Raw genomic sequence first — 56,361 nt, 5'->3', positions numbered from 1 at the left:
TGGGGTGGTGGGCGGTAGTTTTGGGGTCTCGGACAGGCTTCGAAATCGCGCCCCCGACAGGTGCGGGAGTCTGCCGACCCGACTCGGCTCAGGTCGTGGGCATCCCAGTGCTCGCGGCGTCTGGATGAGATCGGGCAATGGACCGGCCGGCACTGGGACCTCGCGGCCGGGCCCAATATGGCTGCGGCCGGCACCCCGAAGGGGTGCCGGCCGCAGTGTTGTGACGGTCAGGTCAGCGACGTCGCTTCTTCTGAGTCTGGGCGAACCGGTAGGAGTCCGTGCCGGTCTCGACGATGTGGGCGTTGAAGGTGACGCGGTCGACGATCGCGGTGCAGAGCCGGGGGTCGGTGAAGGTCTGCTTCCACTCCGAGAACGGGGCGTTGGAGGCGACGGCGATCGCGCCCCGTTCCTCACGCTCGGTGAAGATCTGGAACAACAGCTTCGCTCCGGCCTTGTCCAGGTCGAGGTAGCCGAACTCGTCCAGGCAGAGGAGATCGACGCGTCCGTAGCGGGCGATCGTGCGGGCGAGTTTCTTCTCGTCCGCTGCCTCGGCCAGCTCGTTGACCAGGTTCACCGTGGTCGTGTAGCGGACGCGCAGACCGGCTTCCGCGATGGCGGTGCCGATCCCGATCAGCAGGTGGGACTTGCCGGTGCCGCTGTCGCCGATCAGGCAGAGCGGCTGGCCGGCCTTGACCCAGGCGGGATCGGCGAGGGTGCCCAGCAACTCGGGGGTGACGTTCGGGTTCTCCGCGAAGTCGAAGTCCTCGAGCCGCTTGGGCCGGGGGAAGTTCGCGTCCCTGACCAGCCGCTGCTTGCGGCGTTCTTCCCGCTCCGCGCATTCAGCTTCCAACAGGTCCGCCAGGAAGTCTTTGTAACTGGCCCGCTCGCGGGCCGCGGCGGCGGTGATCTCCTCGACTCGGCTGCGGATGGTGGGCAGGTGCAGAGCCCGGCAGGCCTCGTCGATGACCGTTTCGACCGCCCCTTCGGCTGCGGCGTCTCTGCGGGCCGGGGGAACGAGCCCGTTCGTGGAAACGGTGGGAGTACTCATGCGGTGCCTTTCGGATGGCGGCGGGACAAGAGCTGGTCGTAGGGGGCCACCGAGGGCAGGGGACGCTTGTCCTCGGGAAGCTGTGCCCGGCGGGCGGTCAGGGAGACGACTCCGCTGGGCTCGGCCCAGGGCGGCGGATCATCGCTGTCGTCGGTCGAGTCCTCGTGCGGGGAGGCATCGGCGACGGCCCTGCGGGCCTCGACGGCCACCACCTCGGCGTTGATGGAGCCCGCTCTGATCGCGGCCGCCAGGCCCAGCTGGATGGCGGGGGCGGGCATCCGCCGGTGCAGCAGCAGGACCTCGATCAGAGCACGGGTCCCGGCGGCGTCCCCGTGGCTGGTGCGGGCCGCCGCCCAGAACGCTTCGTGGACCTCGGTGAACGTGCCGTTCTCCCGGGCGGCTGCCAGCGCGGTCGACCCGGCCATCGCGCCGGGCTTGACCATCAGGATCTCCAGGTAGTGGTCGAGCTCGTCGCGGAACTCGCCCCGCCGGGTCAGACGCGGGTGACGGGCGACGATCTTGCGGCGTTCGAAGACCAGCAGTTCGTTGCCCCGCAGCAGGACCCGCACGTTCTGGCCGATGAAGCGGGCCGGCACCGAGTAGTGGCACTGGCGGACGCTGATCCGGCTGGAACGGTCCACTTTCGGAGTCAGCGTGATGCCGCACTCGAACTCCCCCAGGGGAGCGGGGCCAGCGAGTCGGCCTCGCTCACGAAGTTGAAGCCGATCGTCGTCAGCCTGCCCTGGAGCATCCGGTCGTCCTCCGCCGCGTCGATCGCGGCGATCTTCTCGTTCAGCTCCTCGAGCGAGGCGACTTCCGGAACGGGGACCAAGTGGGTGCGGCGGAACCGCCCTCCCTCCTGTTCCACGCCGCCCTTCTCGTGGGCGCCGTCCTGGCCCGGGATGCAATAGAAGGCATCGAAGCCGTAGTGCGCCCGGAAGGTGACCCATCGCTCGGACTCCACCCGGCTGCGGCCCGTGCAGATGCGGTTCACGGCCGGTTTCAGGTTGTCGTAACGGATGTGCCGGACCGGGACGCCGCCCAGCGTGTTGAACGCCTCGACGTGGCCCTGCATGAACGACTCCTGGGCCTGCGAGGCGAACACGCGGTGGACGGCCTTGCCCGAGTACGACAGCCGCAGCGTGAACAGGTGGCACTTGGTCACGGTGCCCGCGAGCCGCACCCACACGTCCGCGAAGTCCACCTCGGCTTCCTCGCCGGGGAGATGGACCTGCGGGACCATCCCCGCCAGATGCCGGTGCCCTTCCCGGGCCTCGGTCTCGATCTCCGGCCGGCGGACCGCGACGTAGTCACTGACTGTCGAATACGACACCTCGTCGAAGCCGTGTTCCTGCGCGAGACGCTGGTGGATCCGCCGGGCCGTGTGCTTCTGCTTCCGCGGCGCGGTCAGATCCTCCCGCAGCATCTCGTCGATCCAGCCCTTGGCCGGGTCCAAGACCGATCTGCGGACCACGGGTTCCTTGCGCGGAGGCGGGACGGCCGACTCCAGCGCCTGCCGCACGGTCCTTCGGTGCACCCCGTACTTCTCCGCCAGAGCACGTTGCGACAGACCCGCATCGAGACGCCTGTCCCGACGGATCGCAGCGAACAGTTCAACGCGCGACAAACCCACCCCGGCCTCCCGACACGACCGTGACCACAACACGGCCTCCGACAGACCGTGATCGACGGACACACCCTGACGGCGGACAGCGGATGGAGCACCGCATTCACTCCAAAGAGGGCACGGCGCCACCAAGCACCGGCGAGTGGAGCCAGATCAACTTCTTACGTCAGTGGGGCCACTTCACCCTCCCGCGCTGGAGCCCAAAGAAGCCCTTACAAACAGTCGGGGATCTTGGAGTTTCCGAGGTCAGCTGCCGAGGGTTCGCCAGGACTTCAGCCGGGGGATCTCGTGCTGATCGAGGTAGTTCTGGAAGGCGGTCGGCTGGCGGGGTGGGTGTGTTTCCCCGGTCGGTGGCAGTCCGCTGAGGCGCTCGATGTTGACGGCGATGGCAGTCAGAACGTGCTGAAGGTGGGCCTTGCCCTGTCCTCGGTAGCGGCAGCGTCGCATGCCGTGGCCGTGGACGAACTCGTTGACCGTGCCTTCCACTCCGGAGCGCACCGCGTAGCGGGTCTTCCACTCGGGCGTCTGTTGCTCGGTGCGGACGCGGAGTTGCGGGTCGCGGAGTGCGCGTGGGGGAAAGCCGACGTTGCGGGCGCTTTCTCGGGAGGTGGTGCACTGGGCGCGGACCGGGCAGGGCCGGCACTGGCCCTTGGTGAACCGTGCCACGATCAGCGGGGCCGCGGTGGGCGAGGAGGTCGGGTAGGGGCCGTGCCAGCCCCGGCTGACCTGGCCCTGGGGGCAGGTCACCTGTCGGCGGTCGAAGTCGATGTGGAAGTCGTCCCGGCTGAAGCCTTCGTTCCTTCGGTGCTGGCGGGTGGGGTTGCCCGGCAGCGGCCCGGTGACGGTGACCTCGTGCTGTCGGGCGGCCTGGTCCAGGTGGACCAGGGAGGTGTAGCCGCTGTCGACGAGGTGCTCGGCAGGCAGCAGGCCGCGGTGGTGCAGGCGGGTGTGGATGCCGGGCAGGACCTGGCTGTCGTGCGTGGTGGCCGCGGTGGTGGCCACGTCCGTGATCACGTTGGGGGCGTCGGGGGCACAGGTCTCGGTCAGGTGAGCGGAGAACCCTTTCCAGCTGATGATGTGTCCGTGGCGTGCGTAGCGGGCCGAGGTGTCGTAGGGAGAGACGATCGCCCGGGACGAGGGCGGCAGCCCGGGCCCGCCGTCCTCGTCGGTGCGCCAGAGCAGGCGGCCTGCGGCGTCGCGGTAGTAGTTCTGCACCATGATCTGGCGCAGGGCCTGGACGCGGGGGCCGGACGCTCGGTCTGCCCCGTGCTGGTAGAGGCGTTCCAGGAGCCGGAGAGCGTCGTTGCCGGTGGCGAGGATCCTGGTCTTGGGGCGGGTGGGGTTCTTGCCCAGGCGGACCGGGCGGCCGTAGCGGCGCCCCCATTCCTCATCGACCAGATCGTCCAGCAGGTGCCCGGCGGTGCCGGCGACTTCTTCCAGCACGGCACGGACGGCCTCGGTGACCAGTTCCAGCCGGGTCAGGTCGCGCACCGCGGCCAGGACGTGGGTGGAGTCGGTGCGCTGCGTGGTGCGCTCGCGTACGAGTCCGGCCTCCTTCAGGCGGGCGAGCGCGAGGTCGAGCAGACGGTCGGCGCGGTCGTCCTGGGCGAGGCGCTCGCGGAAGTCGGCCAGCACGCTGTGGTGGAAGCCGGGATCGTCCAGATCCATGGCCAGCGCGTACTTGAAATCGATGCGGCACCGGACCGCTTCCGCTGCCTGCCGGTCCGACAGACCAAGCAGGAACTGCAGCACACAGACGGTGGCCAGTTGGGCGGGCGAGATGCCGGGGCGTCCGTCGCGCGGGTACCAGCCCGCGAAGTCCTCATCGCACCACAGCCCGTCCAGCCGGTCTCTCACCCACATCGCCGTCGTACCGCCCGGGTTGCTCGCCCGCGCGATCTGCGAGGTCAGAGACGGGACTTGCTCACCGGAACGGGGACGGAGCGACAACGGGCACCTCGACAACTGCATCGGTCAACGGAACGACCCGAGCTTGCCCCCTGATCACGCTGTCGCGCCGGGAAACCCCAAGATCCCCGACAGAGTCAAGCTCAGAAGCTGCGCCTGAGTGCGGTCAGGGGCTTGTCGCTTCGGGCGGGGCTGCCCGAAGCGACGGGGCCCCCGTGCTCGTCGTCACCTTGCGGCCCAGTCGTCGCTGGTGCCTCCGCGGTTTAAGCGACGCCTGTCTTGTCGTTGATCTGGAAGGTGATTACGTCGACTTCGTCGGTTCCCGCCAGATCTGCGTAGTGGCCCTTGAGGCCTTCCCGGAGTTCGGTTGCGGTCGTCAGCCCCTCGGCTTGGGCGTCCTGGTTGGTGAGGTCGCTGACCAGGCAGTGCCTGATGCCGGTCACCTCTGCCGGCAGGACGACTTCGGGGTCGCTCTCGAACACCAGCCGTGCCGGCCCGAGCTGGGCCGGGTCCCGGAAGCGGGTGGTCTTGGTCTTGGCGCCGGAGCGGACGTCTTCGAGGTAGCGGGGGTTGAACCGGATGATCGGGGGACCGGCCGTCTCGGGGTCTTGGTAGAGCGATGGGTCGAGACCGTTCATGCCTTCCGGGGTCCATCGCTGAGTCAGCGGCATCAGGTCGGCGGCGAGAACGGACCTGGGCCCCGCGGGCGTGGGCACGATGACGCGCATGGTTGGGTAGTAGTCCACGAAGACCTGCCGATCGCGCCCGCACGGGCCGATGACCCCGCGCCCGTGGTTTCCCACGGCAACGATGCAGCGCATCTGGCGGGCGCCCTGGGCTCGTGCGGCTCCCAGAGCCACGAGTTCGGCGCAGGGTCCGCCGGTGAAGTGGTAGAGGTTCACGCCGGCGAACATCCGGTAGTCGGCGGCCATGACCGCGGCGCCCATCGTGTGGATCCCGTCTTCGTCGGGCCCGGCGTCGGTATGCGCGTCTATCGTGCGGCGTGCCAGCTCCACGAGCTCACGCTCGTCATCATCGAGAGCTCGTGCAGATGACGGTACGTACACGTTTTCAGCCTTCCCTTTCGTCAGCAGTCGCCAAGATCATTCCACGCCATGCAAGTGGGCTCCACGGGATTTCGGCTTGCCTTGACTGGGCCCCCATGGTGGTCCCGTGGGCAGGGATGGAGCGCCCTGGCTGAAGCTGGTCGTGGTCACGGACGACGACCCCGGGCCGCGGCTCTGCCGTGGCTGTGGCGGCCCATTGATGCCGAGGGTGAAGGCGGCGGCGGTGTTCTGCACGTCGGTGTGCCGTTCGCGGCACTGGCGGCGGATGCGGCGGGCAGGCGCGAGGGCCCGGGCGGTGCAAGGTGCCAGGGCTGCCACCTGCCCGGAGTGTGGAGTGTCCTGGACCGTTGGCGTTGAACGTGCTTCCTCGGCAACGCACTGTTCTCCCGCCTGTCGCAAACGGGCCTGGCATAGACGCGCACGCAGCAGCGCGGGATGTGAGACCGCGCATGCTGGGGCCATAGGGCTGCTTCTCGCGCCGGGGCCACACGCCCTTTCGGACGGCCGGAGGGCGTCAGATGGTGCGAAGCAATGGGTCCTCAGGGCGAGTTGGCGGCATGAAATGGTGTCGCGCCAGAGCCCGCGGGGTGGTTGTCCGGATGCCCGAGACGATCGGCAGTGTGAGCCGGGATCGCTACGAACGGGCGTTCTTCGAGACCGTCCACCATCGGGTGGAGAACTTCATCGCCGGAACCCTCCTCCCGCATCAGGAGAAGACCCCGAACGACCCCTACATCCGCACGGTCATGGCGCAGATGGGTGCGATCGAGTCCACCCTTCAGCTGCTGGCCAGCCTGGAGTAAACCGGAGTACGAGAGGCAACGGGCCGCGACCGCCCATCAGCTGGCCCCACCCCACCGGTCGCGGCCCTGCACCGTCATGCGGCTGCCCCACTACCGCTACCCCTCCGACACCAGTGATCTCGAATGGGCCCTGCTCAAGGCGCTCCTCCCGACTCCGGCCTGCCAGACCCCGAAGGGCGGCGCCCCGGAGAAATGGCCCCGGCACCGCATCGTCGACTCGATCCGCTACATCACCGACCACGCTCGGCGGACACCAGATCGCCCGCGCCTCACCAGTGATCACGCGTCTCTACCAGGACCGGGACCTGATGCGGCTGCTCTCCTCGCTCCTGGGCGAGGCGGTCGTCGCCGTGCACGACCCCGTCGAGCGGCACGTCCTGAACGTCCTGCACCGCCCCGGGGACACCCACGGCGCGCACACCGACGACTACCCGCTCGCCCTGGTCCTCTTCCTGGAAGCCCCACCGCACCACACGGACGGCGGACTGCTGGAGTTCCACCCGGGCCGCGGCAACCTCGGCGCCCTCGACGCGCCCGGCGCCCGGCGCGCGCACCACAGGCCCGCCGACGGCTACCTCCTGCGGAGCGACATCACCGCCCACCGCGTCACCCCGCTGGAGCGTCCAGGACTGCGGCGCACCGTCCTCAACTTCGCCTACACCACGCCCGGCCGCCAAGGCGCGACCACCTCGTCCGCCTCCCTCCTCTACGACTGAGCCTGCTCTTCACGCCGCAGGTCCGTGCCAGCGGGCGGGCGAGCCGGAGCTGGGTGTGGGCAGCGGTGATCAGCCAGGTCCAGGGGCCGCGCCTTCGGGCTCCCTCAACCAGGGGTGGGTCCATCCGAGGGTCTGTCTGAACAGGCGGAAGGTGTGCGCCAGGTCGAAGCGCCGGAGGAACGCCTGCCAGCGGCGTGGGGTCGTGCCAGCACCTCATCCCACACGTTGCCCCCGTCTGCCCAGGTCCACAGCCACTGGCGCAGTGACGGCGTCGCGTACCGCAGGCCGTCGTGTGGATCCTGGCCCCCATCCGGTTCCCAGCCGTCGGCATCCCAAAGCAGCACCGGGTGATCAACCGCTATCAGCGAGACGTACCACTCCATGGTGCAGCCGCCGCCCGTCAGGAAGAACCACGACGCTGACTGCCCCCACCCTGGCCGCTCGGCGCGGATGGCGGTCGCGCACGGCCAGTCCGGCAGATGCCAGTGCGGAACGCGGCGCGGCGTCAGCGATGCGAGGCCGCCCTCCGGTCCGAACCCGCCGTCACCGATCTCGGTGTAGATGCGCCGGAGCAATGGGGGTAGCCGATAACCGAGTTTGTGTTCCGCGCGCTCTACTTCGGCCATCGCGAGCGGGGGGAACGGTTGCTCCGGGAGGCAGCCAGAGGAGGGGACCACGCCCTCCGCACCCCTCGCGAGGGCATGCAGCCGCTCCAGCAGTGCGTCATCATCCGCAGCAGTGCGGTGGGCAGCATCGGTCACGAGCCGTGACTGTAATACGGGAGACGGACACCTTCTTGTCCGAATGCTCTGCGCAGGCTCAGACCTCGAAGGACAAGCTCAGGGAGCGAAAGTCGGATCGTCACCCGGGGGGGGCGAGGGTTTCGTAGCGATGTGAGACGGGGGCGGCTCGGCGAGTGCGTTCAGTCGACGACGGCGCCGCCGGTGACGTTGACCTCTGTGGCGGTCATGGTCGGGGCGCGGTCGGAGGCGAGGAAGGCTGCGGCGTAGGCGACGTCTTCGAGACGGGGCCGGCGGTGGAGCAGGGTCGCGGTCGCCTCGGGGTCGTCCTCGGGCGGGTTGGACGGATCGGGCGAGCCGGGAGAGAGCAGCCAGGCTACCCGGATGCCGTGCGGGCCGAGTTCGCCGGCGAGCTGGCGGCACAGACCGGAGAGGGCGGACCAGGCAATGTGGGAGCCGCCGAGGCCGGGGATGGCTTCTCGGCCGCCGCCCATGGCCAGGATCACTCCGGTGTGGCGGGGGATCATATGGCGGGCGACGGCGGTGGCCAGAGTCAAGTGGGTGGTGACCGCCTTGGTGACGGGGCGCAGCACGTCTTCGTCGGCCATGTCGACCAGCGGGGTGCCTTGCAGGTCGTCGTTGGAGGTGGCGTTGAAGGCGATACCGATCCCCCTGGAGTGTCGGGCGACGGCTTCGGCGTGCTGCTCGACCGCGGCGCGGTCGGTCGCGTCGAGCGTGGCGGTCTCGACGCGACCCCCGGATTCGGTGATGGTGCCGGCGAGCTCCGCCAGAGGTGCGTGGGTGCGCCCGACCAAGTGGACCGTGGCGCCTTCGCCGGCAAAGACGCGGGCGACCGCGGAGCCGATCGCACCAGCGCCGCCGTAGACGATGGCGGTCTTGTTCTCCAGCAGCATGGCATTGGCTCCTTCGTCGAAGTTCGATCACCTGGACGCCGCAGCTGCACCGCGCTCGTGCTAATCCGTATAACGCTTCGATGGTCGCCACACCAGCCAGTCTGGGCACGCAGTTGCTCGTGCGGCAAGGGTGTGCTCGGTTGCGGAGGCGGGTGAGGCCACGTCGACGGTGGTCCGCTGCGTGAGACGGGCGGCCTCGGTCGCGCCAGGGGGATGGGGGTGGACGTGGTGCTGCGATATGCAGGGCCTGATCTGACAGAACCTCGTCATTGCGGACACGGAAGCGCGGCGAAAGGATCAGGGCATGCTTCCACCGCACAGAGTCGTCATCACGGCTTTCCCCGGAGTCGAGCTGCTCGACGTCACAGGCCCTGCCGAGGTCTTCTCGGTCGCCACGCGCGTCGGCGGCAGTAGCCGTCCCGGTTACACCGTCTGGATCGCGACGGCCGACGGCGGCCCGGTGACCACATCCAGCGGTGTCCGGCTGATCGCCGACCTCACACTGGACGAGGCCCTCGACCGGATGGACACCCTGCTGGTGTCGGGTGCCGTCGCAGTCAGGGACGACGGCGTGGAGCCGGTACTCGACGACCAGCTCACCGGCTGGCTGCGTGAGGCGGCGCCCCGGACCGCTCGGGTCGGCTCGATCTGTGCGGGCGCGCATCTGCTGGCCGCCGCAGGCCTGCTGGACGGGCTGTCCGCCACGACCCACTGGCTCACGGCCCCGCAACTGGCCGCCGCCCACCCGCGAGTCACGGTCGACCCGGACCCGATCTTCATCCGCGCCGGCCGCGTGTGGACCTGCGCCGGCATCACGGCGGGGCTGGACATGGCACTCGCGATGGTCGCCGAGGACCAAGGCGCCGATCTCGCCCTCGCCACCGCCCGGATGATGGTCATGTACGTCAAACGCCCTGGTGGCCAGAGTCAGTTCAGCGTTCCACTCGCAGGCCCCACCGCCGCCGGTGACCGCATCGACGACCTGCGCCTGTGGATAGGCGAGCACCTCACCGGCGACCTCTCCGCCGAAGCCCTGGCTGCACGCCTCCACCTGAGCGTGCGCCACTTCAACCGGCTGTTCCGCCGGCGTACGCAGACCACCCCGGCCGCCTACGTCGAGGCCGCCCGACTCGAGGCCGCTCGCCGACTGCTCCAGGAGAGCGACCGCCCTCTGGCAGAGGTCGCCGCAGCCAGCGGCCTCGGCTCGGTGGAAAGCCTGCACCGCTCCTTCCGCCGTCGCCTGGGGACCACCCCCGCCGAATACCGCCGCCGCTTCCGCTGACCCCCACGCCGAACCCGACCAGTCACCGCCCCCGCGCAGCGCCGCAGGGGCGGAACACCGGCGTGCCCGTACGAGCGGCACGCCGCACAACACGAACCGCGAGGAGAGCACCATGCCCCGAACCAAGGTCATCCCCATCCCGGTCATGGGCCGCCACAACATCAACGCCTACCTCCTGCTGGGCCGGCGCCCCGTCATCGTCGACGCGGGAACACCCGGCAGCGGGAGAAAGATCCACGAGCAGGTCGCCGCGCACGGTGTGGACCCCACCGACATCTCACTGATCGTCATCACCCACGGCCACATCGACCACTTCGGCTCCGCCGCGGAACTGCACCGCCTGACCGGGGCACCCGTGGCCGGCCATATCGCGGACCTCGGCCCGTTCCGTACCGGTCGGGTCCGCGAGCCGTATCTGCCCACCGGCCCCATGGGCCGCCTCATGGCCAGGAACAAGAACCTCCACATCCAGGCCGAACCGCTGGAACCCGACGTCCTCGTACGAGGTGAGACAGACCTGAAGGACTTCGGGATCGCGGCGCGCATCATGCCCACCCCCGGACACACCGCGGGATCCATCTCCGTCCTCACCGACCAGGGAGACCTCGTCGCAGGTGACCTGGTGGCCAATTCCTTCATGGGTCTCCTCCCGGGCAGGCCGGCCAACCCTCCCTTCCACGACGACCCGCTGGCCAACCTCGCCAGCCTGCACAAGATGCTCGCCCTCAACCCCGGCCGGCTCCACGTGGGTCACGGCTCGCCGCTGGAACCCGACCGGGTCCGCTCCTGGGCCGCCCGGGAGCACCGCCGACTGTCCCGCCGCCAAGCGGCCGGACGCCTCGCCGTCCGCACCGATGACGTCGGAGTCTGACCGACGCACGGCTGCGACGGCGCAGCTTCAGCCTGTCGCAGAACCGGGGCCCCCTCCACGACCACCGCCGGGTCGCTGTCGCGGCGCCGCCGGTCGGTGGGCACGGCTGCTGGACGGCCGCACCCGCGGCGGGCTGCCACCGTCCACGCCGAGGGGTGCCGGCTGCTCACCGAGCATGCGCGGCCACTGGACACCATCCAGGCGCTCGACGCCGGCGCAGTCTCGACCGTTGTACGTCGGCGGGAGGCGGCTTGGCGGCAGCGTCCCGCGCAGTCGATGTAACGCACATCACTCTCCGGGGGCCTTGGGTCGGGCATGCGCGATCATGAGCGGAATGGACACTCGTTTCCTTGGCATCGCCGATCTGGTCGAAGCCCCGCCCGTGGCGGTCGTAGTCGACGTCATGCGTGCTTTCACCGTGGCTGCCTGGGCCTTCGCCCAGGGGGCGGAAAAGATCGTTCTTGCTGAGTCGCTGGACGGGGCCCTGGCGCTCAAGGCCCGCCACCCGGACTGGGTGGCGCTCAAAGACGGTCCGCCCGCGCCCGGGTTCGACACCGTCAACTCCCCGGGCATGCTGCGGTCCATGGACCTTGGCGGACGGACCGTTGTGCAGAAGACCACGGCAGGGACGGTCGGCGCCCTTGCGGTGAAGGACGCGTCGCTGGTGCTGTGCGCGAGCTTCGTGGTGGCGCAGGCAACGGCCGGGCTCTTGCGGACGCGCGCGAGCGACAGCGTCACGTTCGTGGTGACCGGCGAAAATGGGCAGGCCGAGGAAGATCTGGCGTGTGCTCAGTACATCGCTCGGAGAGCCACCGAGGCCGCGACGGATGCTGCTGGGTTCCTCCGCCGCGCTGCCGAGTCGCGCGCCGCGGCCGAACTGGCGGAGAGGGTGCGCCAAGGAGTCCATCCCGATGACGTTGCGCTCTGTCTTGAGCTCGACCGGTTCCCCTTTGCCATGGTGGCGACGCTGGAAGGCTCGCTCATGGTCCTGCGTCCACGCGCTGTGCCTTCGCTGAGCGGCGAGGACCCGGTCTGATCGCTGGTAAGGCCTGCTTTCATCCTTGAGAGCGGGCACCTTCCCGGGGATGCAGTGTCAACTGCGTGTCCCCCCTACGCCCGACCCGCACACCACAAGGTCGGCGCCAAACCCGTCGCGGCTCAGAGCTGAGTACGGCAGCGTGAATCTCCGGGCCGACACGGCTTGGAGGGCGTGCGACGATGCGTCGGCCAACACAGCCACGAGCGGGAACGAAGGACGATGGAGTACATCAATCTGGATGCACAGGTCGGCAACCTGTCAAACTTCCTGGACCCTGCTCGCTACCTGGAGCACCTGCCCTCGCTGGCTGACGATCTGCCAACCGGAGCCCGGGACTTCGCCACTGCCCCAGACCACTACGACTTCTCCGGCAAGCGGTGCGTGAAGGACCTGGAACTCCAGCACATTCGGGGTGTCGGCGCTGATGACCAGCAGATGGAGATCCAGTTCCGGCACAACTGCTGGAAGCACGACGAAGACCTGGTCATCCACTACACAGGCGTCTCCGGCTTCAATGCCGAAAGCGCCGAGGACGACAATGGGGGAAACCTCGGGACCGTAATCCTCGACGAGGTCCTGCCCAACCAGAATGGCTGCAGCCACGAGATCGCGTTCTGGAATGGCTCACTGGCCGTCGTCTGCCGTGACCTCGTCGCGACCTGGACCGAGGCCGACTGCCCCGGCAATCCATAAACCAGGCAAGTCCTCGCCGGCAAGCACTGACTGACTGATGGGGAACAGCCAACGCGTCGGTGGGTGTCGAATCCCGCCGGACAACGTCGTCGAAGGCCTCGCGGTAGGCACGGCCGGCTCTCCGGCAGGTTGGGGAGAGGAGTGAGGACACGGACCGCGATCGTTGCGCCGGTCCGCAGGGGGGCCGTCAGTTCTGCGGGGGTCCTGCGAGGGATCGCAGGCGGCGGCGTTCGAGAGCGGTGGCGAGAGAGTAGGCGCCGCCGCCTGCGACGGCGAGGACCCAGGAGGGGCCGGGGGCGTCGAGTGAGAGTGCCGCGGCGGAGGTCAGGGCGAGCCAGACACCGAGGCCGTAGTGCAGCACGTTTCGGCGTACGGCGCCTTCGGCGAGGTAGAGGAGGCCGACGATGAGGCCTGATCCGGCGGGCCACAGGACGGACTGGAGTTCCGGTGCGTCGAGGACGGATGTCAGGCCGGTGATGGCGAGGGCCAGCGCGGTGAAGGCGGCGATCCAGGCGGTGCCGAGCAGCCTGCCGGAGAGGAGCTCTGGTGCGGTGGCCCCGCGCTGGGCTCGCAGCGCGGCGATGGTGGCCAGGGCGATGCCGGTCGCCAGCCCGATCCCGAGGAGCGTCATGGGGAGCCAGCCGGGTAGGCCGAGCACGGGGGTGTCGCCGTGGGAGGCTGCGGCGGCGCCGTGGCCCAGGACGTAGGCGAGTCCGAAGCTGGCGTAGGCCGCACGGTTGTCCACCTCGTTCGATCGGCGGGTCGCAGGGGCGCCGGCGTCGGCCGGCGGGAGGGTGGCGGTACTGGTCATGGCGGACATCTCCGGGGTGAGGAGCGGATGTGCGTGCAGGCTCAGGACGGGCCGCGCGAAGGGGTGGGAAACGGCGGACGGTGCGTGGGGGGCGGGGGTCCGCGAGGCTGCGGCCGCCTTGTCCTTCGTGCGTCCGAGGTTCATGGCGCACAGCCTCCTGCCGGGTGGTGTCCACCTTCCATGCCCAGCGAAGGCGAGGGCTGTCCAGTCCTGTCCGCACCCGTCCACTCGGCCATGCCGCGACCGGGCGCGGGCCCCCGTATCGCGCTCCCCGAGGGTGTCCTCGGCCATGGCCGAGATCCGGGCGCGTTCGGACGGGCGGATGCCGGGTCGGTGCAGGCCCACCGGCGCCGGAGTGGGGCGGGCGCTGCGGCGCGGCTTCCGTACACGGGAGACGGGAACGACCGCGCCGTAGTCGTGCCGCTTGCGCATGTGCTCCTCCCCCGGCGGCGGGCGCCGCCTCATCCCGAACCGCTCCGCGCGGCAAGGGTGGGCAACGGGCCGGGAAGAGCGATGCAGGCGGCGTCCGCGCGGGCGCGGGCGGCGCGTTCGGGGTGGGTCAGGGCCGCAAGCCCGCTCGCCTGAGTGCGGTCTCGGACAAGGCGGCGACGACTTGCTGGTCGCCGCGGCGCCAGGCGTCTGCGAGGCCGCCGGGCGGGGTGGAGATCGCGCAGAGGTCGCCCGGCGGTCCGGTGAGGGCGCGCAGGGCGAGCAGGTCGGCGCCTCCGGGTGCGTCGAGGAGGCGTCGGATGGTGGCGCTGCGGCGGATCCAGCGCAGGCGCAGGGGGAGCCACAGCAGCAGTACGAAGGCCACGGGGAGGACGATCAGGGCGACTGCGGCCAGGGTGGCCACCTGGCTGACGGTGTCCTGTAGGGACTGTCCTGCGTCGGCGAGCCCGGTGCCGGCGTCGGCTGCGGACTGGAACGGCTTCTTCAGGAGGTCGCCGACAAGCGGCACGTTCGAGGCTGTGTCGCCGACGTCGTCGAGGGCGGTGGCGAGGCTTTCGCCTGAGCTCTCCACTTTGCGTCCCGGCTCGGCCAGCAGCATGATCGCGCCGTGGACGGCCAGGGCGAACTTCACCGCGGCGACGATCAGGACTACGGCGATCAGGTCCGCGAGGATCTGGCGGTTCCGCCGTGCTGGGGTCTGGGCGTAGAGAAGCATCGGGTGCTCCTGTTCCGGTCATGGCGTCGAGGAGGGCCGGCCCCGGCCGCAGGTGTGCGGTGCTGGCGGCAAGGCTCGGCCGGTTGCTCGACCGTACGTCGGACCCGGCCCTTCCTCTGGTGTCCGTGGGTACACGTCTGCGACACGTTGCCGGGTTGGCGCAGCGCCGGCGGAGCGTTCAGGGCGGCGGATCTGCGCTCCCCCGGTTCCGTACTGTTCGCGACGACGTACCCGGAGCCCGGGCGACCAGGCGCGCATGATCGGTGGTCAGCTCACTGCGCGGATCCAGCGCCGCCCAACGGGCCACCGCGCCCGCGCGCCTGCCGCCGGGACGTCTGTGGTCGGCCTGCGGGGAGGCGCAGTCCCGGGCAGGCTGCGGCGAGCGGCATGCGCGCCCTGACTGTCAGGGATGGTCAGGGCATTCTGCGACGGAGCCTTGCGAGACGGGATGCCACACGCCGTGGTTCTCACGTGCGCTGAGGCGGTCCGCCTCTTGGGCGCACTCGATCAGCTGGGTGGTGCTCAAGGGGACGGCGGCCGTGAACACCCGCCCGACGTGGCGGCAGAGGTGCGCTGGGCGGAAGTCCGGTGAGTACGGTTCGCCTACGACGGCGAACAGATCGGGCAGTCGCCAGCCCAGCGGGCCGGCTATCGCGCAGAGCTGGTAGCGCCTGTGCGGTGTCGGCCCCCAGTCCGACACCATCGCGCGCAGCGTGCTGCGGGACAGTCCCGCGAAGGGGAGCTCCTTGATGCCGAAGCCGCGGTTGCGGAGCAGCCCGTTGAACACGGCGGCGGGACCGCTCTCGGCGGGCGTGGGGTACGGCGAGGTCGGTTCCACGAAGGGCCCCGGGGCGTCGAGGTGCGGCAGCGAGCGGACGAAGTCCTCCAGCGAGGCGAGTTGTGCGTGGTCGCAGTGGCTGACGCGGTAGGCGAACTGCTCTGTGATCGTGGCGTCGCGTTTCGGGGGAAGGAGTTCCGCCGGGACCGGGTGGCCCGCGATGACGAGCAGGTCGGCGGGCGGTACGTCGAGTTCGGTGGCGAGTTCGGCGAGGGTCTCGGGGGTGGTGTCGGTGCCGCTCGCGGCGAGGTTGCTGAGGAGGTCGGCTCGTCCCATACGAGGAAGGTAGCGGTGGGGTGAGAGGGCAGATGTCCGAGGTGACGATCACTCAGTGCCTCTTTTTGAACGGGGAGGTCGGAGCCGCGGCTGTATCTGGCAAGATCAGCTCGTGGCTCGGCATTCGGTGTCCTTGAGCGGGATCGAGTTCGCAGACTGGCGGGCTGTCCACTCCTGGGCTTCCCTCTCCGAGGTCTGCCGCTTCCAGACGTGGGGACCGAACACCGAAGAGCAGACGCGCGTCTTCGTGATGGCCGCGGTCGAGGCCTGGTCGCATACGCCTGGGCAGCGGTTCGCTCATGTAGCGCGTGTCGATGGCGAGGTGGTCGGCATCGGGGAGCTTCACGTCCGGAGCCGAGGGCAGCGTCAAGGTGAGATCACCTATGCGGTGCATCCGCGGGTTTGGGGGCAGGGCGTCGGAACGGCGATCGGCAGGCAACTGCTGGCGCGCGGGTTCGAGGAACTTGAGCTCCACCGCATCTATGCCACCTGTGACCCGCGCAACCTCGGATCGGCACGGGTTCTCGGCAAGCTCGGCATGACATGGGAAGGACGTCATCGTCATACCGCTGTGATCCGGGATGGTTGGCGGGACTCCGACGTGTTCGCCGTCCTCGAAGACGAGTGGCGTGCGCCCGCCCCATCCCCTTGGCCGCCGCGGGGATGACTCGTCAGCCCGTGGGGGAGCACGTACCGCACGCATCCGAGGAACCATGGGGGCCGAGCCGGGGCGGCACCGTGGTCGCTCTGGGCGCTGGTTCCTGAGCCTCGAACTGCTTGTACTTGCCGCATTCGGACGGGCGGGCCCACGGCCTGGCTGTTCCATCCGCATCGTGAGGGGACGTACCGTGCCGTTGATGAGCCGCCGCTCCCGCGCGTCAGCCCTGGGCGTTCTGGCTGCCGCGCTGTTCGCTTTCACCGGGCTGTGTTTCTCCCAGGGCAAGACTCCGGGCCTCCTCCCGGAAAGCAGTTGGGGAGACTGGAGAGACGAAGAGAGGGACGGCTGGTCGACGCACGTCAGGGTCAGCACCTGGTCTCGTGCCGCTCAAGCCCGCATCGACTGGGGCAAGGCCGAAGGGATCGACCTCAACGCGTACGGCAGGACGGCCCGCGATATCAGCATCATGCACCGCACCGTCTTCACTCTCACTCCCGACGGGAAGCTCACTGCGAAACGGTCGTGAGCCAGCCCCTGCAGAATGTCCTGGCGGGCACGGGCTCGGGGTGATGAGCTGGTTCCCGCGGGGGCAGCCGGTGTGCCGTACCGGTGGTCGCCGGAAGCCGGGGGTTCAGCGTCGGCGGGCTCGGTGGGCCGCACGGTCGCGCCAGTGGCAGTACGCCGCCGCCGGATCGGTCCAGTACTTCCACGGGAGGGCGCCCACGTAGCCGTCGACCAGGCGGAACTGCGTCAGCGCCGCATCGTACCGCTTCTGGCGGGTCAGGAAGTAGGCCAGCAGGTGGCGCAGCTCGGCGGTGTTCGGATGGTTCGAGGGGGCTGCGGCGACGTCGGCCAGGGCGGCGTCGACCAGGGAGGTCAGGTGGGGTGACCGGAAGTCGGCGGTGTTCGCGTCCGTGTCGCGGTGTTCGTACCAGGCGATCAGGGGCAGCGCGGTGAGCAGGCTGCCGGGCGGTGCGTCGGCTGCTGCCTGCCGGGCGAAGGACATGGCGCGCTCTTGCGAGCCGCGCCACTTCGCGCACCAGTACTGGAGCGCCGCGTAGTGCGCGTCGTAGTGGTGCGGGTCGCGGGTGGTGATCTCCTTCCAGATCCGGTGCATGTGCTCTTCGGGGTAGCCGAGGCCCAGTGCCGCCCATATCTCGTTGACGTGGGGCGTGGGGTCGTCCGGGTTCAGCTCGGCCGCGCGTGCGTTCTCCTGTGGTACGCGGGCCAGGGTGGTGTGGAATCCGGCGAACTGTTCGGCGCTGGTGTGCTTGGCCCATCCGCTGCCGCGCCGGTGCCAGGCCAGGTTGACCATCGCCTTCGCCCGCACCAGAGCGAGGTCGGCGTCGTCCGGCCCGACTGCGGCCTCCCACGTGTGCAGCCAGCTGTCGGGGCGGGCGGCTCGATGGGAGCCGAGGGTGGCGGCGTAGGAGGAGCGGCGTGCCCAGTCGCCGCGCTTCCTGGTCTCGGCCATCAGCCGCGCGGCCGGCTCCCAACTGCCCCGGGCGGCTGCGGCGGCGGCCGATTCCAGCTCGGGGTCGGGCGCCGCGCGGCCGGTGTTCTGCCTGGACTGCGGGAGGAGTCCGGACTTCCGGGCGGCACGGGACGAAGTGCGGCCGGGTACGTCGCCGGTGGTGCGGCGGTAGAAGACGACCGCCACGGTGATGGCGAGCCCGATGACGACGATGCGTGCGATTTCCACGGTTGGAGCCCCGATAGGAGTGATCGAAACAGGTGGGGGGACACGGGAGTATGGACGGGGAGCGTGATCTGTCGCAAATACGTTTCCGCTGGTGAAGGAGGCGCCCGGAGCCATCGCCGCGGCTGGTGCGCATGTCTCCGTCTCCGTGGTGCGTGGCAGCGGCCCGGCTCACGTCGGGTTCGCCACCGTGGCCTGTGCGCGGATGACGTCCTTGAGCGGGAACCGCAGCGGGTCGGTGGCTACCGTTTGAGGTAGGCCAGGACGGCCAGTACTCGGCGGTTGTCGTCTGCGGATGGTTCGATCCGGAGTTTGGTGAAGATGGCGGCGGTGTGTTTGGCGACGGCGCTTTCGCTGATGAACAGGGTTTGCGCTACGGCTGCGTTGGAGCGGCCCTCGGCCATCAGGGCCAGTACGTCCAGTTCGCGCGGTGTCAGCTGGGCGGTGGTGCCCCGGGCGTCGCTGCGGGCCAGCAGCCGTGCGATGACCTGCGGGTCCATCACCGTGCCGCCTGCGGCGACGGTGCGTACTGCGTCGACGAACTGGGTGGTGTGCGTGATCCGGTCCTTGAGGAGGTAGCCGATGGCGCCTTGGCCTCCGGCGAGCAGTTCGTGGGCGTAGAGCTGGTCGACGTACTGGGAGAGTACGAGGACGGGCAGCGCCGGCCGGGATCGGCGTGCTTCGAGGGCGGCTTGGAGGCCCTCGTCGGTGAAGGTGGGTGGCAGGCGGATGTCGACGACGGCGACGTCGGGTTGTTCTTCGAGGAGTGTTTTGAGGAGGGCGGGGCCGTTGTCGACTGCGGCGATCACCTCGAATCCGTGTTCTTGGAGGGTGCGGGTCAGTCCGTCCCGGAGGAGGAAGAGGTCTTCGGCGAGGACGACGCGCACGGTATCTCCAAGGTCGCGGTGGTCGGGCCGCCCGGCGGGCTGTGCAGGACGAGGGTTCCGTCGAAGGGGTCCAGGCGGCGGCGTACGCCTTGCAGTCCGCTTCCGTCGGGGTCGGCGCCGCCGCGGCCTGCGTCGGTGACCGTGGCGCGCAGGGCGCCGTCGGTGTGGCTGAGGCGGATGTGGACCTCGGGGGCGCCGGAGTGTTTGGCGGCGTTGGCGAGGAGTTCGGCGACGGCGAAGTAGCCGGCGGATTCCACGGGTGCCGGGAGCCGGCCGGGCAGGGCGGTCTCGATGTGCACGTCGAGGTGGCTGTCGAGGGCGAGGGAGCGGACGGCGTCGCCGATGCCGCGGTCGGCGAGTATCGGGGGCAGGACGCCGTGGACGAGTTCGCGGAGGTCTTGGAGGGCGCGTTGGGAGGTGGCGCGTACCTCGTGCAGGAGTGCGCGGGCGGCCGGGGGGTCGCGGTCGAGGAGCCGGGTGGCTTCGTCCAGGGTCATGCCCAGGGCGACGAGGCGGGCCTGTGCCCCGTCGTGCAGGTCCCGTTCGATGCGGCGCAGTTCGGCGGCTTGGACGTCGAGGATGTCGGCGCGGGATCCTGCGAGGTGTTCGATGCGGCGGACGAGTTCGGTGGTGTGGGGGGCGGCGAGCAGGCGTCTGCTCCAGCGTGCGTGGAGTCGCAGGGTGGCGGGGGCCAGCTTGAGTCCCGCGGCGATGAATCCGAGGCCGAGCAGGAGCGCGGTGAGCATCGCCGGGGTGGAGTCGACCGGGATGAAGGCGTACCAGTTGCCGTCGCCCAGGTGCCGCCAGACGAAGGGCTGTACGGCGGCGCCGAAGAGGCCGTACTCGACGAGGGCCAGCGGCACGGCGGCGAGGAGTGCGCCCGTCCACGGCTCTGCCCAGGCCCAGCGCAGGTCGTGCCAGAACCCGTTGTCGCCGAGGAGGGCGCGGGCCTGTCGGTGGCGGCCGGTGGTGTTCTCGTGTGGGGTCGGGCGGGGTGGGAGCGGTTGCGGTGGGCTGATCGCGGTTGCGGTCCAGCGGGCGGCCCAGTCTCGGTAGCGGTCGGAGATGCGGCGCAGGGCGGCTGCGGCGGGCGGGAGCAGGAGGAGGCCGATGCCGACGGGCAGGAGGAGGAGCGCCCCGACCACGAGGGTGCCGGCCCCGGACACGGCGAGCGCGGCGAGCGAGAGCAGCTGGCAGCGGCCGAGGTCGGCGAGCGCGCCCTTGAGGCTGCTGCCGGGGCGTCTGTCTGCCTGTGCCATGTCCACCTGTGGTTCCGTCATGTCAGCGCGGTCCGTGCGCTGTTGCGGCGGTGATCCTATCCGGCGTGGTCGCCGCCCGGCGGGCGGAGGCGATCCACGGGAGTGCTGCGGCCAGGCAGGCGGCGCCGAAGAACGCCATCGGCGCTGTTGCCGGGGACGTCTCGTCCGTCACGTACAGCATGCCGAGGTTGACCAGGGTGTGGAAGCCGCCCGCGAGGAGCAGCCGGTTGCCGCGTACGCGTTCCAGGGCCAGGCCGAGGATCACGGACATCGCGATGGTGGCTGTCAGGAATCCGGCCGCGTAGGCCGGCTCCTGGGTGAGGACCGGTACGTGCCACAGGCCCCAGGCCGTCCCGACCAGGACGGAGGCGGTGAGCGGGCCGAAGCGGGTGCGCAGCAGTGGCTGGAGGTAGCAGCGCCATCCGATCTCCTCGGCGCAGGCACCGATGAGTTGGGCGGTCACGAGCAGGGTGAGGGGGTGTGCGAGGGCTTGGGGGTGGATGACGGGGAGGGAGCCGGAGGTGAGCAGGGCGCCGCCGGCGGACAGTGCGGTGATCAGGGCGGGGGTGAGGAGGAGGGCGGCCCGGTTGCCGGATGGCGGCCGGGCCTCGTGGTCTGCCGGTCCGTTGCTGCGGGCGGGCAGGGTTCCCGTGAGGCGGTCCCGGATCCGGCCGGGCCACAGCAGTGCCACGGCTGCCACGGCGAGGGCGGGGCCGAACTGGGTCAGTTGGAGCACTTCGGCGGGTATGCCGGTCGCGGGCTGGAGGGCCCCGCACAGTCCCGCCGCCAGGAAGGCGACGGCGAGGAACACCCCTGTCTGAGCCGCCCATCCGCTGCGCGGTGCTCGCCCCTGCCTCTGCCCCTGCCGCTGCTTGTGGTCCGGCCCCTGCTTGTGCTCGTGCTTGTGGTCCGGCATGGTGCCCGGCCTCCCCCGTGGATCGCTGGGGGCGTGGCTGTCACGCCCCGCGTTCGACTCTGCCGGTTGGGGTCGGGGCCGTCCTTGCACGTGGGTGCCGGAGGGGGTGTATCCAGGTACACCCCCTCTCGAGGGCGGGTGGCGGGTCAGGCTGTGGTGGTGGAGTGGTTCTTGAGTGCTTGGGCGAACGCGCGCGCGGCGGTCAAGTCGTCCTCGTTCGGACGCTGCTTGTTGATGCCGCCGATCAGCTTGAACGGCGTCCACGTGTCGAAGGCGCGGCAGGTGAAGGTGTCTTCGACCGCGAAGCCCTTGGTTTGGAGGAGCCGTACCAACGGGCGGGTGAACGGCGCGAGCGGCAGCTGCGGCAGGCCGCTCGTGGCGAAGGCGAAGGCCAGCCCCGACGACGCCGGCAAGGCGCGGACGAACCCGAGCAGGTCCGGGTGCATCCGCTGGGAGAAGACACCGGAGCCGAAGCCCACCAGGTCGTAGCCTGCCGGGGCCGCGACCTCCACTTCCTGCGGTGCGACCACGCGGGCGTCGAGTACGTCGGCCATCGCCTGCGCCACGCGACGGGTGTTGCCGTGGGATACGGACGTGCATACGAGCAGAGTCTTCATCCGCGTCCCCTTCGTTTGTCGCCTTCCGCAGCAGAGACCGGGCAGACCTTCCGGATGTGACAGCCCCGCGCTGTGACGGGATCCGTGTGCCGAGGGAGGGCTGGTTCCGGAGCGGCTGCGGTTACTCGGCCCGTAGCGCGGCCAGCCGCTGTGCGAAGGGCACGATCTCGAAGCCGGCGGCCGGATCCGTCGAGGTGATGGCCCCTGTCAGTGAACGGGGTGCGATCGCGTTGGCGGTGTCGAGGTCGGGGGCGGCGTCCCGGGCGGCGGGCGCCATGAGGCGCGCCAGTTCCGCGCCCGCGCGGGCGATCCGTTGCGCCAGTCCGTCCTCGCCCCAGTCTTCCGAGGCCGCGTACACGGCGGTCGGCGGGACGAGGGCGCGCAGGTGGGTGAACAGCGGGCGCAGAGCGTGTTCGGTGGCCAGGGAGTGCCGGGCCGTGCCTCCGGTCGCGCCGATGAGCACCGGCTTTCCGGTGAGGGCGTCCTTGTCGATGAGGTCGAAGAACGATTTGAACAGGCCGCTGTACGAGGCCGCGAATACCGGTGTGACGGCGATCAGGGCGTCCGCGGCCGCCACCGCGTCGAGTGCGGCGGCCAGTCGGGCGGGCGGGAAGCCGGTGACGAAGTGCTGGGCGATCTCGGTCGCCAGGTCGCGCAGTTCGATCGCTTCGGGCTCGGCGTCCACGTGGCCGAGTGTCGCGGCTGCGAGCCGGTCGGCGAGCAGGCGGGTGGAGGAGGGCGAGCTCAGGCCGGCCGATATGACGGTGAGCTTCATGCCTGCCTGTCCTCCTTCGGGTTCTGCTGGGCCGCCGCCACGCGGGCGGGGTGTGTGGGCGCGTCCGGTACGCCGGCCGGGCGCAGGTTCGCGAACTCCTTGCGCAGCACCGGCACGACCTCTTCGCCGAGCAGGTCGAGCTGTTCCAGGACGGTCTTGAGGGGGAGGCCCGCGTGGTCCATCAGGAAGAGCTGGCGCTGGTAGTCGCCGGCGTAGTCCCGGAAGGACAGGGTTCGCTCGATGACTTCCTGCGGCGAGCCGACGGTGAGCGGTGTCTGGGAGGTGAATTCCTCCAGGGACGGGCCGTGGCCGTACACGGGTGCGTTGTCGAAGTAGGGGCGGAACTCGCGGACCGCGTCCTGTGAGTTCTTGGCGATGAACACCTGGCCGCCGAGTCCGACGATGGCCTGTTCGGGGGTGCCGTGCCCGTAGTGGGCGTAGCGCTGCCGGTAGAGGTTCACCATCTGCTTGGTGTGGGAGGCGGGCCAGAAGATGTTGTTGTGGAAGAAGCCGTCGCCGTAGCAGGCGGCTTGTTCGGCGATCTCCGGCGAGCGGATGGAGCCGTGCCAGACGAAGGGTGCGATGCCGTCCAGCGGGCGCGGGGTGGAGGTGAAGGACTGCAGCGGTGTGCGGAACTTGCCCTTCCAGGTGACGGTGTCCTCGTCCCACAGGCGGCGCAGCAGCGCGTAGTTCTCGATGGCGAGGTCGATGCCGTCGCGGATGTCCTTGCCGAACCAGGGGTAGACCGGGCCGGTGTTGCCGCGGCCCGTCATCACGTCGACGCGGCCGTCCGCGACGTGCTGGAGCATCGCGAAGTCCTCGGCGATCTTCACGGGGTCGTTCGTGGTGATCAGTGTCGTCGAGGTGGACAGGATCAGGTTCTCGGTGCGTGCGGCGATGTAGCCGAGCATCGTCGTCGGTGAGGAGGGGACGAACGGCGGGTTGTGGTGCTCGCCGGTGGCGAAGACGTCGAGGCCGACCTCCTCGGCCTTCTGCGCGATGGCGAGCATCGCTTTGATGCGCTCGTGCTCGCTTGGCACGCGTCCGGTCGTCGGATCGGCTGTGACGTCACCGACGGTGAAGATCCCGAACTGCATGACTCCCCTTCCCAAGATTGTTTACAGTTCAACCATACTCCGGAACGAGGGGTGCGCCCGGGGTATTCCCGATCCGGTGCGGGGCCGCCCGTGCCGGCCGGTGCCGCGTTTTCACCCGGCCGGCGCACATGCGCGGGCCGGGGCGGCACCGCAGCAGCAGGCTGTGACGGAGGATGTACCGCGCCGAGGGGTGACAGCGGTGAGAGCAGCCAGGATGCGGGCGGCGGGCGCCGTCACGGTCGCGGCCGTGTCCGTGATCGCCGCCGCCGCGGGCTGCTCGCCCACCGGCAACGGCCCCACCGGCCCGAAGACGAGGACGGCCGTGCAGTCCCCGGCCGTCCCGGCATCCGCGTCCGCCTCGGCGGGCCACGGCCGGCTCATCCCGCGGTACGACACCGGCAGGACGGCCCAGGACCGGCGGATCCAGAGGTTCCTGCAGGACAACGAGGTCCTGGAACGCGTCGCCGCCTTCGTCGACGACCGGATCGCGCTGTCCTACGACGTGCCCGTGATCGCGAAGAGCTGCGGCGGGGCGAACGCCTCCTGGGACCCGCAGGCGAGGGACATCACGTACTGCTACGAGCTCGTCGACGAGACCGGGCCCGTCTTCCGGGAGCAGGCCGCCCGGGAAGGCTCCGGCAGTGCGGCGGAGCGGGCCGGGGCCGTGGACGACGACATCATCGGGTTCTCCAACGGTGTGCTCCTGCACGAGCTCGGTCACGGCCTGGTCGACATGTACGACCTGCCGATCACCGGCAAGGAGGAGGACGCCGTCGACCAGCTCGCCACACTGCTGCTCGCCACCGGCGGCGAGCAGCGCATCGACTACGCGGTGAGCACCCTCAACGCATGGGGCGCCCTGGCCGACGCGCAAGAGGCCGGAGACCTCTCCGGCCTCTTCTCCGACGAGCACTCGCTCAGCGCGCAGCGCTTCTACAACGAGATCTGCTGGCTGTACGGCTCGGACCCCGACGCCTTCAAGTCGGTCGTCATCGCCGTCGGCAACCCGGAGGGTGTACTGCCGGAGCTTCGGGCCGAGGGCTGCCGGCACGAGTACGAACAGATCAGGAAGTCATGGAACAGGCTCCTTGAGCCGTACCTCAAGTAGCCCGGCCCGCGGACGGCGGCCTGCGTGAGCAGCGCTCGGCGCCCTGCCCGGTGGCGCAGGTGCAGCGGCTGGGCGGTGGATGCCGGTTTCGCTCGATCGGATGACGGGCGGGATGCGGCATTGCCGATCGGGGCAATCCGCACAAATGCCCGCTACGAAGAAGAGGTGAGACCAGGGGGCACCATGGCCGGCCCCAGGACGGGGCCGGTCCTTCTTCTCGGCGAAAGAGCCGTTGATGACAGCGAGGCACAAGGGCGGGCGTGGCCGCCGCGGCGCCGGGCCGCGGTACGGCGCCCGGCGACGCGCGAGGGGGTGCCGGTGACACAGCCCGTGCGGTTTCGGAGTGCGGACGCGGGCGGGCCGCGGCTGCAGGAGGTGATGGAGCGGGTCGGTCACGGCGACAAGGACGCCTTCGCCGTCCTCTACGACGCGGTCTGCGCCACCGTGTTCGGGATCGTCGTCAAAGCCGTCCGGGACCGGGCCCAGTCGGAGGAGGTGGCGCAGGAGGTGATGATCGACCTGTGGCGTCAGGCCGCCCGCTACCGCCCCGAGCAGGGAACCGTCATGACGCGGGTGGCGACGATCGCGCACCGCAGGGCGGTGGACCGCGTCCGGTCCGCCCGGGCCTCCTCCGACCGCGAGCACGCCACCGCCGTTCGCGACCGGCACAGGCTCTTCGACGAGGTCGCCGAAGAGGTGGAGGGCCGGCTCGAGGGCGAGCAGGCCTGGAGAGCCTGACCGAACTCTGGCGCCAGGCCGTGACCCTCGCCTACGACCGGGGCCTGACCTACCGCGAGGTCGCAGACCGGCTGGGGTCTCCGCTCGCGACCGTCAAGACCCGGATGCGCGACGGACTGATCCGGCTGCGCGACTGCATGGGGGTGACCACATGAAACACGACGAACACCTGCACACCCTCACCGGCGCGTACGCACTCGACGCACTCACCGGCAAGGAACTGCACGCCTTCACCGCACACCTCCGGCACTGCGAAGCCTGCGCCCAGGAGGTCGGCGAGTTCGAGGCGGCGGTGGCGCGCCTGGCCGCGGCGGCCGCCCTGCCCGCACCCGCCCCGATGAGGCAGACGGTCCTGCACCGCATCGAAACCGTCCCGCAGCCGCTCCCGCACGCCCGGCCCACGGCGTCGGCCCGGCTCACCGCAGTCCTGAGGCGCAGGGCCGGAGCCTTCGCCGCCGCGGCCTGCATCGCCGCCGCCGCGGCCTTCGGCGGACTCGCCGCGTACCAGTACCAGCAGGCCGAACAGGCCCGTACGCAGGCTCAGCAGGCCACCCGGCAGGCCCAGGAGCTGGCCGCCGTCATGACCGCCCCCGACTCCCGGACGGTGCACGGACGCACCACCACCGGAGCGACCACGTCCGTGACCACCTCGGCCCTGCGCGGCCAGGCCGTCTTCGCCAGCAGCGGCCTGCCGGTCCCGCGCGCCGGCAAGACCTACCAACTGTGGTTCGACGACCACGGCACCAAGCGCTCCGCCGGCCTCGTCCACAGCGACGGCGCCGTCGTCATGCAAGGCGATCCCGCAGACGCCCGCGCCGTCGGTCTCACCCTCGAACCCGCGGGCGGCTCGCCCGAGCCCACCACCAGTCCCCTGCTGCGCCTCCCCCTCCCCGCCTGACCGGGGAACCAGACCAAGGCGACGATGCGTCCTCATATATGCCGGTTTGATGCTTTTCCAATCCCTCCGGCGGACGGTACTGAATCCCTTCACGAGCCCCCTGCGGAAGCAGGGGCCGAGCATCCGCTCACTCGTGAAGCAGAAGGAGGTGAGACCCATGACCGTTTCCGTGCGGACCCGCAGCCTGCTCGCGGGCGCGGCCGTGGCCGGCCTGCTCTCGGGCGGCGCCACGCTCGCGGCCACCGGCACGGCCGCCGCCGCTTCGACGCCGGCATCGGCATCGGCATCGGTGGCCACTGCTCCGAACGGGGACCGCGACCGCGACCGTGACCGGCATGACCGCCGGGACGACAAGAACCACCGGTCGAACCATCACGAACGCTGCTCGTGGACCAAGGGGCACTGGGCCAAGACGTGGGGCAAGGGCCACTACGAGAAGAAGTGGCACCACGGCACCTGGCACCCCGGCCACTACGACCACCGGGGCCACTGGCACCCCGGCTGGTACGGCCACGGCTGGTCCCAGAACCACTGGGTGCCCGGCCACCACGCCACCCACTGGGTGCCGGGACACTGGAACTGCCACAACAAGTGGTGACCGGTTCACCTGGCCCGCAGGGGCCCCGCAGGGGCTCCGGGCACCGCCCGGAGCCCCTCTCGCCTTTCCCGGCAGGTACGGCGGCAACCGCTCGCTCGGGCAACAAGGCCCGACGGTAACCAGCCCGTGAGTAGACCCGTCCCCCATCTGCCCGGACGCAGGCGGTGCGGGCTCCGCCGCCACCTGCCCGCCGAACCGGTGGAGTTGGACGGTGCGCAGCACGGCTTCGCGGTGCACGAGGCCCCCCTCGCGGCGCGGCCGGCCGGGGCCAGTCCGTCCGCGGCCCGGTGTGTCTGCGCGACCCGTGCTTGCGGGGTCCCTTCAATGGGCAGCCCCCTACGGAAACGGGCACCGTATGACCTTCTCCGCACTGCACACCCGCCGGTCGGTCCTCACGGGCGGCTTCACCCTGGCCGCCGCGGCGGCACTGCCGCTCGCCGCGGCCGGGCGCGCGCACTCCGCCGCCGGCCCCGACGTCATCGGCTGCGCCGCCTGGGGTGCGCGGGCCCCGTCCGAGCCCGTCGTCGTCCTGGCCAACCGCCCGGAGCGGATCATCGTCCACCACACGGCGACGGCGAACGTGACGGACTACTCGAAGCAGCGTGCCTTCGCCCTGGCCCGTGCGATCCAGACGTACCACATGGACGCGCAGGGCTGGATCGACACCGGTCAGCACTTCACCATCAGCCGCGGGGCCTTCGTGCTGGAGGGCCGCCACAACAGCCTCGCGGAGCTGCGCGCCGGCACCCGGCAGGTGCGCGCGGCGCACTGCGTCGGGCAGAACACGGTGTCGATCGGCATCGAGAACGAGGGCACGTACACCTCGCAGGCCCCGCCGGCGGCGCAGTACGCGATGCTGGCCGACCTGTGCGCCCACATCTGCAGCCAGTACGGCCTGCCCGCCTCCGAGATCTACGGCCACCGCGACTTCAACGCCACCTCCTGCCCCGGCGACCGCCTCTACGCCCTGCTCCCGGCCCTCCGCGAGGACGTCGCCACCCGCCTCGGCACGCCCCTGCAGGACCCGGAGGCCGATCCGGAGTCGGACCGGGTGTGGGACCTGGTCCGGCAGGCCTCGAACCCGCCGGCCACGGCCTACGCGGAATACCTTCCGGCGGGCCTCCTGCCCTGACCGAAGGCGGCGCCCGCACCGAACAGCCGGCCCCCGTCGCGGCGGCCGGGAGCGGCACGCGTCAACACCGCGGTCCGCGGCTCATCCTCCGGGCCGGCGAATTCCGGGTGGCGGGCACGGCATGGCCGGGCCCGCCCGGCAGCCCGTGGATTCGGGGTCCGAGCGCCCTGCGGCGTTGGCCCGGGGGCGGATCGCGCCTGCCCGCGGCCTGACGCGTGCGCGCAGTGGATCGCTTTCGGTGCCAGCATGCCCGGCGAAAGGGGGCGGCGCGGCGAACACCGCACAGGGACGAGAGGGAGGACCGTGACACCGCAGACCGTGGCACCGCAGACCGTGGCGCCTCAGGTGGCCGATGAAGCGGCTCAGCCGATTCCGGGGCAGAGCAGGCCGGCCGCCGACGGGCCCGGCGCCGTCCCCGGGGCAGGCGGGCCCGTGGCGGCGGGACCCGACACGGAACTCCTGGTCGCGGCATCCGTGCTGCTGGCGGATGCGGCCCTCGCCGCGAAGCGGGCCGGTGCGGAACTGACCGGGGCGCTCAGCAGCTGGCGGTTCGGGCTGGCCGCCCTGAGCCGTCCCGGGTGGGCGCTCGGCACGGCGGTGTCGTGCGCCAGGGCGCTGACCAGCCCTTCGGGGCTCGGGTTCGGTCCGAACGGCGGGCTCGCCGGGGAGCTGGCCCGGATGGCGGGGAGCGTGACCTACCGCCGACCGGCCGCGGTCTCCATGGCCGTGGACGCCTTCGCGCTGCGCATCGAGGCCGCGGTGGTGGAGCACCCGAACCTCGGCTCGGCACTGGCGAGGCGGCTCACCGACGCCATGGTGGAGGGCAACCGGTGGGAGGCGCTGCGGGCGCTGCACGCACTGGTCGAGCGGCTGGGCGTGACGCGCGCCCTGACGACCGTCAGCCCGGTGATCATGGAGCTGCTGGCGCTGCTGGGGCTGCTCGACGAGAACCCGGTCAACGACGGCTTCTCCTGGGTGACGCTCGCCGGCGGGGTGCCGACCACGGATCCCTTCCTCGGACTGCCCAGTTCGCTGCTCGCCCGCCTCAACCCCGGCCCCGGGCGGGCGGAGCGGACCGAGGCGGACTCGATCCTCGCGAAGGTCCTGACGACGTCCCGCAACGACATCGTCAGCTACATCAACGACATCGGTGCGCTCGGCAACCACGGTCTGGTGCTGCTGCGGCGCGTCGAGTGCGCCGACGGCCGCGTCAGGTACGTGCTGCTGCTGCCCGGTACGAGCTTCGTCCTGCCGAGCAACAGCACCCCGCAGGACCTGATCGGCGCGTTCGACGGGTTCCTGCGCTCCGACACGACGTACACGCGCGCGGCACGGAAGCTGCTGCAGCGGGCGGGGGTGCCAGCCGGGTCGGAGCTGATGTTCGTCGGGCACAGCCTGGGCGGACTGACGGCGATGAACCTGGCGATGGACGTGGAGCTGGCGTCCGCCCACCGGATCACCCACGTGGTCACGCTCGGCTCCCCCATCGACAACAAGCGCCCGGCCGACCACACCACCCAGGTGATCAGTCTGGTCAACAAGCACGACGTGATCCCCATGCTCGACGGGCGCGGGCCCGCCTCTCCCAACGACATCCCCGCCGGCTGGGTCGAACTGACCTGGCTCGACGAGTCCTACGACTATCCGCTGTCGCACGCGCCGCAGGCGTACTCCGACAGCCTGCGCGGGGAGATGGCGCACCACCGGGACCGGGTGAACGAACTGATCAGGGCCTACGACGGCGTAATCGTCGGAAACCAGCCGTACATGCTGCGTGACAAGTGACGAGTGACCGGCGAGCGCGTGACGAGCGAGCACGTGACCACGTAACCCACGAGGGAGAGCGACCGATGACCCATGCCGACGGCCCGGCCACGGCGGCGGCGCGGCCCGAGACGGCCTGGCCCCTGGAGAACCTGCTGTTCAGCACCGCGCTGGTGGCCCGGCGGATGCCGTGGGCGGACCTGCCCGCGCGCACGCTCGGTCTGGACGCGCTGACCCTCGACGGGCTGACGAGCCGGCTGATGGCACATCTGAGGAGCGGCCGGGACGGGCGCCCGGTGCGGCTGCGCACACCCTTCGGGGCCTTCCTCGTACCGCTGACCCGGGCGGATGCCGAGAGCCTGCTGGCCCGTGCCGACGGCGCCGGGGCGCTGGGTACCCCGTCCGGTCTCGCGGCCGACGGGCGCCGGTACGGGCTGTCGCCGCACGTGGTGCCGGCGGGCGCGCGGGAGGCGGCGGCGCAGGGCGGCGCCGGCGGGCTGAGCGCCCAGGTGGCCGAGCACCTCGCTGCGGTGACCGGTGCCCGGCGGGAGGACGGCACCCTGGACCGGGACCGCTGGGAGGCCGTCATGCTGCGGCTGAGCCGGTACGTCGTACTGGGCTCCGAGGCCGCCGAGGACACCCTGCTGAGCGAGATGGTCTCGGCGGCGGCGGACGCGGCGGGCGGGCGTGCGTACGGGGCGCGGGCGGCGGTCGTACGACGGCGGATGGCACCGTACCTGGCCGACCCCGAACCCGGCTGCCTGGCCGGCCGGCTGGCCGCGGGCGGCCGGGGCGGGCCGGAGCCGCACCAGGCCGTCGCGCACGCGCTGGCCATGGTGTCGGCGGCCACCGGCGTACCGGCGCTGAACGCCCTGGCCCTGCTCGCCGCGGACGCGGACGCCTCCGGAACGCGTGCCGATGCCACGGGGACGGCGCCGTCGGCCGGGGAGGCGACCGACCGGGCCGCGGACCGCGCCATGGGCCGGGCCCTGGAGCAGCACCCTGCGCTGACCGCCGTGGTGTATCCGGTACGCGCACCGTTGCGCGCGCAGGGCCTGGCGATCGGAGCCGGGGAAGAAATCCTGTACGACCCGGCGCTGTTGGGGCGGCGCGTGGAGGGCGAGCGTACGGATCCGGCGTGGGCGCTGTGCGGGAACCCGTCCGGCTGCGCCGTCGCAGGGTTCGCCGCGCGCGTCGGCCGGGAGGTCGTCCGCCAAGTCGCCGGCGCGGTGCGCCCTGTGGTTCCCCATGCGCGGTTCGCGGTGGACTGCCCGACGGACACCGCCGATTCCCGCGCCGTGGCCGTGGCCGCGCCGCTCGGCGCGTACGGGGCGCGGGGGCGGGTCGGCGCGGACCGGCTGGACCGGCATGCCCAGAGCCTCTCCGCGTGCGCCGCCGACACCGGCTGGAGCGGGAGCGAGGCGGGCGAACGGTTCCGCATGGTCCTCCTCGCGCACGCCGACCGGTGTTCGAGGGCGGCCTCCGACGTCCGGCGTGCCGCGGGGTGGCTGGCGGACTGAGCGCCGTACACGGGGGCCGCTCCCGCCCCGGCCCTCGAACGGAGGACATGGGGCGGTTTCCGTCCCGGTCAGCCGTGATCAGCAGGGCTCACGGCCGTTGAAGGGGCGGAACACCGTCTCGCCGGCAGTGAGTCGGCCCGAGGTGCGACGTGAGAGTGAGGTCCGGGCGTGAGGGACAGCGTGGTCGAGATGATCAGGGCGACCGGGGCGGAACTGGGCTCCGCCAGAAGGCTGCTCGGCGAAGCCGGCGGTGTGGCGTGGGACCGCCTCCTCGACTGGCTCGTCGACGACTACTTCCGGGTGGTCGCGCTCGGCCTGGAGAACATCCCCGCGCAGGGCCCGGCGGTGATCGCCGTCAATCACTCCGGGGCCTGGGGCCTCGACGCGTTCGTCCTGGACAAGGTCCTGGGCAGGGCGCTGGACCGGCGCGTGCGCTTCCTCGCGGCTCCGTTCGTCTTCCGCACTCCCATCCTGGGGCGGCACGCGCGCCGTAACGGCGCGCTGCCGATCGGTCCGACGGCCGGTGTCGAGCACCTCAACGCGGGGCAGCTCGTCGGGGTGTACCCGGAGGGCATCGCGGGTCTGGAGAAACCGTTCACCGAGCGGTACCGGCTGCGGCCCTTCAGCCCCGGCTTCGCGGTCGCCGCCATCCGCTCGGGTGCCCCGGTGGTGCCCGTCGGGATCGTCGGCGCGGAGGAGGCGTGCCCCAAGCTCGGCGAGGTGCCGACTCTTGCCCGGCTGCTCGGCGTGCCGTACTTCCCGGTCACCACGCCGTTCCCGCTGCCGTCCAACTGGACGATCATCATCGGGGAACCGATCCCGGCGCCGGCCCGTCCCGACGGCCTGGCCGCCCGCCGGGACGCCGCCCGGGGGCTGAGCGAGACCACGCGTACCGCCGTCCAGGAGCTGATCGACCGCGAACTGGCCGACCGGGAGCACCTGTTCGACTGAGTACGGGGTGCGGCCGCGGCGCGGTGCGGCCGACGGGCCGGCGGGCCGGGCCGGCCCCGTGGCGGGGTCAACTCCCCGTGTGCTGCCGGATCGCCTGCTCGCGGAGGGCGTCGATGAGCGTCGTGAGGTGGGGGCGGTCGCCACGGCTGAGCGCGGCGACGCCGATGTAGCGGATCGGCGCCGGCGGCGTGACCGGGACGGTGCACAGGCCCGGGATGTGCGGGGCGAGCGCGATGGAGGGGATCAGGGAGATTCCCGTCCCTGCGGCAACGAGCGAGCGGGCGAAGAAGTAGTCGGTGGTGGTCCCGCGCACGTGCGGATCGAAGCCGGCGCGCTCGGCGTAGCGGCGCAGGTACGCCTCGGTCTTCAGGCAGCCGAGCACCCAGGGTTCGGCTGCCAGTTCGGCGAGGTCGAGGGCGTCGCGGCCGGCGAGTCGGTGCCCTTGAGGCAGGACGACGTGCAGGGGGTCTTCCAGGAGCGGCGTCCACTGCAGGCTGGAGCCGGCGCCCGGCCCGAGGGGTAGCGGGGCGTCGAAGTGGTAGGCGAGGGCGAGGTCCACGGCGCCCTGGCGGACGAGCGGCAGGGTGTCCTCGGGTTCGCCCTCCCTGATGTGGAGCACGGTGTCGGGATGGGTTGCCGTGAGCCGGGTGAGAGCGGGGGGCAGCAGGAGTCTGCCGCCGCTGGTGAAGGTGGCGACGGTGAGTCGGGTACGGCCGGTGCCGAGCCGGGCGACCTGCTGTTGTGCGTGTTCGAGCTCCGCGGCGACGGATTCGGCGGCGCCGACCATGATCTGGCCGGCCCTGGTGAGGGTGACGCCGCGGGTGCTGCGGGCGACGACCCGGGTGCCGAGGCTGCGCTCCAGGGCGGCCATGTGCTGGGAGACGGCCGAGGGGGTGAGGCGCAGGGCCGTGGCCGCCCGGTTGAAGCTGCCGTGCTCCGCCACCGCCCGCAGGACGCGCAGCCGTTGCACATCGATCAACAGTTTTCCTTAATGCGTACCCAGTAGGTCAGGACTTCTGCTGATGACGATAGGTCTCCAGGATGGGGGTATGCAAAGGATCTGCGTCATCGGCGGAAGCCGGTACTTCGGAAGGCTCCTGGTGCAGCGCCTGCAGGGTGCGGGGCACCGGGTCACGGTGATCAACCGCGGCTCCGCGTCGCCGCCCGCAGGCGTGGAGCACCTCGTCGCGGACCGGAACGACGAGGCCGCCCTGACAGCCGCGGTCGGCTCCCGCACCTTCGACGTGGTGGTGGACCAGGTCTGCTACACCCCGGTGCAGGCCGCCGTCGCCGCCCGTGTCTTCGCCGGCCGTACCCGGCGCTACGTCATGACCTCCACGATCGAGGTCTACGACCCCGCGACCGCCGCGCTGCCGGCCGTGCCTGCGGGCACGCCGGTGCCGGAGGAGAGCGTGGACCCGGCCGCCTGGCCGGTGGCCATGGACCTTCCCTGGCACGACGGCGCGTACCTGGAGGCGCACTACGCCGAGGGCAAGCGCCAGGCGGAGGCCGTGTTCGCCCGCGCCGGCGGCTTCGGGTTCGCCAGTGTGCGCAGCGCCCACGTGCTCGGCGGCGGCGCGCAGGAGTTCACCGGCCGGCTGGCGCACTATGCGGGGCGCATCGCCGGGGGTGAGGAGATCGCCGTGCACGCGAGGGCGCTGCCCACGGTCTTCATCCACTACGAGGAGTTGGCGGAGCTGCTGCTGTGGGCGGCCACGGCCGGCTTCACCGGTGCGGTCAACGCGTGTTCCGACGGCCCGCTCGATGTGTACGGTTTCGCCGCGATCGTCGCCGTGCAGGCGGGCCGGGAGCCGGTCTACCGGAGCGTCGCTGCGGGCGGGGAGGCTTCGGCGTTCTCCTTCGACCGTCACTACGCCATGAGCAATGCGCGCGCGAAGGGGCTGGGGTTTCCCTTCTCCCGCACCATCGACTGGCTGCCCGGCGCCGTCGCCGAAGCCCTCGCCGCGGAGCCGTCACCCACCTTCTGAGGATCGAGCTGCCATGCAGTACCGCACCATCGCCCACACTGCCGTCGGCGCCATCGGCCTGGGTGCCATGCCGCTGTCGATCGAGAACCGCCCGGACGAGAGGCGGGCCATCGCCACGGTCCACGCCGCCCTCGACGCCGGCGTCACGCTCATCGACACCGCCGACAGCTACCACTGGCACGCCGGTGAGGCGGGCCACAACGAGCTGCTGATCGCCCGCGCTTTGGCCCGCTACGGCGGCGACACCTCCGGTGTGCTGGTGGCCACCAAGGGCGGCCGGGGCCGCCCCGGCGACGGCAGCTGGACCGTCACCGCCGCCCCCGCCCACCTGAAGCGGGCCGCCGAGGCCTCCGCCACGCGTCTGGGTGTCGACGCGATCGGCCTGTACCAGCTGCACAAGCCGGACCCGGCCGTGCCCTGGGCGGAGTCCGTCGGCGCGCTGCGCGAGCTGCTCGACGCCGGCACGATCCGCGCCGCGGGTATCTCCAACGTCACCACCGCCCAGATCCGCCAGGCGCATCAGATCCTCGGCGGCGGACTCGCCTGCGTACAGAACCGGTACTCGCCCGCCGTCCGCGACAGTGAGCCCGAGCTGCGGCTGAGCACCCGGCTGGGTCTGGCGTTCCTGCCCTGGAGCCCACTGGGTGGCATCTCCCGCAGCTCGCTGGACGGCCCCTTGGGCCCCGCCGGCCCCGCCTCCGTCGCCACCGCCTTCCACCGTGTCGCGGCCGGGCGCGGGGTCAGCCCGCAGCAGGTCGCCCTGGCCTGGCTGCTCGCCCGCTCCCCGGCCGTGATCCCGGTACCGGGCGCCAGTCGCCCGCTCTCCATCACCGACTCGGCCAAGGCCGCGGAGCTCACGCTGAGCGCGCAGGAGCTGGCGCTGCTCGAGGGCGGCCTGCCGGGCTGAGGCGGGTCACGGGTGCGGGGTGTGGGGTGTCAGGCGCGGCAGCGCAGCATCTCCAGCGGGGGGTTGGCGTGGAAGTCCGCCCAGTGGTCCGCACCGAACTCGCGCACGCCGGCCTCCGTCACCGTCAGCGGGACCCAGGTCAGCTCGCTGAATCCGGCCGCGTGCAGGCTCTTCTCGTAGACCTCGCGGCGCGGGCGGTTGGCGACGAAGGAGACCGGCTGGTCGAGCAGCGCCGTGGTCCGCACTTGCGGCCCGGTCTCGGCCTCCTCGCCGGTCAGCACGGAGAGGAACCCGTACTTCTCGGGGGTCGGCCCGCCGAAGCGGAAGTCGGGCGACTGGTTGAGCAGGAAGAACTCGCCGCCGGGCTTCAGGCTCCGGTGCGCGTTGCGGCACATCCGCTCCGTGGTGGCGATGTCCGTTGCGTAGTTGAGCAGTTGGACCGCAAGGCCTACGTCGAAGCGCTGCGCAAGGGGCCGTAGTTCGGTCACGTCAGCGACCTCGTAGCGCACACCCAGCGGGTCGTGCTCTTCCAACTGCTGTGCCACGGAGACCATTTCACCGGAGACGTCGATGCCGAGGACCCCGGCGGCGCCGCGCCGCTTGAACTCCCTGCTGTAGAAGCCGGTGCCGCAGGCGAGGTCGAGGACGGACTTGCCGCGTACGTCCCCGGCCAGGGCCAGGAAGCTGGGTACCACCACGTACTGCTCCAGCGGCAGGGCCTTGAACCCCTCGTATGCCTCACCGATCTCGTCGTACTGCTGCTGTGCGCTCATGGTGGTGTACTCCCCGTTTCGGCATGCCCCTTGGCCGCGGTCCCCGCCTCCCGACTGCGGGGCGGGCCGCGGCTTCTGGCTGGCAGTCTCTACGGGTCGCGGCAGGCGGTCGTACTGGCTGAAGCTACAAAGATCCGGGCATCGTCCCGGCGTCGTGTACGGGTGCGGGCTCTGGCCGAGGTCGCCGAGGCCGCCCTCTCCCCCGCGTCCCGGCCGCTAGCGCGTTGTCCAGCCGCCGTCGACCGACAAGGTGGTGCCCAGGACGAAGGACGCGCGGTCGCTGCAGAGCCAGGCGGCCGCCTCTGCGATTTCCGCGGGGCTCGCCATGCGCGGGAGGGGGGCCGACTGGAGGAGGACCTCTTCCATCGCGGGGTTCTGCCGGAGCCAGTCGTCGATCATCTCGCTGCGGGTGGAGCCGGGGGCGATGGCGTTGACGCGGATTCCCTGGGCGGCGTATTCGCACGCGGCGGCCTTGGTGAGGCCCAGGACCGCGTGTTTCGACGCGATGTAGGTCGCCGTCACCGGGGTGGCGACCAGGCCGGCGGTGCTGCTGTTGTTCACGATCGAGCCGCCGCCGCCCGCGAGCATGGCGCGGATCTCGTGGCGCATGCAGTTCCAGACGCCGCGGACGTTGGTGTCCATCACGGTGTCGTACGCGTCCTCGTCCAGCAGGTGCATCGGCTGGGGGGTCGCGCCGATGCCGGCGTTGTTGAAGGCCGCGTCGAGGCGGCCGTACGCGGCCACGGCCGCCGCGACGGCGCGGGCCACGTCCTCGGTGCGGGAGACGTCGGCGACCACGTACTGGGCCTGGTGGCCGGCGGCACACAATTCCCGTGTGAGCGCGGCGAGTTGGGGTTCGCGGCGGGCCACCAGGGTCACCGAGGCGCCTTCGCGGCAGAATACGCGTGCGGCGGCCGCGCCGATGCCCGCGCTCGCGCCCGTGATCAGCGCCGATTTGCCCGCCATCAAAGAGTTGCTGGTCTCCCGGGTCATCGCGCGACCGTAACACGAGGGGATGGAGGGCGTGATGACCGCAAGAGTCGTGCTGGTGACCGGCGCCACCGGATTTGTGGGTTCCGCGGTGGTGGAGCGTCTGGTGCAGGAGGGCGTGCCCGTACGGGTGTTGGCGCACCGGGCCGATGTGCCGTCAGGAGTGGGCGTGGAAGGCGTACGGGGGGATCTCGTGCGCTCCGGGTCGCTGCGCGGGCTGTGTGACGGTGTCGCCACCGTGCTGCATCTCGCGGCGCGGATCGGGGGCACGGAACAGGAGTGCCGGGCCGTCAACGCGGAAGGGACGCGGGCGCTGCTGGCCGAGGCGGAGCGGGCCGGGGTGCGGCGGATCGTGCAGTTGGGGACGGCTGCCGTGTACCGGGACGGGGCGCACCGGGGTGCGGTGGAAGGGGAGCTCGCCGAGGAGCCGGAGTCGGTGACCAGTGTGACCCGGCTCGTCGGTGAGCGGATGGTGCTGGCGGCGGGCGGGGCGGTGGTGCGGCCCCATCTGGTGTACGGGCGGGGGGACCGCTGGGTGGTGCCGTCGCTGGTGCGGCTGCTCGCGCGGTTGCCGTACTGGGTGGACGGCGGGCGGGCCCGGATGTCCGTGGTGTCGGTGGACGCGCTGGCGGGTGCGATCGCGGAGTTGGCCGTACGGGAGGAGGGCGTCAGGGGTGTGCTGCATGCGGGTCATCCCGAGCCGGTGACCGCGCGGGAGCTCGTGGGGACGGTGGCGCGGGAGCTGGGGCTGCCGCTGCCGCGGGGGGAGGTGGACCTGTCCGGGGCCCTGGAGTTGCTGGGGGGCCCGGAGGGTCCGGATCCGGTGGTGCGGCGGCAGGTGTCGCTGTTCGCGGTGGACCACTGGTACGACAGCGGGCGGTTGTGGGGGCAGCTGGCGGCGTCCCCGGGGGCGCGGTTCTCGCAGGCGTTCGGTCAGTACGCCGGCTGGTACCGCGGCGAGGAGCGGATGCGTCGCCGCTGACCCGGAGGGGGTCGGTGGGCGGTGGGTGCGGGTGTCACCGCACAGGGTGCGGGTCTCACGGCACAGGGTGCGGGCCGGGCCGGTCCTGGGCTGCGCCGGTGACCGTCGAGGTGAACACGGTGCGGCCCATCTGGTGGCCGGTGACCTCGACGCGGCCGGGTGCGACGAGGGTGGCGTCCACCCGGCAGGGGGCGTCCAGTTCGGCGTACTGGTGGAACTCGGTGGACAGGCCGGTGGGGGTGAACGTGCCGGGGCGGTGGAGCCCGCAGGCGGCTTGGCGGGCGGCCTCGACCAGGACCATGCCGGGGTGGTGGTCGTTCGCGTGCTCGAAGAGGATCGGGTGGTCGAGGTCGGGGTTCAGCAGCCAGCGGCCGGGGCGGTCGGCGGGTGCGAGGACCACGTCGAAGGGGGCCAGCCGGCCGGCGGAGGCGGCGGGCACGGGCGTACGGCGCGGCAGCGGACGCGCTGAGCCGGCGTGGCCGCGGTCGCCGCGCAGCCGGCGGTAGGTGGCGGGGGCGACGCAGGTGAAGCGGGCGGTGCCGGAGGCGGCGAGTTCGCCGTTGCGGTGGATGTCGACCTGGAGGAAGCCGGAGAAGCGGCTGCCCTTCCAGGTGAAGTCCGTGCACGTGGCGGTCATGTCGAGTTCGCTCGGGCCGCGGCCTATGCGCATCTGTTCGGGGCGGGAGGTGAAGTCCAGGCTCCAGAGGAGGACGTTGTGGCCGAGGGGAACTCCGTAGACGGCGTGGCAGAGGTAGAGCCCCGTCTGTCTGACGGTCTCGCCGGCTTGTACCGGGTCGTGGCCGCCGCCGTCGGCGCTGGTGAAGAAGGTGTGGGCGCGGGGCCACTGCCCGGTGAGGGAGAAGGTGTCGTCGCCGGTGCGGTCGCAGCCGGTGAGGAAGACCTCGGCGAGTGAGCTGCGGTGGACGTACTCCCTGGGCACCGTGGTGGTCAGTACCGGGGCCTCGTTGCAGCGCGTCCAGGGGTCTGCCGCTCCCCGGAGCGGGAGGACGGGAGCGTTGTTCCGGATCGTCAGCATGGTCATGGGACCTCTCCCGCAGAGCCGTTTGACGGATGGGACGGGGTGCGTACGCGAGACGCAAGATACGTACTCTCCGGTTTTGTTTGCAAGGTGCGGAAGGAGAGTGGATGTCGCTCGTGCGCCGGCGGCGGGTGCGGTCGCAGAGGGTGGCGCGGGGGCGCCGTGACGTCGACCAGCGAATATCAGGATGGCGGCCGTCGGCCGTGACGTGAGGGATCACAGCCCAAGTGGGAGAGGGCCTTCCGGTCATATGCGCCGGTCCGGCGGGGCCTCGTCACGTGTTGTTCAACGAGTGGCGCGCGAGTCGTTCTTGAGTGAACGTCATGCGGCAGGGCATGCCTTGCAAACCATTGGCAGGCGGGGTGCAGCAATGCCAGAATCGGGGCCGCCGCCGGTCACCAAAAGAACCGGATGGATGGTTTCTGAACGCAGGGTGTCGGCAGCTCGCTGCACCCTGTGACCGATGTTCGCCACCATCCGGGAGAGCCGTCAGATGACCCGTCAGTGCCCCATAGCGATCGACCTCTCCGGAGCGGACGTGCACGCCGAGGCGGCGCGCATCCGGGAGCAGGCGCCGGCGACGCAGGTGCTGCTGCCCGGCGGGGTGACCGGCTGGGCCGTCAACCGGCACGCCGACATACGCAGGCTGCTGGTGGATCCGAGGGTGTCGAAGGACGCCTACCGGCACTGGCCGGCGTGGATCGACGGAGAGGTCGGCGCCGAGTGGCCGCTGGCGATCTGGGTCTCGGTGCAGAACATGATCACCGCCTACGGCGAGGAGCACACGCGCCTGCGCAAGCCGGTCGCCGCCGCGTTCGCCTCGCGGCGCGTCGCCGCCCTGAGGCCGAGGATCGAGGAGGTCGTGGACGGGCTGCTGGACGGTCTGGCCGCGCTGCCGCCGGGCCGAGTGGTCGATCTGCGGGCGGAGTTCGCGCACGAACTGCCGACCCGGATGGTCTTCGAGCTGTTCGGGATCCCGGAGCGGTCGTGGGCACCCCTGCACAAGATCATCAGGGGCTTCTTCGACACGACGATCACGGTCGAGGCCGCACAGCAGAACGCCGTGGACATGGACGTGACCATGGCCGAAGTGGTCGCGTACCGGCGGGCGCACCCGGGCGACGACATCACCAGCGTGCTGATCGCCGCCCGGGACTCGGGCGGCGAGGAGGACGGGGTGCGGCTCAGCGAGAAGGAGCTGGTCGACAACCTGATCCTGCTCTTCACGGCCGGGTACGAGACCACCGTCAACCTCATCTGCACGGCCCTGCACGAACTGCTGTGCCACCCGGACCAGTTGAAGCTGGTGCGCGAGGGGCTCGCCTCCTGGGAGGACGTGGTCGAGGAGGCGCTGCGCATCGAGCCGCCGGCCTCGTACGGGCTGCTGCGGTTCGCGGTGGAGGACATCGACATGGGCGAGGGGGTGGTGATCCCGCAAGGGGACCCGATCCTGGTGTCGTTCGGCTCGGTCGGGCGGGATCCCCGGCTGCACGGGGCGCAGGCGGAGCGGTTCGACGTCACGCGCGCGACCCGCGGACAGCACCTCTCCTTCGGCTTCGGGACGCACTACTGCCTGGGCGCGACCCTGGCACGGACCGAGTGCGCGATCGCCGTGCAGCGGTTCTTCGAGAGGTTTCCGGAGCCCGTGGCGGCGGCCGCGGAGGGCGGGGAGCTGCCGCGGGTGGCCTCGTTCATCTCCAACGGACTGCAGGAGCTGCCGGTGGTGCTGGGGGCCGAGAAGCGGGGTAGGTGAGGCGGAGGGGAAGCAAGTGGCGGAAGAGAGCGTGGGGGTTTGGTGGAGAGGTGACGGATTGTGATGCCCGGCTGGATAGAGGTGCTTGACTAAAATACGGACCTTCTGGTTGGTTTTGATGGGGTGGCGGATCCTGTCAGGGGGTCCGGCAGGCACAACCCCTGGACAACGGAGGCACCGTGGCACGGCAAGAGCGTGCGGTACGTACGCGTCGCGCGATCTTGGAAGCGGCGGCGGCGGTCTTCGACGAGCGCGGATACGACGCGGCCACCATCGCCGACATCCTCGCCCGGGCAGGGGTCACCAAGGGCGCCCTCTACTTCCACTTCTCCTCCAAGCAGGAGCTGGCCCAGGGGGTGCTCGAGGAGCAGTTCGCCGAGGGCGGGGTGCCCCACCGGGAGAGCAAGCTCCAGGAACTCGTCGATGTCGCACTGGTGTTGGCATACCGCATGAAGCACGAGCCGATGCTCAGCGCGGGGGCCCGGCTCTCCCTGGGCCCGGGCATGCGCGACATCTTCGGCGGAGGATCCGTGCCGGGCTGGATCGAGTTCACGCGCGCGCTGCTCTGCGAGGCGAAGGAGCAGGGCGAACTGCTCCCGCACGTCGATCCCGCCGAGACGGCCTGGATCCTGTCCGCTTGCTGGACGGGCGCCCAGATCTTCTCCCAGACCCTCAACGACCGGACGGACCTCGAACAGCGGGTGGCCGCCGTCTACCAGCACATCTACCCGAGCATCGCCACGCCGGCGGTGCTCGTGCGGCTGGAGATGGGCCCCGACCGGGGGCGGCGGGTGACCGCGGAGATGGGGATCGCGACCGGCGGCCCGGCGCAGGAACCCGAACCGGCGCTGCCCTGAGGCCGCCGCGTCCGGCGCGGTGAGGACGGGCGGGGCGGGGTACAGGGCTCTGGAGGTCCGGCCGCGGGGCGGGTCGGTGCGTGTCGGCTCCAGCAGGACACGAGCCGCGCTCCGGTGCGGCCGCAGACGGTGGGCGACAAGATCTTGTACCTCCCTGGGCAAACCGCATTGACGGTTTGTGGAGACTCCATGGCCAAGCAGGAGCGTGCGGCCCGCACGCGAGAAACTCTGATCCGTGCCGCTGCGGAGGTGTTCGCCGAGCAGGGGTTCGTCACCGCGTCGATCGCGGCGATCAGCCGACGGGCCGGCGTGAGCGCCGGCGGGCTGCACTTCCACTTCGAGAGCAAGACCGTGCTCGCCCAGGCCGTCGAGGACCGGGCGTCGCAGGCGCTGCGGCGCGTCACCACCGAGAGGTGGGGGGTCGCCGCGGCCCCGTCCGGTGCGGTGGACGGCAACGCCCTGCAGGCGCTGGTGGATTCCTCCCACTCCCTGATGGCCCTGCTGGCGTCGGATGTGGTGGTGCGGGCCGCCTTCGGGTTGTGCGCGGACGTTTCCCACAGGAGCGGGATAGACCTGCGGCGCCAGTGGCGCTTGTGGGTCGAAGCGGTCGCACGGACCGCGGCGCGGCACGGCGCGCTGGCCGACGGGCTCGCCCCGCAGGACGCGGCGAGCATGGTGGTGGCCTCCACCGTGGGACTGGAGACCCTGGGAGCCCGCGAGGGGCACTGGCTCGCACCCCACCCCCTCACCCGCTTCTGGACGCTGGCACTCCCCCAGCTCGCGGCCGACGGGACTCTCGACGGGCTTGCGCCGGAAGGGTCGGAAGGGGTGCGAGGGCCAAAAGGGGCGGGAGGGCCGGGCGGTCACGGTTCTTCCGCGCAGCAAAGCTCCATACCAGACTGAATGGTCTGTTTAAGGGGCTGTGGAAGTCGCTTCCAGGGCTCCGGTCGGGGGCGATCAAGGGATGCGGGGACCGGTCCGGGATGCCCAGGATCGAGTGAAGTCCCAGCTGAGAGTGGGTTTTTGAGGGACAGTCAGAACACGCCCATCTCCAAAACAGCACAACCGGTTTGATATTGACAAACCGTCGGTCCTGTTTTCTACTGGCTGTGCGACTCATCCAAGGACAGGGGAGTACGGCGTGGACATCGATGTACTGGGCGCGTTGGCTGTGCGGGAGAACGGGATCTCCATCACGCCGACCGCCCCCAAGCCCCGGCAGGTCCTGGCGCTCCTGGCCCTCCATGCCGACCAGGTGGTGCCCGTATCGGCACTGATCGAGGAGCTGTGGGCGGGCGAACCGCCGCGCAGCGCGCGGACGACGCTCCAGACGTACGTCCTGCAGTTACGTGCCCTCATCGCGGCCGCTCTGGAGCGGGGCGCGGCCGACGGTGCGCAGGCCGGTACGCATCCCGGCGGCGACCCCCGCACGGATCCCGGTGCGGCCGTGCGGACCGCGAAGGACATACTCGTCACCCTGCCGGGTGGCTATCTGCTGAGCAGCGGCGGCGGAGTTCTGGACGTGCGGGAGTTCGACCGGCTCGCCGGGAGCGGCTACCGGGCGATGGACGCGGGCGACTTCCCCGCCGCGGCGCGGCTGCTGCGCGAGGCGCTGGCCCTGTGGAGCGGGCCCGCCTTCGCCGACGTGCACAGCGGGGTCCAGCTGGACATGGAGGCCAGACGGCTGGAGGAGACGCGGCTGTGCGCCCTCGACCAGCGGATCGAGGCGGACCTGCGGCTGGGGCGGCACCGGGAGCTGCTGGCCGAGCTGACGGTGCTGGCGAGCCGGTACCGCACGCACGAGAACCTGCACGGCCAGTTCATGCTCGCCCTGCACCGCTCGGGCCGACGCGGCGAGGCGCTGGACGTCTACCAGCGGCTGCGCGGGACGCTGGTGCGCGAGCTGGGGCTGGAGCCGTCCGTGGCGCTGCGGCGCCTGCAGCGCTCGATCCTGATGGCGGGTCCCGAGAGCCTCTCCGAGCCCGGCGTCGAGCCCGGGGGCGAGCGGCTCGTACGGGTCTGAGGTGTGTGAGGTCTCTGAGGCCTTCAGTGCCTCCGCTCTCCGGCCTGTCAGGGGCCTTCGGGGTGCGGGGGGCTCCGTCGGCGGCGGCGAGAGGGGACGGCTCGGTGCAGGAGAGGTCGGAGCGAACGCGTAGGCGGCTGGTCTGCGCCGCGGCCGAGATGTTCCACCGCAACGGCTACGCCAACGCGACGCTGGACGAGATCGCGGGCGCGGCCGGGGTGACGAAGGGGGCGCTGTACTTTCACTTCGCCTCCAAGGACGAGCTGGCGGAGGCCGTGCAGCAGCGGGGGCACACCCTGCTGCACGATGCGGTCCGGGCCCTGCGCGAGTCGGGGGCTTCGCCGTTGCAGGCGCTGATCGGCATCACGCACTGGCTGGCCGCAACGCTGCACGAGGATCCGGCGATCCCGGCGAGCTTCCGGATCACCAAGGAGTGCGGGGCGGGGCCCCGGGGGCCGGCCGGGGCACGGCCGGCGGTGGTGGACTTCCACGCGGCGTGGATCTCGGCGGTCTGTTCGCTGCTCCGGCTGGCGAGGGACGCGGGTGAACTGCCGGCTGCGGAGCGCGGGTGGGAGGGCGCGCAGGCGCTGGTGACGGCTGCGGCGTGCGGGATCGAGGTCATGTCCGGTACCGGGATGCCGTACCGGGAGCTGCAGCGGAAGGTGGCGGCGATGTGGGCCCTGCTGCTGCCGAGCCTCGTGGACGGCGAGAGGGTACGGGAGTACCGGGCCCGGGCGCGTGGTGGCGCGCCGGCCGGCGCCGGGTCCGCCGCGGCGGGCGTGTAGCTGCACAGGTGCCAAAGGGCTGTCCCGGCACGGGAGTCGTCCGCTCGGGCGCGGGGTGCGGCTTCCCCTTCGGCGGGCGCTGCCAGGACGGCTTCGGGTCCGGGATGCGGGCGGGTGCACGGCTGCGGCCGGTGCGGGTGTGGATGCGCGTGCGCGTGCGGTCCGGGGGGTGTTTCCGGATGCCCGGGGAGCGCTCTCGGGGACTGTTCGTGCGGTGTTCCGCCTGGTGCGGCCGTGGTTGCGCGGCTGTGGGGCGGGGCTTGGAGAGGGGCTCGAAGGGAGCTTGAGAATCCGGTGACATCGTTCAGGGACCGCTACCGTGCCCCGAGTCGGAGGCCGAATGACGAGGGACTCGACGACGTGCGGAGGAGACGGTGAAGATTCAGGTGCTGGGTCCGTTGAGTGCCGAGGTCAACGGGGGTTCGATCGTTCCGACCGCACGCAAGCCGCGGCAGATCCTCACGCTCCTCGCCCTCTACCCGGGCCGGGTGATGCCGGTGCCCACGCTCATGGAGGAGCTCTGGGGCACCAACCTGCCGCAGAGCGCGCTCACGACCCTGCAGACGTACATACTCCAGCTGCGCCGGCGGCTGGGTACCGCCATGGGGCCGGGCGCGGGCGCGGGCGGCGCCGATGGCGCGAAAGAGGTCCTCGTCACGCGGCACGGCGGGTACCTGCTGCAGATCCCGCCGGAGGCGGTGGACGTGCACGAGTACGAGGGCCTCGTGGCCCGGGGGCAGAGCGACTTCGAGCAGGGCGACGACGAGAGCGCGGCGGCCAGGCTGCGCGCGGCGCTCGCGCTGTGGCAGGGGCCCGCGCTGGTCGACGTACGGGTGGGCCCGATCCTGGAGATCGAGGTGATGCGGCTGGAGGAGAGCCGGCTGGTCACGGTGGAGCGGCGGATCGACGTGGAGCTGCGGCTGGGCCGGCACTCGGAGCTGCTGGCCGAGCTCACGGAGCTGATCGCCCGGCATCCGCAGCACGAAGGGCTGCACTCGCAGGCGATGGTGGCGCTGTACCGGTCGGGCCGGCAGGCGACGGCCCTGGACGTGTACCGGCGGCTGCGGGGCCGGCTGATCGAGGACCTGGGAGTGGAGCCGTCGCCGCAACTCCAGCGCCTGCACCAGGCCATGCTGGCCGTCGACCCGGCGCTGGACGTGCAGGCGGGGCCGAAGCGGGGGTCGACCTTCGACCTGTACGCCGTCTGAGTCCCGCTCCCCCGCTGCAGCGGCCGCTCTTCCCAGGGGCAGGACTCCTCGTTCTTCACCGTGCCGAAGTCGATCTTCGTGTCGGTGCTGGTGGTCGTGCCGGCGGCCGGGGTCTGCGTGCAGACCTTCCGGTTCCGGTCGAGGACGGGACGCCGGCCGGCAGGAGACGGTCGACGTCACCCGCCACAACCCCTCCCGGGTCTGCGCCGGCGGGGACATGATCTCGACCACGCAGGACCTGCACACCTTCGTCTCCGCGCTGATGGGCGGCAGGCTCCTGCCGGCCCCGCTGCTGGCCGAGATGCGCACGCCGCATCCCATGAGCGGATTCGGCCTGGGGTTGCGCGTGCAGGACGTGGGCGAGAACGGCGCCACCGTCCTCTTCCACAACGGCGGCGCGGCGGGCCACGCGGCGTTGATGTACAGCACGCCCGACGGCGGCAAGATCCTGACCGCCGTGCTGAACCATGTCGACGACGCGGCGATGTCGCTGGCGGCGGCGTTCCACACGGCGCAGGAGAGGTTCGTCGAGGAGGTGTTCGGCGGCGGGCGGGCCCGGATCGGCCGGCGGGGCGGCCGAGCCGACCGAGCCGGCGGGCTGAGCACCTGGGACCCGTGCGCAGGCCGTCCAGGCCGGGGCTATCTCCTGGGCCAGCCTATGTCGTCGTCCGGGCGGGTCTTCCCGGCCGGCCGGGCGGGCCGCAGGGCGGGGGCCGCGAGCGCGGTGTGGGCTGCGGGCGTCCAGGACGCGCGGGATGCGCACACCGATGGCCTCATCGTCGACTCCAAGGCGCTGAATGCGGGAAGAGCGGGGCTCCGGCCGGGTGCCGGGGCCGGGTTCTGGAGAGTCTGCCTCGGCCGGATCGAGGAACGCTTGAGGAACGCATGACGTGCGCATGAGAGCCGTCGCGAACCCCTGGCAAAGGTTTGCCCGCGTATTGCCGGGCGCCCTACGCTCGTTGGCGGTTCCCGACAGATTTCTTGCCCGCGACCTCAGGGATGCTCATGCTGCGACAGCCCGCGTTCGGACACCGCCTGAGAAAGCTCCGGATGGCCCAGGGCCTGTCCCAGACGGCGCTGGCCGGCGAGGGGATGTCCACCGGCTATCTCTCCCGTCTGGAGTCGGGCGCACGCCAGCCGACCGAGCGGGCCGTGGGGTACCTGGCCGGCCGGCTGGGCCTGGAAGCGGCCGACTTCGAGGAGCCGGCCACCGGCTCGCTGGCCCATGCGCTCACCCTGGCGGCGTCCACCGGCTCCCCCGACGCCGTCGAGGCCCTGCGTCAGGCGCTGACCGCCGAGGGACACGAGAGCCCGGTACTGCGCTGGCAGGCTCTGTGGCTCCTCGCCGGGGCCGCCCGCGTCCAGGGCGACCACGCGCTGGAACTGGAGCGGCTCACGCGGCTGGTCGGGCTCGGTGAGGAAGTGGGCGTGTGCGAGCTGCGCGTACGGGGCCTGACCCGCCTCGCCCGCTGCCTGCGGTCCGTCGGTGAGATCAACCCGGCCCTGGAGGCCGCCGTCGAGGCCCACCGGATCGCGCTGCGCGAGGAGTTGGGCGTGGAGGACCGGGCCACCGCCCTGCTGGCGCTCGTGTCCGTACAGGCCGAGGCCGGCCGGATCGGCGACGCGCGCGTGCACGCCGACGAGCTGACCGTTCTCGTCGAGGGACGCGCCGACGCACTGTGGGCCGAGGCCATGTGGACGGCCGCCGCCGTCCGGATGCGCCAGGGCGACTACCCGGGCGCGCAGGCCTGCCTGGACGATGCCCTCGACCGGTTCGGCAGCCAGGAGGACCTGGTCCTGTGGACCCGGCTGCGGCTGGCCACGGCCCGGCTGCACCTGCAGAAGCTGCCCGCCGATCCGGAGCAGGCCCAGCGCCGCGCCGCCGAGGCCGAGGCCGCTCTCGCCTTCGTGGGCACACCGGCCCTGCGGCAGGACCTGACCGCGCTCAAGGCCGACCTGGCCTTCGCCACCGGCCGGTACGACGACGCGCGCGCCCTTCTGGGCACGCTGGACGCCGACCAGTCGAGGATGACCTACCGCGGCCGGGTACGGCTGGAGATCCTGCGCCATCAGCTGCTGATCCTCAGTGGCGACCCCTGCGGGATCCAGGGCCTGCGCGACCTGGCGCAGCAGGCTCAGCAGGACGCCAACATCGACCTCGCCGCCGAGATCTGGCGGGTGCTGGCCGACGCACTGACCCAGGCGGGACAGGCCGGTCAAGCCCGTCAGGCCGGTCAGGCGGGCCGGCTCGGCGGGGCCTCGCCCGTCGGGGGTTGAGGAAGGCTCGAGTCCCCTGGTGCAGCCTGGAGCGCATCGCAGGAACGATCAGGGCGGGGGTGTGTCTCATGTCGTCGCAGCGCGTGCACGCGAGCGGGCAGACGGCGTGGGTGGCCGCCCCGGCCGGCGTGGTCTACGGACTGCTGGCCGACGCCGTCCGCTGGCCGCTTCTGCTGCCCTCGCACGTCCACGTCGAGCGGATGGACTTCGACGGGGTCCGGGAGCGGCTGCGGCTCTGGGACGTGCGGGACGGCAGGGTCCGCTCCTTCCACGTGCGCCGGGTGCTGGACCCGCAGGCCAGGACCGTCGGGTTCGAGCAGGAGGACACCGCCCGCCCGGGCGTGCCCACCACCGGCCTGTGGACGGTCGAGGCGCTCGGCGAGACGGAATCACTGCTGACGCTGCGTCAGGACCGCACTCTGGAGGGGCTGCCCGCCGCCGAGACCGGGCGCAGCAGGCAGGAGTGGCAGGCGGAGCCGGCCGAACGGCTCGCCCACGTGAAGTCGGTCGCCGAGCGCTGGGAGCGCCTGGACCGGCTGCTGCTCTCCTTCGAGGACAGCGTGCACGTCGACGGCCCCGCCGAGCTGGTCTACGACTTCCTCTACCGGATTGGGGACTGGCCGCAGCGCGTCCCGCACGTGGAGTCGGTCGGCGTGATCGAGGACGTACCCGGCGTGCAGCTGGCCACGGTGGACACCTGCGCCGCCCCCGGCGGACACACGCTCACCACCCGGTCGGTGCGGCTGTGCTTCCCCTCGGCCGCGCGGATCGTCCACAAGGAGCTGACGACGTCCCGGCTGATCGCCGCGCACAGCGGTGAGTGGTCGCTGGTCCCGGACGGGGGCGGCGTACGGGTCGTCTGCGCCCGGCAGGTGATGCTGCGGGAGGAAGCGGTCGAGGAGGTGCTCGGTGCGGGGACCGACCTGGTCGAGGCCCGCCGGTACGTGCGGACGTGGCTGGGGCGGGCCGGTACCGAGACGCTGCGCCTGGCCGGGTGGCACGCCCGCAGCGCCGTCCGCCGTCTGCGATGAGCCCCGGGTTTCGCCGTCCACGCATCCGCGATGAGCACGGGTTCGCGATGAGCACGAGAAGGAGGTCGTGACCATGGTCCCCGCCCGGTACCGCCCTGATCCGCTCGACGCGCCGCTGCACGTCGCCGGTCCCGAAGGCCCCTGGGACGAGGTGGGCGACCGGCTCGACGACGTCGGCCGGGCGGTCATCTGCACGACGTGGGGCCAGTGGCTGGCGGCCGTGCTGCTCGATCCCGCGCTGCGGCCCCTGCTCGGGAGCGACTGGCCCCGCTACCGGCAGACGGCGCCGGCGGCCGGCAGGATGCGGTTCGCCGTCTCGCGATTCGTGGTCAAGTACTCCGCCGCCGCGGCACTGAACGTTCCCGTGGACACCCTGGACCTGGGGTACGAGCCGGGCGGAGCGCCCCTGGTGCGGGGCGCGGGCGAAGACCTGGAGGTGAGCCTGGCGCACACCGGCGAGCTGATCGTGGTCGGCGTCAGCCGCACCGGTCCGATCGGTGTGGACGTGCAGGCCGCGGACCGTGACGTGGCCTTCGGCGTGCCGCCCGGGCAGCTGTGCACCGCGGAGGAAGGCGCGGCGCTGGCCGCGCTGCCCGAGAGCGAGCGCCGGGCCCGGCTGCTGTGCCTGTGGACCCTGAAGGAGGCCTACGGCAAGGCGCTCGGACACGGGGGGCGCCGCTGCTCTTCCGCCTTCGGGTTCGACCACGACGAGCGGGGGCGTGTCGTCCTGGCGGGCGCGCCGCAGGAGGGGGACGCGGCCGGGCAGTGGAGGTTCACCACCCATCTCGTCCAGGAGCGTTACCTGGTCGGCGCCGCGCACCGGCGCCGCCCCGCCCTCCCGGTGGCGGCTGCCCGGAAGGCGCAGGTCGACACCGGTTCGCGAAGCGCTGCAGTCCCACTCGAGGAAAGGGGGTCCGGGTCCGTGGACCACTTACGCTTCCTGCGACCGGTGAGCTCCGGGCGGGGCGAGGGAAGGCGGACGCCGTGAACGCAAGGGAACTTCTGGCGGTGCCCTTCGCGTCGGCCCCGCCGTGTCGTGTCCGTGTCCGTGCCGGCGACTGACGAGAGCGCGGCGAGCGTCCGGCCCGACGGCGTGCGGCCCGACGGCGTGCGGGCCGGCCGTGCGCGGGCCGGCCGGTGAGCCGCCGTGACGCCGCGGACGGGCCGGGGCCGGTCCTCGCGGTGGTGCACGAGGCGGGCCGCGGTGCGCCCGGCTCCACGCTCGTCCTCGGCCTGCGCGGGCTGCGCCACGATGCGGACGCCGAGGTGTTCGCCGCCCGCATCGCCGAGCGCCACCGCCGCTTCCGGGTCACCCTGGAGGGCCACGGTCCGGGCCGGCACACCCTGCGCCTCCTCCCGGACGCCGCCGCGGCCGGCCCCGCGTCGCTGAGCGCCGAGCTGCTGGCCGACCTGCTGGGCCCGTACCCGGGCGGCGGCGAGCCCCTGGCCCTGGACGGGTACCGGCGCGAACTGCTCGTGCAGGCCCTGGCCCGTCCCGACGGACCGGACCGGTACGTGGAGCAGATCCACTGGAACTGGGCGGGCCCGCTCGACCGGGCCCGCTTCGACGCGGCCTGGCAGTCCGTCTGCGGGCGGGAGTCGGTCCTGCGGGCCGCCTTCGACTGGACGGCCGTGCCACGGCTCCTGCTGCACCCGTGCGCCGAAGTCGAGATCGCCCACCGTGCCCGCGCGGAGATCACCTGGCAGGAACTCCTCGATGCGGACCGGGCGCAGGGGTTCGCCCTCAACCGCCCGCCGTTGCTGCGCCTGACCCTGCTGGAGGGGGACGGGGGGGCTCCCACCCGGGTGTTGCTGACCTGCCACCGCGCCCTGCTCGACGAGCGCGGCGTCCACCTCCTGCTGCGCGCGTTCTACCGTGCCTACCTGGCCGCAGGCGTGCTGCCCGGGGGTGAGCGCCGCCCCGACCTGTGGGACCACGCGCGCTGGCTGGCCCGGCAGGGCACCGAGGGCGCCCGCCAGTTGTGGACGCGTGCGGCGCCCCCGTGCGGCGCCGCGACCGCGCCGGGACGCCTCGGCGCGGACACCCGCCAGAGCGGCGAGGGACACCTGCGCCGGCGGCTGGGCGAACCGTACGGTCCCCGGCTGCGCTCGTGGGCCGCGGCCCGGGGTGCCGGCGAGAGCAGCGCCCTGCACATGGTGTGGGCGCTGCTGCTGTACCGGGCGGCCGCGGCCGTGGGCCCCCTGCCGGTGAGTTTCGGGGTCCGGCTCTGCGGCGGCGACATCGCGCTGCCCGGAGCGGCCGGTATCCCCGGGCTGCTGGGCAGTCCGCTGCCGATGACGGTGCGGGTGGATCCGGCGGCCCCGCTGACCGGCCTGTTGCAGCAGGTGCACGACGCCCGGCTGGACATGGCCGCCTACCCGTGGGTGTCGCTCGACCGCATCCGCGAGTGGACCGGCCGGGGGCCGGGTGAGCGGCTCACCGACTCCGTCATCGTCTTCGACGGCCCGGCCGGGCCGGGGGCCGACGTGGGCCGTGAACTGGCGGCGCAGGGCGTCGGCGTGGACGCACCGCGTGCCGTCGGCTCCGGAGCCGGGGTGCCCGTCACGGTCGTCGCCCGGCACGAGGGCGGCGGCGCGCTGGTGCTGGATGCCGTCTACGACCGGGCGAGGCTGGCGGATGCGGACGCCGCCGCCGTGCTGGGCCAGTGCGTCGGCCTGCTGCGGGCCCTGACCGATCTGCCGGACCCGGATCCCACCGTGGGTCAGGTGCTGGACCTGCTGGCGGACGACGTGGCCCCCGCCATGGCCGGTCGGCCGGCCGTGCCGCGGCGCGTCACCGTCAGGACGCTGCGCAGCGGGGCGTCTTCGGCGGACGTGATCTGTCTGCTCGTGGTTTCGGGGGTGGTGGGCGGCTGCTACGAGCTGTTCACGCGCGAGCACCGGGGTCCGCAGACCATCGTGGCGCTGGATCTGGACGGTCCGCCCGGTCCGGTGGTGCCCGACGCCCTCGCCGCGCTGACCGCTCTGCTGGCTTCCGGCAGGCGGCTGGTGCTGTGCGGGTGCGGGCCGGGCGCGGGGGCGGCGTACGAGCTCGCGCGGGTTCTCGCGGACGGGGCGGGGCCGCCGGTGAGCGTGGTCATGACGGGTCTGGGCGGTCCCCGGGGCAGCGCGGACGCGCTCGCCCGGGGGCTCGCGGGGGTGGCTGTGCGGCGCGGCTGAGCGGCCGGACGGCGCGCGGTTGAGCGGCCGGACGGCTGGGCGTTACGCGGCGAAGAGGTCGAAGGTGGAGGTGCAGCGCGGTCCGGCGAGCACGTCGAGCTGCGGGTCGACGGCCAGCATGGCCTGGTGCAGGCGCTGGAGTTGCGGTGACGGCTCCACTCCGAGGTCTTCGATCAGCCGTCCGCGCAGCCGGCGGTAGACGTCCAGGGCGGTGGCCTGCCGGCCCGAGCGGTACAGCGCCACCATGACCTGCGAGTGGAGTCCCTCGTGCTGGGGGTGGCGTGCGGTCAGCTCGGTCAGTTCGGCGATCAGTTCGCCGTGCCGGCCCAGCCTCAGGTCGGCGTCGATCCGCCGCTCCACGGTGACCAGGCGGCTCTCCTCGAGGCGCATGACCTCGATGTCGAGGATCGGTCCGACCCGTACGTCGACCAGCGCGGGGCCGCGCCACAGGTCCAGGGCGGCCCGGAAGCGGGCGGCGGAGACCTGGCTGTCGCCGGACTCGAAGGCGGACTGGCCCTCGCGGACGAGGCGTTCGTAGTCGTGCACGTCGACGCCGTCCTCGGGTATCTGCAGGAGGTAGCCGCCGTGCCGGGTGACCAGCACCTCCTTGGCCCCGCCGGGGGCGTCGGGCCCCATCGCGGTGCCCAGGCGCCTGCGCAGCTGGAGGATGTACGTCTGCAGGGTGGTCAGCGCGCTCTGTGGCGGCGCGGTTCCCCAGATCTCCTCCATGAGGGTGGGGACCGGCATGACGCGCCCTGGATAGAGCGCGAGGAGCGACAGGAGCTGTCTTGGCTTACCCGCGGTCGGAACAATGGATCCGCCGTTGACCTCGGCGCTCAGCGGACCCAGAACCTGAATTCTCACGGTCTCCTCCGTACTTCCTTGGCTCTTTTCCTCCGGTGGCCAAGGAGCTGCCCCCGTTCGAGGCACGCTAGCCGGGGTGGATGTGTTCCATCTCTTTCCTGTAGCGGCTTTCGAGCCGCCTTCCACCTGCGGCGCCGTGCCCGAGTGCCCCCTTTTTCGCACGGGTGCCGGGAATGCGGGACAAGGATTCCGATCCTTTTCCGCGGGGGCCGGAAGTTCGGTGTGCAGGGCACGAGAACTCCCGGGCGGATTCCCGGCGGGCGGTTACGGCCAGTCGATGAGGGTGGTGGCGGGGGCGGCCGGTGCGCCGGCCGAGGTCGGGGCGACCGGCCAGTCGATGGCGCCACCGTCGGCGTGGGCGGCTGCGCCCGCGGTGAGGACGGCGGCGGTGGCGAGGGCGGCGGTGGCGACGATGCGGGCGATGTTCTTCATGGCGGTTCCTCCGTGGCAATGTTTCGAATCTTCTTGGCAAGTCCTCTGCCAAGAAGATTGGCAACGCCTGCTCGGGATTTGCTCGTCAATCGCTTGAGAAGGGCTGGAGGGAAGGGCGTCCGCCGCCTCCCGCGTGGCTTTCGTTCCTGCATGAACCGCTGCGACCTGCACGGAAGTCGAGCGGGCAGGGCCGGCGGGGAATCTTGCCAAGAGTTGCCAAGGGGCCGGAACTCGAGCGTCGCCGGAGCGGGCATTGCCAAAACTACCAAGTGATAGGCAATGTATTGCCAGACGTTTTGGCAATATGTGGAACGCAGGGTCGTGGACGTGCCGCGGCCCCGACAGCGGGGGGAGGCCCCTGAATGAATGCGCCGACGTACGACAGGGAACGAACGGCCCACCTGAACACGGCGGGCACGGGCCGGATGCCGGACGGCGTGCGGGCCGTGCTCGCCGCCTGCACGGCCCGCGACGACCGCTTCGGGAGCCGCGCGCTGGCGGAGCACCTCGGCGCCGTCCTGCACACCGAGGTGCACGAACGCCTCGGCGCCCTGCTGGGCGTCCCGGCCGGCGACACGGCCTTGGCCACCGGCGCGGCCGAGGCCTTCGACGCCTTCGTCTGCGCCGCGGAACTCGGTCCGGGCGACCGGATCTGGACCACCCCGTACGAGGGCGTGGCCCGCCTGAGCACCCTCTACGCCCTGCGCGACCGCACCCGTTGCCGGCTGGAGGTCGTCCCGCTGCGGGCGGACGGCGACCTCGACCTGGACTGGATGCGGGCCCACATCGACGAGGACGTCGCCCTCGTCTCGGTGGTCCACGTCTCCTCGGCCTGCGGAACCGTCAGCCCGGTCGAGCAGGTGGGCCGGCTCCTGGCCCCCCACCGGGCCCGGTACGCCGTCGACGCCTCCCACTCGGTCGGCCAGCTCCCCGTCGACGCCGCGCGCATCGGCGCGCAGCTGGTCACGGCGGACGGCTGGCGGTTCCTGCGCGGCCCGGAGGGCGTGGGCTTCGCCTACGCCGCGCCGGGGGTGTGGAGCGGCCGCCCGCCGGCGCCCGTCCCGGCCGCCGTCGCCGCGCTGAACGCCGCCCTCGCCCACCACGCCGCCGCCTTGCGTCTTCCGTACGAGGACCTGCTGCCCCGGCTGCGCGCCGCCGTCGGGCGGACGCCCGGGATCGAACTGCTCGGAGCGGGCCGGGAGCAGGCCGGGATGCTGGCCTTCCGTCACGGCGAGGTGCCGGCCGCGCTCATCCGCCGCGGTCTGGCCCGGCGCGGGGTCGTCCTCTGGAAGACCGTCGCGCAGGAGAACCCGCTGCACCCGGCCGCGCGGGACGGCGCCACCGCCGTGCGTGCCTCCGTCCACCGCGACAACAGCGCACAGGACATCGACCGTTTCGAGCAGGCCCTGCGGGACGTCCTGCGGGAGGAGCGGGAGGGGCAGGAGGAGCGGGAGCGGGCCGGCGCCGCGGCCTCGGGTGCGGCGTGGGCCGCGGCCGGCGGGGACGGCTTCGGCGGGCCGCCGCCGTACCGGGGGACGCCGGTCCGCCGCGGCCACCTCACGCTGCACCGGGCGACCTGAGCCCCGCCCCGCCATCAGGCCGCCGAGCCCGCACGCCGCAGCGGCGCCAGGACCGCGTCTCGTACGGGGTTCGAGTGGACTTCCACGGCGTCTTGAGTCGCGCGCGCGACGGTGGCCGCAATCCGGTCTTCAGATCTGGAGGATCCACATGACCATCATCGACGTGTCCACCCCGCCGGGTACCGACCGTGCCGCGGAACTGGCCGGAATCAAGGCCCAGGCCCTGGCCGGTCCCGGCGAGCGGGCCACCGAACAGCAGCACGCCAAGGGCAAGCTCACCGCCCGTGAGCGCATCGGACTGCTGCTGGACGAGGGCTCGTTCCACGAGATCGAGGCTCTGCGCCGGCACCGGGCGAGCGGTTTCGGGCTGGAGCAGAAACGGCCCTACACCGACGGCGTGGTCACCGGCTGGGGCACGGTGGGCGGCCGCACCGTCTTCGTGTACGCGCACGACTTCCGCATCTTCGGAGGGGCGCTCGGCGAGGCCCACGCGGAGAAGATCCACAAGGTGATGGACCTGGCCGAGGCGGCCGGAGCCCCGCTGGTCTCGCTCAACGACGGTGCCGGCGCCCGCATCCAGGAGGGCGTGTCCGCCCTGGCCGGCTACGGCGGCATCTTCCAGCGCAACACCCGCTCCTCCGGCGTCATCCCGCAGATCAGCGTGATGATGGGTCCGTGCGCGGGCGGGGCGGCGTACTCCCCCGCGCTCACCGATTTCGTCTTCATGGTCCGCGGCACCTCACAGATGTTCATCACCGGCCCGGACGTGGTCCGTGCCGTCACCGGTGAGGAGATCACGCAGAACGGTCTCGGCGGCGCCGACGTGCACGCCGCGGTCTCCGGGGTGGCCGCCTTCGCCTACGACGACGAGCAGAGCTGCCTGGAGGACGTACGGCACCTGCTGTCGCTGCTGCCCGCCAACAACCGCGAGACACCGCCGCGTGAGTCGGGCGAGGACCCCGCGGACCGGCGTACCGAGGCGCTCGCCGCGATCGTGCCCGCCCATCCGCAGCAGGCGTACGACATCCGCCGGGTCATCGAGGAGGTCGTCGACGACGGCGACCACTTCGAGGTCCAGCCCGGCTGGGCGGCCAACGTGGTGTGCACGCTCGCCCGGATGGACGGGCACGTCACCGCCTTCGTCGCCAACCAGCCCGCCCACCTCGCCGGGGTGCTCGACATCCACGCCAGCGAGAAGGCGGCCCGCTTCGTGCAGTTCTGCGACGCCTTCAACATCCCGCTGGTCACCCTGGTCGACGTCCCCGGCTTCCTGCCCG

The 56,361-nt window shown here is 71.8% G+C and carries 50 protein-coding genes and 4 pseudogenes (1 of these 54 only partly in view); 32 read left to right on the top strand and 22 right to left on the bottom strand.

The annotated features are described in order from the left end of the window. Window positions 1–232: 232 nt before the first annotated feature. From istB to OG332_RS46705, 4 genes and pseudogenes are all read right to left on the bottom strand, one after another. Window positions 233–1,048 carry an IS21-like element helper ATPase IstB gene (istB, locus tag OG332_RS46720; RefSeq protein WP_327411501.1) on the bottom strand — a complete coding sequence of 272 codons (816 nt, stop codon included), beginning with the start codon at window positions 1,046–1,048 and terminating at the stop codon, window positions 233–235. Continuing rightward, window positions 1,045–2,675 (bottom strand): annotated as a pseudogene (gene istA, locus OG332_RS46715) (IS21 family transposase). Before istA ends, istB begins: the two are co-directional and overlap by 4 nt. A 246-nt stretch (window positions 2,676–2,921) precedes the next feature. Further along, window positions 2,922–4,538 (bottom strand): IS1182 family transposase, encoded by a 1,617-nt coding sequence (locus tag OG332_RS46710; protein ID WP_327419058.1) that lies wholly within the window; start codon window positions 4,536–4,538, stop codon window positions 2,922–2,924. 308 nt (window positions 4,539–4,846) lie between these two features. Next, complete coding sequence (locus OG332_RS46705) at window positions 4,847–5,599, bottom strand: ASCH domain-containing protein (protein ID WP_327411502.1); 753 nt, start codon at window positions 5,597–5,599, stop codon at window positions 4,847–4,849. Window positions 5,600–6,249: 650 nt separating this feature from the next. On the opposite strand from OG332_RS46705, the gene OG332_RS46700 reads away from it, so the two are divergent. Both OG332_RS46700 and OG332_RS46690 read left to right on the top strand, forming a co-directional pair. Beyond that, window positions 6,250–6,453, top strand: coding sequence for a hypothetical protein (locus OG332_RS46700; protein WP_327411503.1), 204 nt, complete (start codon window positions 6,250–6,252; stop codon window positions 6,451–6,453). A gap of 113 nt (window positions 6,454–6,566) precedes the next feature. After that, window positions 6,567–7,169: a HalD/BesD family halogenase gene (locus tag OG332_RS46690; protein ID WP_442816087.1), complete on the top strand. Its 603-nt coding sequence runs from the start codon at window positions 6,567–6,569 to the stop codon at window positions 7,167–7,169. 25 nt (window positions 7,170–7,194) lie between these two features. Here OG332_RS46690 and OG332_RS46685 read toward each other — a convergent pair. Then, window positions 7,195–7,361 (bottom strand): annotated as a pseudogene (locus OG332_RS46685) (NF041680 family putative transposase); the annotation flags it as partial. Between the two features lie 730 nt (window positions 7,362–8,091). Beyond that, window positions 8,092–8,823 carry an SDR family NAD(P)-dependent oxidoreductase gene (locus OG332_RS46680; protein ID WP_327411505.1) on the bottom strand — a complete coding sequence of 244 codons (732 nt, stop codon included), beginning with the start codon at window positions 8,821–8,823 and terminating at the stop codon, window positions 8,092–8,094. Between the two features lie 304 nt (window positions 8,824–9,127). On the opposite strand from OG332_RS46680, the gene OG332_RS46675 reads away from it, so the two are divergent. The 4 genes from OG332_RS46675 to OG332_RS46660 all read left to right on the top strand — a co-directional run bounded on the left by OG332_RS46675 (window position 9,128) and on the right by OG332_RS46660 (window position 12,708). Next, window positions 9,128–10,105, top strand: coding sequence for a GlxA family transcriptional regulator (locus OG332_RS46675; protein WP_327411506.1), 978 nt, complete (start codon window positions 9,128–9,130; stop codon window positions 10,103–10,105). A 112-nt stretch (window positions 10,106–10,217) separates the two neighbouring features. Further along, window positions 10,218–10,976 carry an MBL fold metallo-hydrolase gene (locus tag OG332_RS46670; RefSeq protein WP_327411507.1) on the top strand — a complete coding sequence of 253 codons (759 nt, stop codon included), beginning with the start codon at window positions 10,218–10,220 and terminating at the stop codon, window positions 10,974–10,976. Between the two features lie 334 nt (window positions 10,977–11,310). Next, window positions 11,311–12,012, top strand: a complete 702-nt coding sequence (locus OG332_RS46665; protein ID WP_327411508.1) for a 2-phosphosulfolactate phosphatase — start codon at window positions 11,311–11,313, stop codon at window positions 12,010–12,012. Window positions 12,013–12,234: 222 nt separating this feature from the next. Further along, window positions 12,235–12,708, top strand: coding sequence for a hypothetical protein (locus OG332_RS46660; protein WP_327411509.1), 474 nt, complete (start codon window positions 12,235–12,237; stop codon window positions 12,706–12,708). Window positions 12,709–12,895: 187 nt separating this feature from the next. On the opposite strand, the gene OG332_RS46655 is transcribed toward OG332_RS46660, so the two are convergent. The 3 genes from OG332_RS46655 to OG332_RS46645 form a co-directional block, all read right to left on the bottom strand. Then, a complete protein-coding gene (locus tag OG332_RS46655; RefSeq protein WP_327411510.1) occupies window positions 12,896–13,951 on the bottom strand; it encodes a hypothetical protein in 1,056 nt (351 codons plus the stop codon). Between the two features lie 127 nt (window positions 13,952–14,078). Further along, window positions 14,079–14,684, bottom strand: coding sequence for a hypothetical protein (locus OG332_RS46650; RefSeq protein ID WP_327411511.1), 606 nt, complete (start codon window positions 14,682–14,684; stop codon window positions 14,079–14,081). 403 nt (window positions 14,685–15,087) lie between these two features. Further along, complete coding sequence (locus OG332_RS46645; protein ID WP_327411512.1) at window positions 15,088–15,798, bottom strand: hypothetical protein; 711 nt, start codon at window positions 15,796–15,798, stop codon at window positions 15,088–15,090. Window positions 15,799–15,925: 127 nt separating this feature from the next. Here OG332_RS46645 and OG332_RS46640 point away from each other — a divergent pair, with 127 nt between their 5' ends. Both OG332_RS46640 and OG332_RS46635 read left to right on the top strand, forming a co-directional pair. Beyond that, the gene (locus OG332_RS46640) at window positions 15,926–16,465 is read left to right on the top strand and encodes a GNAT family N-acetyltransferase (RefSeq protein ID WP_327419059.1); all 540 of its coding nucleotides are present in this window, start codon (window positions 15,926–15,928) and stop codon (window positions 16,463–16,465) included. A 190-nt stretch (window positions 16,466–16,655) separates the two neighbouring features. After that, a complete protein-coding gene (locus OG332_RS46635; RefSeq protein WP_327411513.1) occupies window positions 16,656–16,982 on the top strand; it encodes a hypothetical protein in 327 nt (108 codons plus the stop codon). Window positions 16,983–17,087: 105 nt separating this feature from the next. Here the strand turns inward: OG332_RS46635 and OG332_RS46630 are convergent, their stop codons facing one another. From OG332_RS46630 to OG332_RS46600, 7 genes are all read right to left on the bottom strand, one after another. Next, entirely contained in the window at window positions 17,088–18,158 is a 1,071-nt protein-coding gene (locus OG332_RS46630; protein WP_327411514.1) for a hypothetical protein, read from the bottom strand. A gap of 239 nt (window positions 18,159–18,397) precedes the next feature. Next, window positions 18,398–19,042, bottom strand: coding sequence for a response regulator transcription factor (locus OG332_RS46625; RefSeq protein ID WP_327411515.1), 645 nt, complete (start codon window positions 19,040–19,042; stop codon window positions 18,398–18,400). Next, window positions 18,994–20,322, bottom strand: coding sequence for a sensor histidine kinase (locus OG332_RS46620; protein ID WP_327411516.1), 1,329 nt, complete (start codon window positions 20,320–20,322; stop codon window positions 18,994–18,996). The genes OG332_RS46625 and OG332_RS46620 overlap by 49 nt, the downstream gene beginning before the upstream one ends. 1 nt (window position 20,323) lies before the next feature. Continuing rightward, window positions 20,324–21,217: a CPBP family intramembrane glutamic endopeptidase gene (locus tag OG332_RS46615; protein ID WP_327411517.1), complete on the bottom strand. Its 894-nt coding sequence runs from the start codon at window positions 21,215–21,217 to the stop codon at window positions 20,324–20,326. A gap of 146 nt (window positions 21,218–21,363) precedes the next feature. Then, a complete protein-coding gene (locus OG332_RS46610; protein ID WP_327411518.1) occupies window positions 21,364–21,834 on the bottom strand; it encodes a flavodoxin family protein in 471 nt (156 codons plus the stop codon). 121 nt (window positions 21,835–21,955) lie between these two features. Next, window positions 21,956–22,609, bottom strand: coding sequence for a CE1759 family FMN reductase (locus OG332_RS46605; RefSeq protein WP_327411519.1), 654 nt, complete (start codon window positions 22,607–22,609; stop codon window positions 21,956–21,958). Next, entirely contained in the window at window positions 22,606–23,706 is a 1,101-nt protein-coding gene (locus OG332_RS46600) for an LLM class flavin-dependent oxidoreductase (RefSeq protein WP_327411520.1), read from the bottom strand. The genes OG332_RS46605 and OG332_RS46600 overlap by 4 nt, the downstream gene beginning before the upstream one ends. A gap of 199 nt (window positions 23,707–23,905) precedes the next feature. Here OG332_RS46600 and OG332_RS46595 point away from each other — a divergent pair, with 199 nt between their 5' ends. The 8 genes and pseudogenes from OG332_RS46595 to OG332_RS46560 all read left to right on the top strand — a co-directional run bounded on the left by OG332_RS46595 (window position 23,906) and on the right by OG332_RS46560 (window position 32,415). Further along, entirely contained in the window at window positions 23,906–24,814 is a 909-nt protein-coding gene (locus OG332_RS46595; protein ID WP_327411521.1) for a DUF4344 domain-containing metallopeptidase, read from the top strand. Window positions 24,815–25,192: 378 nt separating this feature from the next. Continuing rightward, window positions 25,193–25,707, top strand: a pseudogene (locus OG332_RS46590) (sigma-70 family RNA polymerase sigma factor). Further along, a complete protein-coding gene (locus OG332_RS46585; protein ID WP_327411522.1) occupies window positions 25,704–26,450 on the top strand; it encodes an anti-sigma factor in 747 nt (248 codons plus the stop codon). The pseudogene OG332_RS46590 and the gene OG332_RS46585 overlap by 4 nt, the downstream one beginning before the upstream one ends. A 157-nt stretch (window positions 26,451–26,607) precedes the next feature. Beyond that, a complete protein-coding gene (locus tag OG332_RS46580; protein ID WP_327411523.1) occupies window positions 26,608–27,048 on the top strand; it encodes a hypothetical protein in 441 nt (146 codons plus the stop codon). 355 nt (window positions 27,049–27,403) lie between these two features. Next, on the top strand, window positions 27,404–28,180 hold the full coding sequence (locus OG332_RS46575; protein ID WP_327411524.1) for a peptidoglycan recognition protein family protein: 777 nt from the start codon (window positions 27,404–27,406) through the stop codon (window positions 28,178–28,180). A gap of 303 nt (window positions 28,181–28,483) precedes the next feature. Next, window positions 28,484–29,965 carry a lipase family protein gene (locus OG332_RS46570; protein WP_327411525.1) on the top strand — a complete coding sequence of 494 codons (1,482 nt, stop codon included), beginning with the start codon at window positions 28,484–28,486 and terminating at the stop codon, window positions 29,963–29,965. A gap of 65 nt (window positions 29,966–30,030) precedes the next feature. Next, the gene (locus tag OG332_RS46565) at window positions 30,031–31,464 is read left to right on the top strand and encodes a hypothetical protein (RefSeq protein ID WP_327411526.1); all 1,434 of its coding nucleotides are present in this window, start codon (window positions 30,031–30,033) and stop codon (window positions 31,462–31,464) included. A gap of 168 nt (window positions 31,465–31,632) precedes the next feature. After that, entirely contained in the window at window positions 31,633–32,415 is a 783-nt protein-coding gene (locus tag OG332_RS46560) for a lysophospholipid acyltransferase family protein (protein WP_327411527.1), read from the top strand. Between the two features lie 67 nt (window positions 32,416–32,482). Here OG332_RS46560 and OG332_RS46555 read toward each other — a convergent pair whose 3' ends face one another. Continuing rightward, window positions 32,483–33,394, bottom strand: coding sequence for a LysR family transcriptional regulator (locus tag OG332_RS46555; RefSeq protein WP_327411528.1), 912 nt, complete (start codon window positions 33,392–33,394; stop codon window positions 32,483–32,485). 70 nt (window positions 33,395–33,464) lie between these two features. On the opposite strand from OG332_RS46555, the gene OG332_RS46550 reads away from it, so the two are divergent. Next, on the top strand, window positions 33,465–34,403 hold the full coding sequence (locus tag OG332_RS46550; protein WP_327411529.1) for an NAD-dependent epimerase/dehydratase family protein: 939 nt from the start codon (window positions 33,465–33,467) through the stop codon (window positions 34,401–34,403). A gap of 13 nt (window positions 34,404–34,416) precedes the next feature. Beyond that, window positions 34,417–35,310 (top strand): aldo/keto reductase, encoded by an 894-nt coding sequence (locus OG332_RS46545; protein WP_327411530.1) that lies wholly within the window; start codon window positions 34,417–34,419, stop codon window positions 35,308–35,310. Between the two features lie 29 nt (window positions 35,311–35,339). Here the strand turns inward: OG332_RS46545 and OG332_RS46540 are convergent, their stop codons facing one another. After that, on the bottom strand, window positions 35,340–36,083 hold the full coding sequence (locus tag OG332_RS46540; protein ID WP_327411531.1) for a class I SAM-dependent methyltransferase: 744 nt from the start codon (window positions 36,081–36,083) through the stop codon (window positions 35,340–35,342). A gap of 216 nt (window positions 36,084–36,299) precedes the next feature. After that, the gene (locus tag OG332_RS46535; protein ID WP_327411532.1) at window positions 36,300–37,076 is read right to left on the bottom strand and encodes an SDR family NAD(P)-dependent oxidoreductase; all 777 of its coding nucleotides are present in this window, start codon (window positions 37,074–37,076) and stop codon (window positions 36,300–36,302) included. 34 nt (window positions 37,077–37,110) lie between these two features. On the opposite strand from OG332_RS46535, the gene OG332_RS46530 reads away from it, so the two are divergent. Beyond that, a complete protein-coding gene (locus OG332_RS46530; RefSeq protein WP_327411533.1) occupies window positions 37,111–38,055 on the top strand; it encodes an NAD-dependent epimerase/dehydratase family protein in 945 nt (314 codons plus the stop codon). Between the two features lie 55 nt (window positions 38,056–38,110). Here the strand turns inward: OG332_RS46530 and OG332_RS46525 are convergent, their stop codons facing one another. Next, the gene (locus OG332_RS46525; protein ID WP_327411534.1) at window positions 38,111–39,097 is read right to left on the bottom strand and encodes a ScbA/BarX family gamma-butyrolactone biosynthesis protein; all 987 of its coding nucleotides are present in this window, start codon (window positions 39,095–39,097) and stop codon (window positions 38,111–38,113) included. A 460-nt stretch (window positions 39,098–39,557) separates the two neighbouring features. Between OG332_RS46525 and OG332_RS46520 the strand changes: the two genes are divergently transcribed. The 11 genes and pseudogenes from OG332_RS46520 (at window position 39,558) to OG332_RS46470 (ending at window position 52,208) form a co-directional block, all read left to right on the top strand. Then, window positions 39,558–40,847 carry a cytochrome P450 family protein gene (locus OG332_RS46520; protein WP_327411535.1) on the top strand — a complete coding sequence of 430 codons (1,290 nt, stop codon included), beginning with the start codon at window positions 39,558–39,560 and terminating at the stop codon, window positions 40,845–40,847. 179 nt (window positions 40,848–41,026) lie between these two features. Beyond that, on the top strand, window positions 41,027–41,704 hold the full coding sequence (locus OG332_RS46515; RefSeq protein WP_327411536.1) for a ScbR family autoregulator-binding transcription factor: 678 nt from the start codon (window positions 41,027–41,029) through the stop codon (window positions 41,702–41,704). A gap of 189 nt (window positions 41,705–41,893) precedes the next feature. After that, on the top strand, window positions 41,894–42,607 hold the full coding sequence (locus tag OG332_RS46510; protein WP_327411537.1) for a ScbR family autoregulator-binding transcription factor: 714 nt from the start codon (window positions 41,894–41,896) through the stop codon (window positions 42,605–42,607). A 238-nt stretch (window positions 42,608–42,845) separates the two neighbouring features. Then, window positions 42,846–43,727: an AfsR/SARP family transcriptional regulator gene (locus tag OG332_RS46505; RefSeq protein ID WP_327411538.1), complete on the top strand. Its 882-nt coding sequence runs from the start codon at window positions 42,846–42,848 to the stop codon at window positions 43,725–43,727. A 104-nt stretch (window positions 43,728–43,831) separates the two neighbouring features. Then, window positions 43,832–44,512, top strand: a complete 681-nt coding sequence (locus tag OG332_RS46500; RefSeq protein WP_327411539.1) for a ScbR family autoregulator-binding transcription factor — start codon at window positions 43,832–43,834, stop codon at window positions 44,510–44,512. Window positions 44,513–44,886: 374 nt separating this feature from the next. Continuing rightward, window positions 44,887–45,720 carry an AfsR/SARP family transcriptional regulator gene (locus OG332_RS46495; RefSeq protein ID WP_327411540.1) on the top strand — a complete coding sequence of 278 codons (834 nt, stop codon included), beginning with the start codon at window positions 44,887–44,889 and terminating at the stop codon, window positions 45,718–45,720. Between the two features lie 193 nt (window positions 45,721–45,913). Beyond that, window positions 45,914–46,609 (top strand): annotated as a pseudogene (locus OG332_RS46490) (serine hydrolase); the annotation flags it as partial. A gap of 116 nt (window positions 46,610–46,725) precedes the next feature. Then, on the top strand, window positions 46,726–47,997 hold the full coding sequence (locus OG332_RS46485) for a helix-turn-helix transcriptional regulator (protein WP_327411541.1): 1,272 nt from the start codon (window positions 46,726–46,728) through the stop codon (window positions 47,995–47,997). 68 nt (window positions 47,998–48,065) lie between these two features. Beyond that, window positions 48,066–49,028, top strand: a complete 963-nt coding sequence (locus OG332_RS46480; protein ID WP_327411542.1) for an SRPBCC family protein — start codon at window positions 48,066–48,068, stop codon at window positions 49,026–49,028. 73 nt (window positions 49,029–49,101) lie between these two features. Further along, entirely contained in the window at window positions 49,102–50,016 is a 915-nt protein-coding gene (locus tag OG332_RS46475) for a 4'-phosphopantetheinyl transferase family protein (RefSeq protein ID WP_327419060.1), read from the top strand. 149 nt (window positions 50,017–50,165) lie between these two features. Further along, complete coding sequence (locus OG332_RS46470; protein WP_327411543.1) at window positions 50,166–52,208, top strand: condensation domain-containing protein; 2,043 nt, start codon at window positions 50,166–50,168, stop codon at window positions 52,206–52,208. Between the two features lie 42 nt (window positions 52,209–52,250). Here OG332_RS46470 and OG332_RS46465 read toward each other — a convergent pair whose 3' ends face one another. Next, a complete protein-coding gene (locus tag OG332_RS46465; RefSeq protein ID WP_327411544.1) occupies window positions 52,251–53,072 on the bottom strand; it encodes an AfsR/SARP family transcriptional regulator in 822 nt (273 codons plus the stop codon). Window positions 53,073–53,336: 264 nt separating this feature from the next. Then, on the bottom strand, window positions 53,337–53,504 hold the full coding sequence (locus OG332_RS46460; protein WP_327411545.1) for a hypothetical protein: 168 nt from the start codon (window positions 53,502–53,504) through the stop codon (window positions 53,337–53,339). 362 nt (window positions 53,505–53,866) lie between these two features. On the opposite strand from OG332_RS46460, the gene OG332_RS46455 reads away from it, so the two are divergent. Beyond that, entirely contained in the window at window positions 53,867–55,084 is a 1,218-nt protein-coding gene (locus tag OG332_RS46455; RefSeq protein WP_327411546.1) for an aminotransferase class V-fold PLP-dependent enzyme, read from the top strand. A gap of 148 nt (window positions 55,085–55,232) precedes the next feature. Further along, on the top strand, window positions 55,233–56,361 hold the 5' portion of the coding sequence (locus OG332_RS46450) for an acyl-CoA carboxylase subunit beta (RefSeq protein WP_327411547.1). The gene runs 446 nt beyond the window's last position; the window shows 1,129 of its 1,575 coding nt (coding positions 1–1,129); the start codon lies at window positions 55,233–55,235; its stop codon lies beyond the right edge, outside the window.

Origin of the sequence: Streptomyces sp. NBC_01233 (assembly GCF_035989305.1) — a bacterium.
Classification (GTDB): Bacteria; Actinomycetota; Actinomycetes; order Streptomycetales; family Streptomycetaceae; genus Streptomyces.
Note: the sequence above shows the minus strand (reverse complement) of the source record. Positions and strands in the feature narration are given on the sequence as shown.

Bases quoted from the DNA above. Each gene is read 5' to 3' on its own strand.
- OG332_RS46635 (WP_327411513.1), top strand. From the start codon at position 16,656: ATGAGCCGCCGCTCCCGCGCGTCAGCCCTGGGCGTTCTGGCTGCCGCG.
- OG332_RS46510 (WP_327411537.1), top strand. From the start codon at position 41,894: ATGGCCAAGCAGGAGCGTGCGGCCCGCACGCGAGAAACTCTGATCCGT.
- OG332_RS46565 (WP_327411526.1), top strand. From the start codon at position 30,031: ATGACCCATGCCGACGGCCCGGCCACGGCGGCGGCGCGGCCCGAGACG.
- OG332_RS46540 (WP_327411531.1), bottom strand. From the start codon at position 36,083: ATGAGCGCACAGCAGCAGTACGACGAGATCGGTGAGGCATACGAGGGG.
- OG332_RS46675 (WP_327411506.1), top strand. From the start codon at position 9,128: ATGCTTCCACCGCACAGAGTCGTCATCACGGCTTTCCCCGGAGTCGAG.
- OG332_RS46645 (WP_327411512.1), bottom strand. From the start codon at position 15,798: ATGGGACGAGCCGACCTCCTCAGCAACCTCGCCGCGAGCGGCACCGAC.
- OG332_RS46660 (WP_327411509.1), top strand. From the start codon at position 12,235: ATGGAGTACATCAATCTGGATGCACAGGTCGGCAACCTGTCAAACTTC.
- OG332_RS46535 (WP_327411532.1), bottom strand. From the start codon at position 37,076: ATGACCCGGGAGACCAGCAACTCTTTGATGGCGGGCAAATCGGCGCTG.
- OG332_RS46575 (WP_327411524.1), top strand. From the start codon at position 27,404: ATGACCTTCTCCGCACTGCACACCCGCCGGTCGGTCCTCACGGGCGGC.
- OG332_RS46480 (WP_327411542.1), top strand. From the start codon at position 48,066: ATGTCGTCGCAGCGCGTGCACGCGAGCGGGCAGACGGCGTGGGTGGCC.
- OG332_RS46520 (WP_327411535.1), top strand. From the start codon at position 39,558: ATGTTCGCCACCATCCGGGAGAGCCGTCAGATGACCCGTCAGTGCCCC.
- OG332_RS46530 (WP_327411533.1), top strand. From the start codon at position 37,111: ATGACCGCAAGAGTCGTGCTGGTGACCGGCGCCACCGGATTTGTGGGT.
- OG332_RS46670 (WP_327411507.1), top strand. From the start codon at position 10,218: ATGCCCCGAACCAAGGTCATCCCCATCCCGGTCATGGGCCGCCACAAC.
- OG332_RS46600 (WP_327411520.1), bottom strand. From the start codon at position 23,706: ATGCAGTTCGGGATCTTCACCGTCGGTGACGTCACAGCCGATCCGACG.
- OG332_RS46650 (WP_327411511.1), bottom strand. From the start codon at position 14,684: ATGCTTCTCTACGCCCAGACCCCAGCACGGCGGAACCGCCAGATCCTC.
- OG332_RS46655 (WP_327411510.1), bottom strand. From the start codon at position 13,951: ATGCGCAAGCGGCACGACTACGGCGCGGTCGTTCCCGTCTCCCGTGTA.
- OG332_RS46665 (WP_327411508.1), top strand. From the start codon at position 11,311: ATGGACACTCGTTTCCTTGGCATCGCCGATCTGGTCGAAGCCCCGCCC.
- OG332_RS46460 (WP_327411545.1), bottom strand. From the start codon at position 53,504: ATGAAGAACATCGCCCGCATCGTCGCCACCGCCGCCCTCGCCACCGCC.
- OG332_RS46710 (WP_327419058.1), bottom strand. From the start codon at position 4,538: ATGTGGGTGAGAGACCGGCTGGACGGGCTGTGGTGCGATGAGGACTTC.
- istB (WP_327411501.1), bottom strand. From the start codon at position 1,048: ATGAGTACTCCCACCGTTTCCACGAACGGGCTCGTTCCCCCGGCCCGC.
- OG332_RS46615 (WP_327411517.1), bottom strand. From the start codon at position 21,217: ATGCCGGACCACAAGCACGAGCACAAGCAGGGGCCGGACCACAAGCAG.
- OG332_RS46585 (WP_327411522.1), top strand. From the start codon at position 25,704: ATGAAACACGACGAACACCTGCACACCCTCACCGGCGCGTACGCACTC.
- OG332_RS46680 (WP_327411505.1), bottom strand. From the start codon at position 8,823: ATGCTGCTGGAGAACAAGACCGCCATCGTCTACGGCGGCGCTGGTGCG.
- OG332_RS46485 (WP_327411541.1), top strand. From the start codon at position 46,726: ATGCTGCGACAGCCCGCGTTCGGACACCGCCTGAGAAAGCTCCGGATG.
- OG332_RS46455 (WP_327411546.1), top strand. From the start codon at position 53,867: ATGAATGCGCCGACGTACGACAGGGAACGAACGGCCCACCTGAACACG.
- OG332_RS46525 (WP_327411534.1), bottom strand. From the start codon at position 39,097: ATGACCATGCTGACGATCCGGAACAACGCTCCCGTCCTCCCGCTCCGG.
- OG332_RS46620 (WP_327411516.1), bottom strand. From the start codon at position 20,322: ATGACGGAACCACAGGTGGACATGGCACAGGCAGACAGACGCCCCGGC.
- OG332_RS46475 (WP_327419060.1), top strand. From the start codon at position 49,102: ATGGTCCCCGCCCGGTACCGCCCTGATCCGCTCGACGCGCCGCTGCAC.
- OG332_RS46545 (WP_327411530.1), top strand. From the start codon at position 34,417: ATGCAGTACCGCACCATCGCCCACACTGCCGTCGGCGCCATCGGCCTG.
- OG332_RS46700 (WP_327411503.1), top strand. From the start codon at position 6,250: ATGCCCGAGACGATCGGCAGTGTGAGCCGGGATCGCTACGAACGGGCG.
- OG332_RS46580 (WP_327411523.1), top strand. From the start codon at position 26,608: ATGACCGTTTCCGTGCGGACCCGCAGCCTGCTCGCGGGCGCGGCCGTG.
- OG332_RS46610 (WP_327411518.1), bottom strand. From the start codon at position 21,834: ATGAAGACTCTGCTCGTATGCACGTCCGTATCCCACGGCAACACCCGT.
- OG332_RS46550 (WP_327411529.1), top strand. From the start codon at position 33,465: ATGCAAAGGATCTGCGTCATCGGCGGAAGCCGGTACTTCGGAAGGCTC.
- OG332_RS46605 (WP_327411519.1), bottom strand. From the start codon at position 22,609: ATGAAGCTCACCGTCATATCGGCCGGCCTGAGCTCGCCCTCCTCCACC.